Origin of the sequence: Paenibacillus phyllosphaerae, assembly GCF_014192105.1 — a bacterium.
GTDB classification, from domain to species: Bacteria; Bacillota; Bacilli; order Paenibacillales; family Paenibacillaceae; genus Paenibacillus_Z; species Paenibacillus_Z phyllosphaerae.
The window spans coordinates 1-57,671 of sequence record NZ_JACHXK010000026.1; the positions used below are offsets into that span (position 1 = coordinate 1).

At 53.9% G+C, this 57,671-nt stretch carries 54 protein-coding genes, 1 rRNA gene, 1 pseudogene and 1 riboswitch (1 of these 57 running past the window's edge); of the genes and pseudogenes, 54 read left to right on the forward strand and 2 right to left on the reverse strand.

Annotated elements, in window-relative coordinates; translation table 11 throughout:
* Positions 1 to 94, forward strand: a 5S ribosomal RNA gene (gene rrf / locus FHS18_RS30225); the annotation flags it as partial.
* Between the two features lie 111 nt (positions 95 to 205).
* On the opposite strand, the gene FHS18_RS30230 is transcribed toward rrf, so the two are convergent.
* Positions 206 to 736, reverse strand: coding sequence for a transposase (locus tag FHS18_RS30230; RefSeq protein ID WP_183604134.1), 531 nt, complete (start codon positions 734 to 736; stop codon positions 206 to 208).
* Between the two features lie 226 nt (positions 737 to 962).
* Here FHS18_RS30230 and FHS18_RS30235 point away from each other — a divergent pair, with 226 nt between their 5' ends.
* The 10 genes from FHS18_RS30235 (at position 963) to rsmI (ending at position 8,526) form a co-directional block, all read left to right on the forward strand.
* Positions 963 to 1,151: a sigma factor G inhibitor Gin gene (locus tag FHS18_RS30235; RefSeq protein ID WP_183604135.1), complete on the forward strand. Its 189-nt coding sequence runs from the start codon at positions 963 to 965 to the stop codon at positions 1,149 to 1,151.
* A gap of 242 nt (positions 1,152 to 1,393) precedes the next feature.
* Positions 1,394 to 2,881: an aminotransferase class I/II-fold pyridoxal phosphate-dependent enzyme gene (locus tag FHS18_RS30240; RefSeq protein WP_183604199.1), complete on the forward strand. Its 1,488-nt coding sequence runs from the start codon at positions 1,394 to 1,396 to the stop codon at positions 2,879 to 2,881.
* An 81-nt stretch (positions 2,882 to 2,962) separates the two neighbouring features.
* Positions 2,963 to 3,607, forward strand: coding sequence for a dTMP kinase (gene tmk / locus FHS18_RS30245; protein WP_183604136.1), 645 nt, complete (start codon positions 2,963 to 2,965; stop codon positions 3,605 to 3,607).
* An 82-nt stretch (positions 3,608 to 3,689) separates the two neighbouring features.
* Positions 3,690 to 4,019 (forward strand): cyclic-di-AMP receptor, encoded by a 330-nt coding sequence (locus tag FHS18_RS30250; protein WP_183604137.1) that lies wholly within the window; start codon positions 3,690 to 3,692, stop codon positions 4,017 to 4,019.
* Between the two features lie 17 nt (positions 4,020 to 4,036).
* Positions 4,037 to 4,480 carry a YaaR family protein gene (locus tag FHS18_RS30255; protein ID WP_183604138.1) on the forward strand — a complete coding sequence of 148 codons (444 nt, stop codon included), beginning with the start codon at positions 4,037 to 4,039 and terminating at the stop codon, positions 4,478 to 4,480.
* 20 nt (positions 4,481 to 4,500) lie between these two features.
* Positions 4,501 to 5,478: a DNA polymerase III subunit delta' gene (gene holB, locus FHS18_RS30260; RefSeq protein WP_183604139.1), complete on the forward strand. Its 978-nt coding sequence runs from the start codon at positions 4,501 to 4,503 to the stop codon at positions 5,476 to 5,478.
* Between the two features lie 4 nt (positions 5,479 to 5,482).
* Positions 5,483 to 6,283, forward strand: a complete 801-nt coding sequence (locus FHS18_RS30265) for a PSP1 domain-containing protein (RefSeq protein WP_183604140.1) — start codon at positions 5,483 to 5,485, stop codon at positions 6,281 to 6,283.
* Between the two features lie 75 nt (positions 6,284 to 6,358).
* Entirely contained in the window at positions 6,359 to 6,745 is a 387-nt protein-coding gene (locus FHS18_RS30270; protein ID WP_221401525.1) for an initiation-control protein YabA, read from the forward strand.
* A gap of 122 nt (positions 6,746 to 6,867) precedes the next feature.
* A complete protein-coding gene (locus tag FHS18_RS30275; RefSeq protein WP_343060746.1) occupies positions 6,868 to 7,635 on the forward strand; it encodes a tRNA1(Val) (adenine(37)-N6)-methyltransferase in 768 nt (255 codons plus the stop codon).
* Between the two features lie 3 nt (positions 7,636 to 7,638).
* The gene (rsmI, locus tag FHS18_RS30280) at positions 7,639 to 8,526 is read left to right on the forward strand and encodes a 16S rRNA (cytidine(1402)-2'-O)-methyltransferase (RefSeq protein WP_183604142.1); all 888 of its coding nucleotides are present in this window, start codon (positions 7,639 to 7,641) and stop codon (positions 8,524 to 8,526) included.
* A 121-nt stretch (positions 8,527 to 8,647) separates the two neighbouring features.
* On the opposite strand, the gene FHS18_RS30285 is transcribed toward rsmI, so the two are convergent.
* Positions 8,648 to 8,902: an AbrB/MazE/SpoVT family DNA-binding domain-containing protein gene (locus FHS18_RS30285; protein WP_183604143.1), complete on the reverse strand. Its 255-nt coding sequence runs from the start codon at positions 8,900 to 8,902 to the stop codon at positions 8,648 to 8,650.
* Between the two features lie 342 nt (positions 8,903 to 9,244).
* On the opposite strand from FHS18_RS30285, the gene FHS18_RS30290 reads away from it, so the two are divergent.
* From FHS18_RS30290 to FHS18_RS30500, 43 genes and pseudogenes are all read left to right on the forward strand, one after another.
* Entirely contained in the window at positions 9,245 to 10,564 is a 1,320-nt protein-coding gene (locus tag FHS18_RS30290) for an HD domain-containing protein (protein ID WP_183604144.1), read from the forward strand.
* Between the two features lie 8 nt (positions 10,565 to 10,572).
* Positions 10,573 to 11,340 carry a TatD family hydrolase gene (locus tag FHS18_RS30295; RefSeq protein ID WP_183604145.1) on the forward strand — a complete coding sequence of 256 codons (768 nt, stop codon included), beginning with the start codon at positions 10,573 to 10,575 and terminating at the stop codon, positions 11,338 to 11,340.
* Between the two features lie 182 nt (positions 11,341 to 11,522).
* Positions 11,523 to 11,729, forward strand: a riboswitch (cyclic di-AMP (ydaO/yuaA leader).
* 348 nt (positions 11,730 to 12,077) lie between these two features.
* Positions 12,078 to 13,208 carry a resuscitation-promoting factor gene (locus FHS18_RS30300; RefSeq protein ID WP_409348589.1) on the forward strand — a complete coding sequence of 377 codons (1,131 nt, stop codon included), beginning with the start codon at positions 12,078 to 12,080 and terminating at the stop codon, positions 13,206 to 13,208.
* A 119-nt stretch (positions 13,209 to 13,327) separates the two neighbouring features.
* Entirely contained in the window at positions 13,328 to 13,897 is a 570-nt protein-coding gene (gene rnmV, locus FHS18_RS30305) for a ribonuclease M5 (protein WP_183604147.1), read from the forward strand.
* Positions 13,894 to 14,772, forward strand: coding sequence for a 16S rRNA (adenine(1518)-N(6)/adenine(1519)-N(6))-dimethyltransferase RsmA (gene rsmA / locus FHS18_RS30310; protein WP_183604148.1), 879 nt, complete (start codon positions 13,894 to 13,896; stop codon positions 14,770 to 14,772). The genes rnmV and rsmA overlap by 4 nt, the downstream gene beginning before the upstream one ends.
* A 515-nt stretch (positions 14,773 to 15,287) precedes the next feature.
* Positions 15,288 to 16,172, forward strand: a complete 885-nt coding sequence (gene yabG / locus FHS18_RS30315; protein WP_183604149.1) for a sporulation peptidase YabG — start codon at positions 15,288 to 15,290, stop codon at positions 16,170 to 16,172.
* A 150-nt stretch (positions 16,173 to 16,322) separates the two neighbouring features.
* Positions 16,323 to 16,595, forward strand: coding sequence for a biofilm formation stimulator Veg (gene veg / locus FHS18_RS30320; protein ID WP_183604150.1), 273 nt, complete (start codon positions 16,323 to 16,325; stop codon positions 16,593 to 16,595).
* 201 nt (positions 16,596 to 16,796) lie between these two features.
* Positions 16,797 to 16,970: pseudogene (locus FHS18_RS30325) on the forward strand (small, acid-soluble spore protein, alpha/beta type); the annotation flags it as partial.
* 546 nt (positions 16,971 to 17,516) lie between these two features.
* Entirely contained in the window at positions 17,517 to 18,371 is an 855-nt protein-coding gene (ispE, locus tag FHS18_RS30330; RefSeq protein WP_183604151.1) for a 4-(cytidine 5'-diphospho)-2-C-methyl-D-erythritol kinase, read from the forward strand.
* Between the two features lie 83 nt (positions 18,372 to 18,454).
* The gene (gene purR / locus FHS18_RS30335; RefSeq protein ID WP_183604152.1) at positions 18,455 to 19,291 is read left to right on the forward strand and encodes a pur operon repressor; all 837 of its coding nucleotides are present in this window, start codon (positions 18,455 to 18,457) and stop codon (positions 19,289 to 19,291) included.
* Between the two features lie 149 nt (positions 19,292 to 19,440).
* A complete protein-coding gene (locus FHS18_RS30340) occupies positions 19,441 to 19,836 on the forward strand; it encodes a Rid family detoxifying hydrolase (protein ID WP_183604153.1) in 396 nt (131 codons plus the stop codon).
* A 129-nt stretch (positions 19,837 to 19,965) separates the two neighbouring features.
* Positions 19,966 to 20,250 carry a septation regulator SpoVG gene (gene spoVG, locus FHS18_RS30345; RefSeq protein ID WP_018759486.1) on the forward strand — a complete coding sequence of 95 codons (285 nt, stop codon included), beginning with the start codon at positions 19,966 to 19,968 and terminating at the stop codon, positions 20,248 to 20,250.
* 254 nt (positions 20,251 to 20,504) lie between these two features.
* Complete coding sequence (gene glmU / locus FHS18_RS30350) at positions 20,505 to 21,899, forward strand: bifunctional UDP-N-acetylglucosamine diphosphorylase/glucosamine-1-phosphate N-acetyltransferase GlmU (RefSeq protein ID WP_343060749.1); 1,395 nt, start codon at positions 20,505 to 20,507, stop codon at positions 21,897 to 21,899.
* A gap of 323 nt (positions 21,900 to 22,222) precedes the next feature.
* The gene (locus tag FHS18_RS30355; RefSeq protein ID WP_183604154.1) at positions 22,223 to 22,876 is read left to right on the forward strand and encodes a 50S ribosomal protein L25/general stress protein Ctc; all 654 of its coding nucleotides are present in this window, start codon (positions 22,223 to 22,225) and stop codon (positions 22,874 to 22,876) included.
* Positions 22,877 to 23,392: 516 nt separating this feature from the next.
* Positions 23,393 to 23,953, forward strand: a complete 561-nt coding sequence (pth, locus tag FHS18_RS30360; RefSeq protein ID WP_183604155.1) for an aminoacyl-tRNA hydrolase — start codon at positions 23,393 to 23,395, stop codon at positions 23,951 to 23,953.
* 55 nt (positions 23,954 to 24,008) lie between these two features.
* Positions 24,009 to 24,239 carry an anti-sigma-F factor Fin gene (gene fin / locus FHS18_RS30365; RefSeq protein WP_183604156.1) on the forward strand — a complete coding sequence of 77 codons (231 nt, stop codon included), beginning with the start codon at positions 24,009 to 24,011 and terminating at the stop codon, positions 24,237 to 24,239.
* Between the two features lie 268 nt (positions 24,240 to 24,507).
* On the forward strand, positions 24,508 to 28,032 hold the full coding sequence (gene mfd / locus FHS18_RS30370) for a transcription-repair coupling factor (protein WP_183604157.1): 3,525 nt from the start codon (positions 24,508 to 24,510) through the stop codon (positions 28,030 to 28,032).
* Positions 28,019 to 29,200 (forward strand): peptidylprolyl isomerase, encoded by a 1,182-nt coding sequence (locus FHS18_RS30375; RefSeq protein WP_183604158.1) that lies wholly within the window; start codon positions 28,019 to 28,021, stop codon positions 29,198 to 29,200. The genes mfd and FHS18_RS30375 overlap by 14 nt, the downstream gene beginning before the upstream one ends.
* A gap of 103 nt (positions 29,201 to 29,303) precedes the next feature.
* Entirely contained in the window at positions 29,304 to 30,353 is a 1,050-nt protein-coding gene (locus FHS18_RS30380) for a lactonase family protein (RefSeq protein ID WP_183604159.1), read from the forward strand.
* 318 nt (positions 30,354 to 30,671) lie between these two features.
* On the forward strand, positions 30,672 to 31,952 hold the full coding sequence (gene urtA, locus FHS18_RS30385) for an urea ABC transporter substrate-binding protein (protein ID WP_183604160.1): 1,281 nt from the start codon (positions 30,672 to 30,674) through the stop codon (positions 31,950 to 31,952).
* Between the two features lie 152 nt (positions 31,953 to 32,104).
* On the forward strand, positions 32,105 to 33,010 hold the full coding sequence (urtB, locus tag FHS18_RS30390) for an urea ABC transporter permease subunit UrtB (RefSeq protein WP_183604161.1): 906 nt from the start codon (positions 32,105 to 32,107) through the stop codon (positions 33,008 to 33,010).
* Positions 33,011 to 33,032: 22 nt separating this feature from the next.
* Complete coding sequence (urtC, locus tag FHS18_RS30395) at positions 33,033 to 34,124, forward strand: urea ABC transporter permease subunit UrtC (protein WP_183604162.1); 1,092 nt, start codon at positions 33,033 to 33,035, stop codon at positions 34,122 to 34,124.
* On the forward strand, positions 34,087 to 34,869 hold the full coding sequence (gene urtD / locus FHS18_RS30400) for an urea ABC transporter ATP-binding protein UrtD (protein ID WP_183604163.1): 783 nt from the start codon (positions 34,087 to 34,089) through the stop codon (positions 34,867 to 34,869). The genes urtC and urtD overlap by 38 nt, the downstream gene beginning before the upstream one ends.
* A complete protein-coding gene (urtE, locus tag FHS18_RS30405; RefSeq protein ID WP_183604164.1) occupies positions 34,847 to 35,545 on the forward strand; it encodes an urea ABC transporter ATP-binding subunit UrtE in 699 nt (232 codons plus the stop codon). The genes urtD and urtE overlap by 23 nt, the downstream gene beginning before the upstream one ends.
* A gap of 326 nt (positions 35,546 to 35,871) precedes the next feature.
* On the forward strand, positions 35,872 to 36,414 hold the full coding sequence (gene spoVT / locus FHS18_RS30410; protein WP_183604165.1) for a stage V sporulation protein T: 543 nt from the start codon (positions 35,872 to 35,874) through the stop codon (positions 36,412 to 36,414).
* A gap of 145 nt (positions 36,415 to 36,559) precedes the next feature.
* On the forward strand, positions 36,560 to 38,305 hold the full coding sequence (locus FHS18_RS30415; RefSeq protein ID WP_183604166.1) for a putative polysaccharide biosynthesis protein: 1,746 nt from the start codon (positions 36,560 to 36,562) through the stop codon (positions 38,303 to 38,305).
* 78 nt (positions 38,306 to 38,383) lie between these two features.
* Positions 38,384 to 39,859 (forward strand): serine hydrolase domain-containing protein, encoded by a 1,476-nt coding sequence (locus FHS18_RS30420; RefSeq protein ID WP_183604167.1) that lies wholly within the window; start codon positions 38,384 to 38,386, stop codon positions 39,857 to 39,859.
* Between the two features lie 45 nt (positions 39,860 to 39,904).
* On the forward strand, positions 39,905 to 41,461 hold the full coding sequence (gene yabN, locus FHS18_RS30425; RefSeq protein ID WP_183604168.1) for a bifunctional methyltransferase/pyrophosphohydrolase YabN: 1,557 nt from the start codon (positions 39,905 to 39,907) through the stop codon (positions 41,459 to 41,461).
* A gap of 176 nt (positions 41,462 to 41,637) precedes the next feature.
* A complete protein-coding gene (locus FHS18_RS30430; protein ID WP_183604169.1) occupies positions 41,638 to 41,910 on the forward strand; it encodes an HU family DNA-binding protein in 273 nt (90 codons plus the stop codon).
* Between the two features lie 3 nt (positions 41,911 to 41,913).
* A complete protein-coding gene (locus FHS18_RS30435) occupies positions 41,914 to 42,192 on the forward strand; it encodes an RNA-binding S4 domain-containing protein (RefSeq protein ID WP_183604170.1) in 279 nt (92 codons plus the stop codon).
* Positions 42,193 to 42,373: 181 nt separating this feature from the next.
* Positions 42,374 to 42,661 (forward strand): sporulation protein YabP, encoded by a 288-nt coding sequence (gene yabP, locus FHS18_RS30440; RefSeq protein ID WP_183604171.1) that lies wholly within the window; start codon positions 42,374 to 42,376, stop codon positions 42,659 to 42,661.
* Entirely contained in the window at positions 42,658 to 43,290 is a 633-nt protein-coding gene (gene yabQ, locus FHS18_RS30445) for a spore cortex biosynthesis protein YabQ (protein ID WP_343060750.1), read from the forward strand. The genes yabP and yabQ overlap by 4 nt, the downstream gene beginning before the upstream one ends.
* 50 nt (positions 43,291 to 43,340) lie before the next feature.
* Positions 43,341 to 43,652, forward strand: coding sequence for an FtsB family cell division protein (locus FHS18_RS30450; RefSeq protein WP_183604172.1), 312 nt, complete (start codon positions 43,341 to 43,343; stop codon positions 43,650 to 43,652).
* A gap of 165 nt (positions 43,653 to 43,817) precedes the next feature.
* The gene (locus tag FHS18_RS30455) at positions 43,818 to 44,384 is read left to right on the forward strand and encodes a S1 domain-containing RNA-binding protein (RefSeq protein ID WP_183604173.1); all 567 of its coding nucleotides are present in this window, start codon (positions 43,818 to 43,820) and stop codon (positions 44,382 to 44,384) included.
* 613 nt (positions 44,385 to 44,997) lie between these two features.
* On the forward strand, positions 44,998 to 47,493 hold the full coding sequence (spoIIE, locus tag FHS18_RS30460; RefSeq protein WP_183604174.1) for a stage II sporulation protein E: 2,496 nt from the start codon (positions 44,998 to 45,000) through the stop codon (positions 47,491 to 47,493).
* A 418-nt stretch (positions 47,494 to 47,911) separates the two neighbouring features.
* Positions 47,912 to 48,640, forward strand: coding sequence for a vWA domain-containing protein (locus tag FHS18_RS30465; protein WP_183604175.1), 729 nt, complete (start codon positions 47,912 to 47,914; stop codon positions 48,638 to 48,640).
* On the forward strand, positions 48,624 to 49,553 hold the full coding sequence (locus FHS18_RS30470; protein WP_183604176.1) for a protein kinase domain-containing protein: 930 nt from the start codon (positions 48,624 to 48,626) through the stop codon (positions 49,551 to 49,553). The genes FHS18_RS30465 and FHS18_RS30470 overlap by 17 nt, the downstream gene beginning before the upstream one ends.
* A gap of 55 nt (positions 49,554 to 49,608) precedes the next feature.
* The gene (tilS, locus tag FHS18_RS30475; RefSeq protein ID WP_183604177.1) at positions 49,609 to 51,051 is read left to right on the forward strand and encodes a tRNA lysidine(34) synthetase TilS; all 1,443 of its coding nucleotides are present in this window, start codon (positions 49,609 to 49,611) and stop codon (positions 51,049 to 51,051) included.
* Between the two features lie 51 nt (positions 51,052 to 51,102).
* Complete coding sequence (gene hpt / locus FHS18_RS30480; protein ID WP_183604178.1) at positions 51,103 to 51,642, forward strand: hypoxanthine phosphoribosyltransferase; 540 nt, start codon at positions 51,103 to 51,105, stop codon at positions 51,640 to 51,642.
* 145 nt (positions 51,643 to 51,787) lie between these two features.
* Positions 51,788 to 53,776 (forward strand): ATP-dependent zinc metalloprotease FtsH, encoded by a 1,989-nt coding sequence (ftsH, locus tag FHS18_RS30485; RefSeq protein ID WP_183604179.1) that lies wholly within the window; start codon positions 51,788 to 51,790, stop codon positions 53,774 to 53,776.
* Positions 53,777 to 54,127: 351 nt separating this feature from the next.
* A complete protein-coding gene (locus FHS18_RS30490; protein WP_183604180.1) occupies positions 54,128 to 55,225 on the forward strand; it encodes a BMP family lipoprotein in 1,098 nt (365 codons plus the stop codon).
* Between the two features lie 197 nt (positions 55,226 to 55,422).
* Entirely contained in the window at positions 55,423 to 56,946 is a 1,524-nt protein-coding gene (locus FHS18_RS30495; protein ID WP_183604181.1) for an ABC transporter ATP-binding protein, read from the forward strand.
* Positions 56,947 to 56,991: 45 nt separating this feature from the next.
* Positions 56,992 to 57,671: the 5' portion of an ABC transporter permease gene (locus tag FHS18_RS30500; RefSeq protein ID WP_183604203.1), read on the forward strand. 418 nt of this gene lie beyond the right edge of the window; 680 of the gene's 1,098 nt are visible here — the first part of the coding sequence; its start codon is at positions 56,992 to 56,994; its stop codon lies off the right edge, out of view.

Genomic DNA, 57,671 nt, shown 5'->3' on the forward strand with positions numbered 1-57,671 from the left:
ACCACGCGTACCCATCCCGAACACGACCGTTAAGCCTTCCAGCGCCGATGGTACTTGGACCGCAGGGTCCTGGGAGAGTAGGACGTCGCCAAGCATGAATGACCGACCACGGTATGTGGTCGGTTTTTTTGTTGTTCCTATGGGAAGAAGCGGGACAAATTAAAAACCGCACAAGCTGAGGGCCTGTACGGTTACGTAATGGCTTCTACCGATGATAGAAGTTTACTTCAGTGGGTTGAAATTTAATAACGCCATCAGGCCGGCATTTGCGCAGAGGGCGAAGAATCAGCAGTCTCGGTACAAGAAACCATAGATGCCAGCTGATTAGAGCAATCATCTGGGCTTCATTGGCCCAGGGATAGAGCACCCCGATTGCACAAAGTCCTAGCCAGAAGAGATGCCGGTGTACGCGGCGATATAAGGCTAACTCAATGTAGGCAGTGGGAATATAGCCGAACCAGGGCTTGGACAATCGTAATCCCCATCGTCTGTAGTTAGGTTCATCCACTCGTACTAGCGTTAATCGGATAATCGCAAAATGAATAATTTGAATAAGCAAGATACTTATACCTATCGCGATCGCTCCGTCGATCCGGTACATCGATAATTGAAACAGAATCAATACAAATGCAATTACTAAGTGGCTCCATACATATTCCTTATGAATACCGATCTTACGAATTAGCTGGTATTGATAAATCGTTGCTTTCACTTGTTCGGCAAGTGTGCCCCTCATGCATCAACGCCCTTTCTAACTAGACCTTCCGTATTATGTATCGGTCTAAAGGAGGACAAAATGAATAGGGTTCCTTAAACTGGTACGAGGCGATTAATCACCTTTTGGGCTTGACGAACATAGACTGTATTACTATTTGAAATGGGCTATGAAACAAGTTTAGCTTGCTAGAGTTTGTGGCATACTAGAACCATTAGGTTGAATTGGTGCGAGGTGGATTCAGCAGATGAAAGAGATTCAGAGTGCGAAATATTGCATTATATGCGGGCATGAGAAGTTGGCTGGCATTCGAATTATCGACGAATTTATTTGTGAGTCGTGCGAGACCGAAATGGTACAGACAGACGTGCAGGATGCTAAATATCCTTTCTTTATCCATCAATTGAAACGGCTATGGGTGGAGAAGAACGCTTGAAGTTCGCTTAGGGATAAGTGTGGCCTATCTACTCATTATTATCTTCGTGCCGCCTTTCCTTCTTATCATTGGCATATGTATGTTGTACGTCAGACAGGTATACGATCATCCCTGTGTAAGCTCTTCATGGAGCAGACACAGGGATTTATTTTTGGCTTGACCGTTTCATGAGGATGCGTCTTATTTTTCGACTGGATATCCGTTATGATGAAGGGAGAGCTTACGGAGAGGAAGACCTTGTGATGAAACCGCTACAACAATTTCATGCGCCTATCTATGCCATGCTGCAACAACATTCCAAGTCGGATCCCATCAGCTATCATGTGCCAGGCCATCGGTTTGGCGCCAGCCTTGCTCCCTTGGAATCGATTGAGCCAGAGGCAGCTGCAGCTTTTCAAGCCATTATGAAGCTAGACGTAACGGAGCTTTCAATCACTGACGACCTACATGACCCTTCAGGAGCTATTGCTGAAGCACAGGAGTTGGCAGCCGCTTGTTTTGGCGCTGAGCAGACCTATTTCCTTGTAGGCGGAAGCACCTCGGGCAATATAGCGATGATTCTAGCCTGCTGCGAGCCTGATGACCTCATTCTCGTCCAACGCAATGTACATAAATCCATTATGAATGGCCTGATGTTAGCTGGGGCAAGAGCGGTCTTCATGATGCCTGAACTTGAATCCGAGAACGGTCTGCAGCTTCCTCCCTCGCTATTTGTGGTGGAAGAGGCATTGATCCTACATCCGAATGCCAAAGCGGTACTACTCACTAATCCAAGCTACTTTGGCCTGAGTGTAGATTTAATCCCATATGCCGAACTGATTCACCGTCATGGAAAAATGCTGCTCGTTGACGAGGCACATGGTGCCCATTATGGCCATCATCCAAGCTTCCCGGCCTCGGCGCTTGCGGCAGGGGCGGACGCGGTCGTCCAATCCACCCATAAGACGTTAGCTGCGCTCACAATGGGAGCTATGCTGCATATTCAAGGGCAGCGCGTGGATCGTAATCAGCTGCGTCACGCATTGCAAATGACGCAAAGCTCTAGCCCCTCGTACCCCCTTATGGCTTCGCTCGATATTAGCCGGGCAATGATCGATGCTTGCGGGGAAGGGTTGTTTGCGCCTGGATTGGAAGCGTCGAGTCGATTGCGATCTTGGCTGGATGCCGGCCACACCCGATTCGGGACGAGAACGATTATGGACCCTAACGTGCGCATGGATCCCCTGCGCGTGTTGATTCAAGACAAGCTAGGGCGAATTAGCGGCTACGAGTTGCAGCGAAGGCTTGAAGCCCATGGTTGCTGGGCAGAGATGGCGGACCGAGAGGTCGTTGTTCTTTTGTTCGGAGCACAGACAAGCGCGACAGATGTAGACCGATTAATAAAGGCACTTGAACAGATCAGCAAGGTGGAGTCGCATGACAGCGAAGGTGATACACGAACACCCGACCCAGTAAGATCCGAGTTTGGGCATATTAATCATGTTGGAATTTCGAATGTCGTGGCGTTCTCTCGCGTACGGCAGGCAACGGAGAGTGTCACTTTGCTCGAGGCGGAGGGCAGGCACTGCGGAGAAGCGGTTATTCCTTATCCCCCGGGCATACCGATTGTTTATCCAGGTGAACTCCTCCATAAGGAGACGATCGAGACCATCGCGCAGCTGGCCAAGCTTGGCGCAAGGTTTCAGGGTGCCTCTGATGGGACAATGAATACGATCCAGGTGCGGAAGTAGCCCTTAGGATCGTTTACGGGGTTGGACACATTTGTTAAGATATGATAAACACGGCATGAAAGCTAGAAGAGGAGAAGAACGGTGGGCAAAAGAGGGACTTTTATTACGCTAGAAGGCGGCGAAGGGGCAGGTAAATCGACACTCATCGCTGCACTTGCACATAAAATGACAGCAGATGGGCTTGAGGTCTTAGTGACGAGGGAGCCCGGCGGCATATCGATCGCCGAACAGATCCGCGGTATTATTCTCGATCGGAGCAATACGATGATGGATTCCCGCACCGAGGCTTTGCTGTATGCAGCCGCGCGAAGACAGCATTTGGCGGAGAAGGTGTTGCCGGCGCTCGAAGCAGGCGTAACGGTACTGTGTGATCGATTCGTCGATAGCAGTTTGGCCTATCAGGGCCATGCACGAGGCCTAGGAATCGATAAGGTCCGTGCCATTAACGAATTTGCTATCGACAAGACAATGCCGGATCTGACGCTATATCTCGATATAGCGCCTGAGGAGGGGCTTAAGCGGGTGCGTGCTGCGGGAGAAGAGCATGGTCGTGAGGTCAATCGCCTCGATCTGGAGGCGCTGGCATTCCATGAGCGGGTAAGAGAAGGATTCTTGAAGCTGATGGAGCAGGAGCCCGGCAGGATCAAAGCCATTCAAGCAGATCAGGACCAAGAGGCCGTGCTTGCGGAGGCAGCAGCGATCATTTACCGCTATTTAGAGGAATAAAGGCGATCGATGTCAAATTTTAATAAGTAGGACGTTCAATAGCCGTTGGTATCTTGAACGGCATCTCATGGGAGGGATTGGGATGAAATTAGTTGTCGCGATTGTGCAGGATAAAGACAGCAACCGATTATCGAATGCGCTCGTACGTGAAGGCTTCAGAGCAACGAAGCTTGCAAGCACTGGTGGATTTCTGCGAGCAGGCAATACTACATTCATGATTGGTACCGAGGACGAACGCGTTCACGAGGTGATGCAGGTCATTCGTTCTAACTGTAAAGTTCGCGATCAGCTCGTTTCGCCGGTATCCCCGATGGGCAGCACAACGGACGCATACATTCCGTTCCCAGTCGAAGTTCAAGTGGGCGGAGCCGCAGTCTTTGTGATGCCAGTCGAACGATTTGAACATTTCTGATTGGACGTGAGTCAATTATGAAAATAAATCCGGGCATGCGTCCGCTTGGCGCAGACCGCGCAAGGACGGATCTCGGCTCCAAGCCGCTGATGCAAAAAAATTTCTCTGATATGATGAGCTATCAGGACGAGCAGCGGTCAATGGAACAGCTTCAGCAGAAGCTGCAGGATATTCATCTTCAAGGTGAACGGCTCTCGCGCTCGATGACTGTGCGGGAGCTGACCCATTTCCGTAACATGGTCAAACAGTTCCTTGAGGATACCCTCCGCCGGGGAATCGGCATGAAGGAGACGAAAGGATTCGACCGCCGCGGACGGACGAAACGGTACAAGCTGCTCGATGAGATTGATTCCGTGCTTGTCTCCATGGGAGAAGAGCTGCTGACGACCGAGGAAGGGCGCATTGAGCTGCTTCACAAGATCGGCGATATCCGCGGGCTGCTGATCAATTTTCTTTTCTAAGAAGGGAACGAAGGAACGTCATGAGCATCGCACAGCTTGCCGGTCAGCCTAACGCCAAGCGAATCTTGCAGCATGCGCTTGTAAGCGGTAAAGTATCGCACGCTTACCTGTTCAGCGGACCGCAGGGCAGCGGGCGCCTGCGTATGGCTATGGAGTTCGCCAAAGCCTTGTTCTGCACGAGCGGAACAGGGGATGCATGCGGCGAATGTCTGGAATGCCGCAAATTCGAACATGGCAATCAGCCGGATTTGCATGTCGTTGAGCCGGACGGCAATTCCATTAAAATCGGCCAAATCCGCGATCTTCAGCGGGAGATGGCTTATCGCAACAGCGGCACGGACCGCAAAGTCTACATCATGAAACGGGCCGAGACGATGACGCTTCAGGCAGCTAACAGCCTGCTGAAGTTTCTGGAGGAGCCGACAACGCCTGTAGTCGCTATCCTGCTGACTGAGAACGGCCAGGCTGTCCTGCCGACCATTCGATCCCGTACGCAATGGGTACCGTTCATGCCGCTCGCCCCTCATGATATGCTGCAGACATTAACAGAGGAAGGCTTTGCGCCTAACACGGCACGGGCGGCGGTCCATTTGGCATCGGGGCTAGATGCTTGCAGGGAGATTCTCCAACAGAATGGGTTTGCAGAAATGAGAAACGTAGTGATACAATTGGGGAAGGATAGTCTAACCCGATTCACCGCGGCGATGTTGACTGCCCAACAGCAAATTTACAAGACCGAGCTCGGTGAGAAGCCTCAGTTGCTTCTATCGATGCTTTTTCTATGGTATAGAGATTTCATACATGTACAAGCTGGTAGACAGGAAGCGGTTGTTTTCATAGATCAGGTGGAATGGCTTAAGAAGCAAGCCTTTAGTCGTCCAGCGGAAGGCTGGGTTCGCTGCATGGAGCTGACGCTCGAAGCAGGCAAACGGATACGGGCCAATGTGTCACCTCAGCTCGCATTTGAACAGATGTTAATTCGTATACAAGAGGGGTGAGGGATTGTACAACGTCGTTGGCGTCCGCTTCAAGAAAGCGGGTAAAATCTATTACTTTGATCCGATCGACCTACCGGTAGACAAAGACCAACATGTCATTGTCGAGACAGCAAGAGGGGTCGAATACGGCAAAGTGGTGGTCGGACAGAAGCAAGTCGGTGAATCGGATGTCGTCCTGCCGCTTAAGAAAGTGATCCGCATTGCCGGAGACAACGACGCAAAGATCGTCGAGGAGAATAAGGCTGCAGCGAAGAATGCTTTCTCAACCTGCCTCGATAAAATTCGTGACCATCAGCTGAAGATGAAGCTGGTTGACGTTGAATTCACTTTCGACCGCAACAAAATCATCTTTTATTTCACAGCAGAAGGCCGAGTGGATTTCCGCGAACTGGTCAAAGACTTAGCCAGCGTCTTCCGGACGCGTATCGAACTTAGGCAGATCGGTGTGCGCGACGAGGCGAAGATGCTCGGCGGTATCGGGCCTTGCGGACGCGTACTATGTTGCTCTTCTTGGCTCGGGGACTTTGAGCCGGTGTCGATCAAGATGGCTAAGGATCAGAATTTGTCGCTTAATCCAACGAAGATCTCCGGATTATGCGGACGACTGATGTGCTGTCTGAAGTATGAGCATGACAATTATGAAAGTGTTCGTGAGGAGCTGCCGTCAGTAGGGAAGATTGTCATCACTTCTTATGGGGAAGGTAAAGTAACCGGCATTAATGCAGGAACCAAATCCGTATACGTACAGTTGTTCGACGGTGGGAAGCCTAAGGAGCTTCCGCTGGACGATGTTGTGATGAAGTAGATCTTGTAACAACTATTCTCGAAGCCGGGCAGTCTTGGGGTGGAGAACGTGAACAAGAATGATTTATTTAATAAGATGGACGAGCTTGAGACCAAAACCGGGCATTTTCATACCGAGCTAGGTGTACTGAAGCAGCAGATTAAGGCGTTGATCGAAGAGAACAAGCGCCTCACCATAGAGAATCAACAGCTGCGCAAGGTGTTGAAGCGCGAGACGAATACTGCGCAAACGACAACACCGCAGCGGAAGCAGGCTCCCGTTGCCGTTCATGCCGTACCGGCGCCGGTGGAGCAGACGGAAATGCCGCTGGCCTTGCCGATCGACCAGGCTGCAGCGGTGGGCGAGGGATATGATAACCTGGCACGGCTGTATCACGAAGGTTTCCATATCTGCAATGTGTATTACGGGCATTTGCGTACGGAAGGCGACTGTCTGTTCTGCTTATCGTTTCTCAATAAATAAGCTTTCTATTGTTCGGAAGCACCGAATTGGGCCGTCCTTGTATAAGGGCGGCCTTATCGTTTATGCTGTGAGCAGGAATTTGTATCGATTGAATTATAAGGTATCGGAGGCACGAACAGGTCGTGACGAAAGAACTTGCACTTCAGCCGAATGAACGGCTGGACGATTTGCTGACGCATCAGCTCCATATTATTCAAAGCCGCGAAGTGTTCAGCTTTTCGATGGATGCGGTGCTGCTGGCCAGATTCGCGGGCATCCCGCCAAAAGGGAGAATACTCGATCTATGTACAGGCAATGGGGTCATACCGCTGTTGCTGACGACAAGAACGAAAGCGACGATCGATGCGGTCGAGATTCAGCCCCGTTTGGCCGATATGGCACGCCGCAGCGTAGCCATCAATGAGTTGGAACATCAGATTCGTATTATTGAAGGGGATCTAAGAACCTTCCCTGCGGATCAAGGCTATCCGATCTATGACGCCATTACGATCAATCCGCCTTATCTGCCACCTCAAGCAGGCGATCAGAACGAGAATCAGCACTATGCCTTCGCTCGCCACGAACTCAATGGCAATCTCGACGAAATAGTAGCCGCTTGCTCCAAGCTGGTGCGCAATGGCGGCCGGGTGTCGATGGTCCATCGGCCATCGCGGCTCATCGAGATTATCGATGCGATGCGCAAATACAAGCTGGAGCCGAAGCGGATCCGCTTCGTCCATCCGCATGCCGGTGCAGAGGCCAATATTGTGTTGATCGAAGCGGCGAAAGACGGGAAACCGGAGGTCAGATTGCTCCCTCCGCTAATTGTATATAATGAAGAAAGACAATATAATGAGGAACTTATGCAGATCTATTATGGCGATAAGCGCCCTCATCCGGGAGAAGTATAAGTGATGAATGTACAGCATAGTTTTAGCGGAGGCGCGAGTAGCGCCTCAGGGACGCTTTATTTGGTAGGGACCCCAATCGGCAATCTGGAAGATATGACGTTCCGGGCGATACGAACCTTGAAAGAGGTTAATCTGATTGCGGCCGAAGATACAAGGCAGACGCGCAAATTGCTAACGCATTTCGAAATCTCGACGCGCCTTGTGAGCTATCACGAACATAACAAGGGAGCAAGCGGACCGGAACTGATCCGTCTATTGGAGGAAGGGCAGAATATCGCGCTCGTGAGTGATGCAGGTCTTCCCGCTATCTCTGATCCGGGTGCTGATCTTGTAGCCGATGCGGTAGCGCATGATATCGCTGTCGTACCGATTCCGGGGGCCAATGCAGCTCTATCTGCGTTAATAATGTCGGGACTGCCGACGGAGAGGTTCACTTTTGTCGGATTCCTGCCAAGGGATCGTAAACCGCTGCGCGAATGGTTGGAGCATAACCGCAAGCAGGAAGGTACGATGATCTGCTATGAATCGCCACATCGGGTGGCAAAAACCTTAACGGCCCTGCTGGAATCATGGGGAGACCGGAAGATGGCTATGACGCGTGAGCTGACGAAGCGGCATGAAGAGGCAGTGAGAGGAACGGTATCGGAATGTCTGGCTTGGCTGGAGGAGCACCCGCCGCTCGGGGAATACTGCCTTGTCATTGCGGGTTTCGAGCAATCCGATGATTATCGGCAGGATGAGGACATGCCGTGGTGGCAGGATCTTGAGCTAGCTGACCATGTGGCACGTTACGAGCAGGAGTGCGGAGACCGTAAAGAGGCGATGAAGCGGGCCGCGGCAGACCGAGGTCTTGCGAAGCGGGATGTCTATAACGAGCTGATGCGCAAATAGGTAGATAAAAAAAAGGGCCTTCCTGATCGGGTTCGTCTCAGGAAGGCAGTAAGGAGTTATAAAAAGGTTAGAATTAACTGATTTATATACGTATTATAACCGATAATTTCGAATTTGTCTCTTATTTTGTAACAGGAGCCGGCATTTCGGAAAGACATACATGGCAAACGATTTTACCTTTGAAGTAAGAAACGTTCTCCGCGTTGCCACAGAAAATACAAGCGGGCTCATATTTCTTAAGCATGATGCGCTCGCCGTCTACATAGATCTCAAGCGCGTCTTTTTCTCCGATGCCAAGTGTGCGGCGAAGCTCAATCGGAATAACTACACGTCCGAGCTCGTCAACTTTCCGTACGATACCTGTTGATTTCATCATGATGGTCCGTGCTCCTCTCAATATACCTATATTCGTCATTATTCGACAAAATTCTATCATTTCTTTTCTCTATAGTACCAACGTTTCCCATAATAGTCAACCTTGAATCGCCTGTAAAATCTGGGTAATGTTCTTGTTAGAGCCTATAGAGCAGGGATCTTAAGCCATTACTAGCTTACAATATTATGTCGGGTTTTGGAAATAGATTTACGACAGTTTTCGACATTTTAATAGAACTTGTGTCGAAAGCATGTCGAGTAACTGAATGGAAGCTGTAGGAGACATGCCTAATCTCGCATTATAATGGATGGAAAGGTATGATAGTTTAAGGAGGGATAGCCAATGAATGCCAAGCTACAGCCGTTAGCAGAAGAGAAGGTCTTCAAGGACCCGGTGCACAAATATATCTACGTTCAGGACCGCACCATCTGGAACCTGATTAATACGAAAGAGTTTCAACGGCTGCGCCGTATTCGACAGCTTGGAACTTCCTATTTGACGTTCCACGGAGCGGAGCACAGCCGGTTCTCCCATTCGCTTGGCGTCTACGAGATTACCCGGAAGGTCATCTCGCAGTTCGAGCGTGGCGGATACGCAGATTGGCCGCAGGATGAGAAACTCGTCTCGCTTTGCGCCGCACTGCTGCACGATATTGGACATGGTCCATTCTCGCATTCCATAGAAGATGTGTTCGATACGCATCACGAGGATTGGACGTGTCGCATTTTATTAGAAGAAACAGAAGTGAACCGCGTGTTAAAAGAGGTCCATCCCGACTTCCCGGAACAGGTCGCCGCCGTCATCCGCAAGACCTACGAGAAGCCGATTGTCATCAGTCTCGTATCCAGTCAGATGGATGCCGACCGTATGGATTACCTGCTGCGCGATGCATACTTTACAGGTGTGAATTACGGCACCTTTGACCTTGAGCGGATCCTGCGCGTCCTTCGTCCTCACCGGGGAAGGATCGTCGTGAAGGAGAGCGGCATGCATGCGGTAGAGGATTATTTGATGTCTCGCTACCAGATGTACTGGCAAATTTATTTTCATCCGGTTACCCGAAGCTCCGAAATCATCCTGCGGCAAATCTTCCGTCGGGCCAAAGAGCTAAGTATGAATGGTTATGCATTCAAATGGATGATGGAGCCGATCGCTCGATTGCTTGGCGGTACAATCGATGTGCCGAACTATTTGGCGCTTGATGAGGCAACGGTTCAGGCGGCGTTCACCCAATGGCAAGCGGAAGAAGATAAGCTGCTGGCGGATCTATGCCGAAGATTCCTGGAACGTAAGCTGTATAAATATGTAACGATGGATGAAGCAGACGAAGAACTGTGGGCAAGAATCCGCGGAGAGTTCTCCCGCATCGGCCTTCATCCGGATTACCATCTCGAGATCGATTTTCCCTATGATCTGCCTTACGCCGTGTATCGCTCCGGCGTGTACGATGCGAAAAAAGACGACAAGTCGCCTATACTGGTACTCGGCCGCGATGACCAAGTGTACGAGATTTCGGAGCAATCCGATATTGTTCGCTCCATTACAGGCATGCACCGGGGCAAGTACCACCTGTATTACCCCTATGAACCGTTGCTTGAATCAGCGGATCAGCTAAGCGAAGAGCTCAGGCAGCTGTTTGAACTGGATAAGGAAGGAGCTTAATTTACATCATGTTAATCGACACGCATACTCACTTGGATTCGCATAAATTCGACGAAGACCGTGCAGAAGTCATCGAAAGAGCGCGGGCAGCCGGCGTCGAAATTTTGATTAATATCGGCTTTAATCGGGAGACAATTCCGACAACAATCGCACTGGCCGAACAATACGAGTTCATCTATGGCGTTGTGGGCTGGCACCCGACGGACAGCTTGGACTATGGACCTGGCGACCTCGATTGGATTGCATCTTTATGCGATCACCCGAAGGTCGTCGCCATTGGTGAAATCGGACTGGATTACTACTGGGACACCTCGCCTAAAGAGGTGCAGAAGCGCGTTTTCCGGGAACAAATTGAGCTTGCGAAGCAGAAAAAAAAGCCGATCGTCATCCATAACCGGGATGCCCATGAGGATGTTGTAAGCATATTGAAAGAAAGCAATGCGAAGGAGGTCGGCGGTGTCATGCACTGCTACTCCGGCAGCTGGGAAACGGCGAAGCAATGCCTCGATATGAACTTCTATATCTCGTTCGGCGGACCGGTCACGTTCAAGAATGCGCGGGTGCCCAAAGAGGTGCTTGCGAAGGTTCCGCTGGACCGTCTTTTGATCGAAACGGATGCACCGTATTTGGCCCCTCATCCCCATCGAGGGAAGCGTAATGAGAGTGCCTATGTTCGTCTCGTTGCCGAAACAGCTGCGGAAATTACAGGAAAAACATTGGCCGAAATCGAGCAAATAACGAGTGAAAATGCGCGGAAATGTTTTTCCATTCGATGAAACAAGCTTAAAAAGCAAGGATTTGGGACGATTCGAGCGAAAAAACTATTTTCACCTGGATAATTTCCGGTATTTTCACGAGTTTTTCCTTAAAATTCGGTAAAATCGTCCTTTATCGCTTCTTTACAATCTGGAGCAAAAGACTGTATCATTCATTTCAGAGCTTTTGAAGATGTATTCCTTTTCCAATAACGCTTAATCTCCGAATCGGAGAGCGGGGGAACCAAATGGGGATCTGCAGACGGTCGCTGCAGCAAGCCGCGTTGAATTCTTCTTGGGGTGAATTTCTAGAAGCGCCTGTATGTAAGACAAGGGCGTGTAGCTAGAATAGGGCGACTCTCTCGCCCGAATCCGACAGCTAACCTCGCAAGCGAAATAAGAGAGATCAACCTCGTGCATCCGTTCCATGCTACCCGTGTCCCACAGGAAGCCACGAAACAGATCTTCTGTCGTCGGCTTCTTTTTATTTTGAATTCAAAGCGGTTGTAAGTTTTCTTACGAGCATCCGTCTTGGAATTCGGGGGAATGAAACGCTGCTGCTCCGACATTGGAGATCCCGGCAGCCATGTTCATTTTGAATAATGCGTAAAGTGGCGACATAGTGTGATTGATGGAGGGGGTATGGGTGGAGTATTTGGGAGAGCGCGTGCGTTTGCACGTGAAATCTAATAGTCGACGCGTCTAAATCTATTTCATGCGTAACAGGGCGGCGGGGCTATGTAAGGAGGACCGAAGAAGTGGGCATAATCCAAGTAAAGGAAACCCATGGGAAACGATCATCCAGCATGTCTTTCGCATTGCGATGGAAGCATGAGAACGTGCGTTTAATTGTACTAAGCGCTATGATCTCAATCGCTATGACTTTCATGTTTCTGGTGTTGTTGTACGGAACGGCTGACAAGCGCGTCTCCGTAGTGTTGAATGGACAAGAAACCGTCGTTAAGACGGATCAATGGGTCCTGCAACGCCTACTGGATGAACAAGCCATTACAGTTGGTCCCTATGATGAGGTGTCTCTACCTCTGACTGGCGGGATCAAAGATGGTGACCGAATTGTTATTAATCAAGCAATTCCGCTCACGGTAAAGGCTGACGGCAATGTAAGAACGGTGTACACGACAGAAAGAACGGTACAGGGAGCGATCGATCAGGCTAATATATCGATCCGCAGTCAAGACAAAGTAATACCTGCGGTGGATACCGTGCTTACGCCTAATATGAAAGTAACCGTTGTTCGGATCGATAAGCACTATATGCAGAGCGAACAGAAGGTGCCTTACACCACCGTGAAGAAGAACGATCCGAGCTTGGAGCAAGGCAAGCAGCAGACGGTTCAGAGCGGTCAGGAAGGGCTTGTCGTAAGTAAGTTTGAGAAAGTGTACGCCGACGGGCAGCTCGTTTCGAAGACGCTCGTGTCCAAGCTAACGCAGACCCAAGCCGTCAACCAAGTGGTTGCCGTAGGTACGAAAGCCGTCGTGAAGGCGGAAGACGTTACAACGGCTTCGTTGACGAAGCGTGGTGTGTCGTTCAAGGCTAAGAAAATTTTGAAAAATGTGACATTAACCGCTTACTCAGCAGGTGTCGCTTCCACAGGCAAGAGTGAGTCACATCCTCAATATGGTATTACCGCATCTGGCGCTCGCGTAACCGAAGGTCGAACGATTGCCGTCGATCCGGACGTGATTCCGATTGGCTGGTGGGTGTATATCGAGGGTATAGGCTTCCGACGTGCTGAGGATACGGGTAGTGCGATTAAGGGCAGCAAGATCGACGTGTATTATGAGAGCGAAGATTACGCCCAGAAGTTCGGCCGTAAGAAGGGCTACACCGTCTACGTCGTGGGGCCGAAAAAGCCTGAAGCGATCTAGCGGGCTGCAGGCATCTGTAATTCCATGTTATCGTAATTTCTAAGTATTTATGCCATGATAAGAAGAGGCGATGCCTCTTCTTTTTGTACGTTTGTCCCGAAAGGATGTAAGGGAAGTCCATGATGAAAGAAATCATTGTCGTCGAAGGCAAAGCGGACACCGTCGCCATTAAACGCGCGGTCGAGGCAGAGACGATCGAGACAGGCGGGTCGGCGATCGGCGAAGCGGTCTTGAAACGGGTGGAGCTTGCGATGGAGCGTCGAGGCGTCATTATCTTCACCGATCCTGACCATGCGGGGGAGCGGATTCGCAAAATCGTCGCGCAGCGCGTGCCAGGCTGCAAGCATGCGTTCCTGCCCCAGGTGGAGGCGCTCTATAAGGGCGATATCGGCGTGGAGAACGCCAAACCGGAAGCAATCCGCAGAGCGCTTGCAAGCGTGCGTTCGGAGGTTGTGGAAGGACAGGCTGCGGAAGAGCCGGAGATCAGCTGGGACGATCTGATGCGGGCTGGATTGCTCGTCCACTCGGATGCGTCGAATCGGCGTCTCTTGATGGGCAATTTGCTCGGGATTGGGTATGCCAACGGCAAGCAGTTTTTCAAACGCTGCTCGATGTTCCGCATTACGCGTGAGGAATTTGAACAGGCGCTCGCACAGATGGAGCGGGAAATCGGAGGAAGCGGGCAATGAGCATGAATATCGATGTCGCTACGCCGAAGCGGACGCGCGACATTATTAATAAATATGGCTTCTCGTTCAAGAAAAGCCTCGGACAGAACTTCTTGATCGATCAAAACATACTGCGGAAGATCGTATCCGCCGCAGAGCTAGATGAGACGAAGGGAGCGCTCGAAATCGGTCCGGGGATCGGTGCGCTTACCCAGCAGCTCGCCCAGACTGCCGCGCGCGTGACAGCTGTCGAGATCGACGATCGTCTGATCCCGATCCTCAGCGATATTTTTGCCGATACGAAGAATATCCACGTGGAGCATGGTGACGTGCTTAAGCTCGATTTGAAGGCACTCATGGAGCGTCAATTCGCAGGCTTAAGCGGCGTAAGCGTCGTCGCCAACCTGCCTTATTACGTGACGACCCCGATCCTGATGAAGCTGCTCGAGGAGAAGCTGCCGCTCGAGCATATCGTGGTCATGATCCAGAAGGAAGTCGCAGAGCGGATGGCGGCGAAGCCGGGAGGCAAGGAATACGGCAGTCTGAGCGTGGCCGTGCAGTACTACTGCGAGACCGAGTTGGTCTGTATCGTGCCTCATACCGTATTCATTCCGCAGCCGAACGTCGATTCTGCGGTCATCAAGCTGTCGGTTCGCAAGCAGCCACCAGTTGATGTAGAGGACGAGGATCACTACTTCCGTACGGTTCAGGCGTGCTTCGCCCAGCGGCGCAAGACGATCGCGAACAACCTGACCGCATACGTCGGCAAAGCGAACCGCGACCAGCTCGCCCCGCTGCTCGAGAAGATCGGCATCGATCCTTCGCGCCGCGGCGAGACGCTGTCGTTGCAAGAATTCGCGAACTTAAGCAAAGCGCTCATCGCAGCAGGCTTCTAAGTTAAACCGTGCCAATGGCACGGTTTTTTATTTTGCCTCGGGTTGCTAAGAAAGTCGAAAAATGAAGAAAAAAGTTCCACGTGGAACGTTTAACGAGGTTAATTACCGACAATTGTCGGCTGAGAGTAAGCTGGGTGGTTTGGCAGAAGAACGTGAAGTTCAGAGGAATTGTGGAAAACAAAGGCGGATGATCTAGGAGGAATGATAAGTAAAGCGTGTCCACGAAGTGGACGACAAGCGAGGGTCAGCACTTAAGCCGCTAACGCGTCGATGCACCAAGTTTACTCTGAGGGCGGCGGAGGGCGGCGGAGGGGGAAGGGGCGAGGGGAAAGGAGGTTGTTCAGAGGGCGCGAGGGAAAATGCGGGTCCAGAAGGTCGCATCTCTGGCCTCTTGCATGAGAGGATATAAAAACGGGGTACAAGGGGCAGCGCCCCAAACCGCCCCTATTTGGGCCCTTACCAAGGGCACCAATCGCCCGCCCGCCCCATAGGATAGACGAAGAGGTGATTTGCCCATGAAGCAGGGGGACCTGGTCGTCCGCAAATCGTATGGCGGGGATGTCCTTTTTCGCATCGCATTTATGAATCAGCAAGCGGCTACGCTCAAAGGCACGGACTACCGACTGTTGGCGGATTCGCCGATCAGCGACTTATCGGTGGTGCGCAACCCGGAGTATACGGGGGCGGCCAGGCTAGCTCGGATCAAGGAGCACGAATCGCTGCGCCGCATGCGCGAGCAGCGGGAACAGCAGGCGGTGAAAGGGGAAGAAGAGCTGCGGCGGACGTTCAATCAGAGCCAACAGCCTTTTTTTGAGATGCCGGGCAAAGTCCTGCATCTGGACGGGGACGCAAACTATTTGAAGAAAAGCATGCAGCTGTATTCGCAGATGCGGGTACCGGCGCACGGAGTCTATGCCCACGAGTCGCAGATGGCGGATACGGTGTATCGGTTGTTGCCGCAGCTCAAACCGGATATTGTGGTCATAACCGGTCATGACGGCGTGCTCAAGAGCAGGGAGAGCAATGATCTGTATAGCTTGGCGAGCTATAAGAACTCGAAGAACTTTGTCGACGCCGTCCAAATCGCACGGAACTATGAGAAAAGCCGGGATGGGCTGATCGTCGTAGCCGGTGCCTGCCAGTCCCATTTTGAAGCGCTGTTGTACGCAGGGGCAAACTTCGCCAGCTCACCTGGCCGCGTGCTCATCCATGCGCTGGATCCGGTTTACGTCGCGATCAAGGCCAGCTTTACCCCGATTCGGGAGACCATTAATCTCTCCGATGTGATCCAAGGGACCATCAGCGGCTTCGATGGCGTAGGCGGAATCGAGACGATCGGGAAGTACCGAGTGGGGTTGCCGAAGCCAAAAACGTTGACCGGCGTGAAGCCAACTGTTTAATATGCCGCTCCGTTTCTCAAATATGCATAAAAAATTATAAAATCACAATAATTTTATTGACAGTTTATTGAGTTCGCTGTTATAATATAAAATTTTGACAAGCCACCTCCCTTGCGCTATAATGGACAAGGAAAGAGGTGGTAGTGGACAATGGCAAAAAATGCGCTGTTGGAGATCAAACGCAGTTTGGAGGCCCATGTGGGTGCCAAGATTCGGCTTCGAGCTAACGGTGGTCGCCGAAAGACCATCGAACGTACCGGTGTGTTGGAAGAGATCTACCCTTCTGTATTCATAGTGAAACTGGACCAGGAGTCGCATGCATTCAAGCGTGTCTCCTATAGCTACGCGGATATTTTGACCGAATCGGTGGAGGTAACCGTAGACAGTGATGATGGCCAGGTTCGCATTACCTATCTGCAATAACTTCTTTCAAATAGCACACCATCAGAACGCGCCGGCTTCAAGCCGCTTGAAGGTCTCCCGTTAGTGGAAGCCGCTTCAGGGGGCTTGAAGCAGGAGGCGTTCTTTTTTTTGCCAAGTTCATGCAGCGGTGCTTTGCGCGTAGACCGTCCCCCTTTCACGCATACTAGCCGTAACTACGGTATAAGAGGAGGCGCGAAGGCGATGAGCCGAAGACGCAGAAGCACGATGAGTGAGCAGCTGAAATACGAGCTGGCCAAGGATTTAGGATTCTACGATACGGTGCAAAAGGAAGGCTGGGGCAGCATTAAAGCCAAGGATGCCGGAAACATGGTGAAGCGGGCGATTCAGTTGGCCGAGCAGGCCGCCGCCAAGCAATACCAGGAGGCGAATACGTCACAGCAGGTGCAGCAGGCGGAACAGTACGCCACGGCGAGAAATGCGCGCCAGCAGACCCAACAGCAGCAACCCGAGCAGCAGACAATATCGCAGACGGCTTCTTATATGCAGCAAACGGGCGCCACGCTGGCCCAGACGCAGACCTTCCATCAACAGGCGCCGATTGGACAGCAGGGGCAAGCTCAGACGTCGCCCTACACCTCTGAGCAGCCGTACATCGCCCGCTCGCAGCGCCCGTTAGAACAGAGCCAATCCCAGCAGCCGTTTAATGCGGCCGCTTATGCCGTGCCATCCAACACGGAAGCACAGAACAGCCAAAGCCCGATGTACCGCAATTAACGCCCGCAAGCTAAGACGTGAAGACGTCCTAATGGCCGTCTTTTAAGCTCGCAAGAGGACCGCAATCATTGTGGATCCCCCTTTGCGAACTAACGTCTTAGCTTTTCTTTTTGCCTTTTGCTAAAATAGAGATTATTGCCTATCGAAGGCGGATGCGAATCGTAGATGAGCGGGTGACAATGGACGATGAAAATTTATGAGAAAGCCCCGGCCAAAATCAATTTGCTGCTGGACGTGCTCCGCAAGCGCGAGGATGGCTTCCATGAAGTAGAGATGATTATGACGATGGTGGATTTGGCCGATCGTCTCGAGATGGAGGAGCTGCCGCGGGACAGCATTATGATCTCCTCGCAGGCGGGTTACATCCCTCTTGACGAGAAGAACCTGGCGTTCCAGGCGGCCAAGCTGATTAAGGACCGGTATGATGTGCGCAAGGGCGTGTACATCCACCTGGATAAGAAAATTCCGGTAGCCGCAGGTCTTGCAGGCGGCAGCAGCGATGCGGCAGCGACGCTGCGGGGGTTGAACCGGCTGTGGGGGCTTAATATCCCGCAGGACGAGCTGTGCAAGCTCGGGGCAGAGCTGGGCTCGGATGTCCCATTCTGCGTCACAGGAGGGACGGCGCTTGCGACGGGACGCGGCGAGAGGCTCGAGCGGATCGACAACCCGCCGCAGTGCTGGGTGGTGCTGGCCAAGCCGCCGATCAATGTATCGACCGCCGATGTGTACGGCCGGTTCCGCGTATCGGATATCAAGGAGCATCCTTCGACCGCAGCGATGCTGGGCGCAATTAGCCGCGGATCGTTCTCCGATATTTGCGGCAATCTCGGCAATGTGTTGGAGAGCGTAACGCTCGGCCTCTATCCGGAGGTGCTGCAGTTGAAGGAAAGCATGGAACGCCTGGGAGCGGACGGCGTGCTCATGTCCGGAAGCGGCCCAACCGTTTTTGGCTTGGTTAGCAAGGAAGCGAAGGTTTCCCGGATCTATAATGGGCTGCGCGGATTCTGCAAAGAAGTGTATGTGGTAAGAATGCTAACATGAACCGGACGTTCTTCTTGATTAAATCCGTATAAAAATGGTATATTGTCTTTATATTATTCGGATTTAGCTGGGGGAGGATAGCTGTGAAGAAATTAAAACGAAGTGCTAGGCTTGTGGAGATGACACAATATCTGCTCAATCGCCCCCATACGTTAATTTCGTTGACAGCCTTTGCCGACCGCTATCAATCTGCCAAGTCGTCCATCAGTGAAGACCTCGCGATTATTAAAGAGGTGTTCGAAGAAGAGGGCTTAGGCGAACTGCATACGTTGGCAGGAGCAGCGGGCGGAGTAAAATATACGCCAAAAATGAACGTCGATGAAGCGAAAAAGATTATGGAAAGCGTATGCCGCCAGCTGGAGCAGCCGGAGAGGGTGCTTCCGGGCGGATATTTGTATATGACCGATATGCTGGGCCAGCCTGGCCTGCTCGCGGATATCGGCCGTATGTTCGCGACTGCATTCGCGTCCAAGGATATCGATGTCATTATGACGGTAGAGACCAAGGGCATTCCGCTCGCTTACGCAACCGCTGCATGCATGAATTTGCCGGTGGTGATCGTACGGCGGGATAACAAGGTAACGGAAGGTTCGGCCGTGAGCATTAACTATGTGTCGGGCTCGAACAAACGGATTCAGACGATGTCGCTGGCCAGACGCGCGCTCAAGGAGCAATCCCGCGTGCTGATCATTGACGACTTCATGAAGGCCGGCGGGACGATTCAAGGCATGATGGATCTGTTGCATGAATTTAATGCTCATGTGGCTGGGGTTGGCGTATTCGTCGAGTCCGGTGAACTGGAGAGCGAAGATCGCCTGTTTGAGGATTACGTCTCGCTTGCGAAGCTAACGGCGGTCGATCTGAAGACGAAGCAGACGACGATCGTGCTGGGCAATTTTTTTGACAACCCGCAGACGTAATCGATAACAGACAGAAGGAAGACGCGCGGGAGTGAAGCGCGTCTTTTTTGTATGCAATGTGAAGGTGAAGGTCGTGTTACCTTTGCCTAAACTTGTCAGAAGAATGTAAGATAAGAGAAGAAGACGAAACCTTGAAGGAGGCAATACCCGTGTCCAAACAGCAACCGCAATCTGTAGCAACCGAACAAGCACCGGCAGCAATCGGCCCTTATTCCCAAGCGATGAAGCTTGGCAATCTGCTCTTCACCTCCGGCCAAATCCCGCTCACGCCAGCAGGCGAATTAGTGGAAGGCGGCGTAGAGGAGCAGACCCATCAAGTGTTCCGAAACCTTGAAGCGGTGCTGGCGGCAGCAGGCGCGACGTTCGCCGACGTCGTCAAAGCGACGGTATTCATTAAGGATATGAACCAGTTCGCAGCGATCAACGCGATCTATGCTTCGTACTTCGGCGACCATAAACCGGCACGTTCGACGGTAGAGGTAGCAAGGCTGCCGAAGGACGTACTTGTCGAAATCGAACTAATCGCATCGATTAGCGTCGAATAGAATCGAAAAAGTTTTGAATAGAAAAAATATTTATAAAATAGCCGTTAAATTTCCAAAATCATGAAGGATTTTGAAAGGCTGCGTGGAAATATACAGCAAGTCTTTGAAAGGCAAAGGTGGTGAACACATATGCAAATTACCGATGTCAGACTCCGCCGTGTAAATTCCGAAGGTCGCATGAAAGCCATCGCGTCCATCACCATTGACAATGAATTTGTCGTTCACGATATTCGAGTGATCGATGGCAACAATGGTATGTTCGTGGCTATGCCGAGCAAGCGGACTCCGGATGGAGAATTCCGCGATATCGCGCATCCGATCTCTTCGACTACCCGTGAGAAGATTCAAGCGGCCGTGCTCGCAGAATACGAGCGCGCAGCAACGGAAGAAGAAGTGATTGAAGAAGGAGCGTAAGTCATGTAAGTGGGGTTTTACGCAGCAGGGTCCGTCATCCTTCACCGGAAGAGCACTTTGCCTGCAGATTTGCGTCTGATCATAGGGCGCATTCATCGCCCTTCATAATCTTTCGCGGGATCAGAGAGCCATGTACTGGCTCTCTTTTCTTTTGGGTAGGAATAAGCTATATTCAGTAGAGCGTTGTATTGACTGCGGAAGAATCGTTCGACTTATAGCGAATTATTCCTATTGTTTCAGGAGGGATCCCAATCGTGAAAGTGATGGCAATCGTGCTTGCGGCTGGACAGGGCAAGCGGATGAAATCCAAATTGTATAAAGTACTTCATCCCGTATGCGGCAAACCTATGGTAGGCCATGTGCTGCAGACGGTCAAAGAAGCGGCGTGCGAGCGTACCGTCGTCGTTGTCGGCCATGGTGCCGAAGCTGTGCAAGCCTATGTAGGCAATGGCGCGGAATTCGTGCTGCAAGCGCAGCAGCTGGGCACCGGGCATGCGGTCCGACAGGCAGAGTCGCTGCTGGTAGAAGAGGAAGGCACGACCGTAATTCTGTACGGTGACACTCCATTGGTGACGAGCGGTACGATAAAGGCATTGCTCGAGCTTCATACGGCCAAAGGAGCGGCGGCCACGGTATTGACGGCCGTAGTGCCGAATCCGCAGGGCCTCGGCCGTATTGTGCGGGGCGAAGACGGCCGCGTGCAGCGTATCGTCGAGCAGAAGGACTGCTCGCCGGAGCAAGCGCAGATTACCGAGATTAACACCGGCATGTACTGCTTCGATAATAAGAAGCTGTTCGAGGCGCTGAAGCTCGTGAAGAACGAGAACGCGCAGGGCGAGTATTACCTGACCGACGTGCTCGAGATTCTGAAGAATGGCGGCGAGATTGTCGAGGCGTTCATCGCGCCGGATTTCGCGGAAGGCGTAGGCGTTAATGACCGCGTCGGCCTAGGCGAAGCCGAGCAGCTGATGCGCGCGCGGATCAACCGCCAGCACCAGATTAACGGGGTCACGATCATCGATCCGGCGAACACTTATATTGAAGCGGACGTCACGATCGGCTCGGATACTGTCATTTATCCGGGCAGTATCCTGCGCGGAAGCACCGACATCGGCGAGGACTGCATCATCGGTCCTGGCGCGGATCTGACGAACGCGATCGTGGCGAGCGGCGCAGAAGTGAAGCACTCGGTGATTGCGGACTCTTCGGTCGGCGAGAGCACGTCTGTCGGACCATTCGCGTACGTTCGTCCGGGCTCGAAGATCGGCGCGAACTGTAAGATCGGCGATTTCGTCGAGCTTAAGAATGCCGAGCTTGGCGACGGATCCAAGGTGTCCCATCTGGCTTACGTAGGCGATGCCAAAGTAGGCAAAGACGTGAATATCGGCTGCGGCGCGATTACGGTCAACTACGACGGCTTCAACAAGTCGCTCACGGAGATCGGCGACAATGCCTTCGTCGGCAGCAACGTCAACCTGATTGCGCCGGTCAAAATCGGCGATGGCGCTTATGTCGTCGCAGGTTCGACCATTACGCATGACGTGCCGTCCAATGACGTGGCGATCGCTCGCGAGCGCCAAGTGAATAAACCGGGATATGCGGAGAAGCTTCGCGGCCGGGCCAAAGCGAAAAAAGAAAAGAAAGGCTAATCGCGCTTGCGCCAAGCTTCGGCTTGGCGCTTCACTCAAGCGAATGAGCGCCTTAACGATACAAGCAGGCGGATGGAATGCCTCGTCGATGACGGGAGCGGGCCATCCGCCTTTTTTGCGCTTAGCTGAGGCGATCCGAGTCGCCGGATCCGGTGAAGTTTGGTTATTTTTGCGCCAAGATGGGTATGAATATATGGAAATCACTTGTTACTTACGTGAGATGGACAACCCGCCCGAGTTAAGCATCTTAAAGGCGATAAGCCAGCAGTCAGCAGGTTATGAAGCAATCACGTTCAGCTGAACACTTTAGGAGGTTTTCGATTATGGCCATTCCATTCAAAGCGCAAGAGCGAACACTGGGTACAAGCGGTTCCCTGAAACAAATGCGGAAGAGAGGCTACATTCCGGGTATTGTCTATGGCAAGAAGCTAAGCGGTCCGGTTAGCATCGCCGTAGACGAGAAGGAGCTGCAGCAGCTGCTGCGCGGCAATCGCCACGCGCTGCTCGAGCTTGAGCTGGGCGGAAGCGGCAAGCAGCCGGTCATGCTGACCGATATCCAACGCGATCCGCTGTCGCGCCAGGTGCTGCATGTCGATTTCCATCAGGTGAATATGAATGAAGAGATCCGTACGCAGGTTCGTCTGGAGATGATCGGCGATTCGGAAGGCGTACGCGAAGGCGGCATTCTGCAGGCGATGATCCACGAGCTCGAAATCCATTGTCTGCCGACCGAGATTCCGGATGTGATCGAGATCGACGTGTCCCAGCTGCAGATCGGCCAGAACTTGCTCGTTTACGATCTTAAGCTGCCGCAGGGCGTAACGACCAAGCTCGATGCAGAGCAGGTCGTAGTGACGATTTTGGCCCCGCAGAAGGAGCTTTCCGCGGAGGAAGCCGAAGAAGCGGCGATCGAGCAGCATGAGGCGGATGACCGTGCGAAGGAAGCCAATATGGAGGATGTACATACATCTGTCTAAGGGAATAGAAGCTAGGGCTGAAATACAACAAGGGCTGCGGATTAGCGCAGCCCTTGTTTTGTCGTTCGGGAAGATAACGATAAAGCGTCTATGCAGGCCGAGGGCGCAAGTTAATACCCCGGACGAGAGACAAAGGTAAATTGCCTACGATTGTAGAACACATTATTAACCTTAACGAAGACATGGGAGTAGTGTTCGACGAATCCGATGTCGCTGTGCTCCTTGCCGCAATAAATTTGAACAGGCACATGATGATCGTGATGATCTTGGAACTGAAGATCATGTACAATAAGTTGACCATTGTGATACATTAGCAAGCCGCTCCTTTACTTGATTTTCTTATGTAGGGCAACGTAAGCTGTATCTATACTATGATGACAATTTAGCAGGCCCAATCGTTGCATCGCATTACAAAAAAGTTTAAAACATTACAAATGAATTACATAAATTTCCTTACACTCCAGAGAGTTCAAATCAGTGAGTGGCAAGGTTGAAAATATGGGAGTGATAAGCAGCATGAAATGGATTGTCGGACTAGGCAACCCGGGGACAACCTACGCGGGTACCCGCCATAATGTCGGTTTCATGGCCGTCGATTTATTCGCGAAGCGCCACAATATCAGCGTCACGCAGAGCAAGTGCAAGGCGCTGGTCGGGGAAGGGAATGTCGGGGGCGAGAAGGTCGTATTGATCAAACCGATGACTTACATGAACCTATCAGGCGAATCCGTGCGCGGCTATATGGACTACTACAAGGCTAGCCTTGAAGATCTGATCGTCGTGTATGACGACCTCGACACCGAGGTAGGCAGAATTCGACTCCGTTATCAAGGGAGTGCCGGAGGGCATAACGGCATCAAGTCGATTATTGCGCATACCGGGACACAAACCTTCAATCGGGTCCGAATGGGCATTTCGCGTCCGCAGCCGGGTCGGAATATCGCGGATTACGTACTCGACAACTTCCCGAAGAGCGAGGCGGATAAGCTCGCGTCGATGATTGAGGAAACCTGCGATGCGCTTGAGTTCGCGCTTGCCAATCCCTTCGAGCGGACGATGGCCAAGTTTAACCGTTAGTTTTGGCGTTTTCCGGGCATACTGAGGGTATAACCCATCCTCAGGAGGCATAAATATGGCTGTGAACTACATTTGTCGTCATTGTAAATCGGCAATCGGGTCTATCGACAGCGCCCAAGTGTCGGAACTGCAGCTGGGCTTCCATTTCTTGACCCTTGAAGAGCGCAGCGATATAATAGCGTATAACCAAAACGGAGATGTGACCGTGAAGGTGGTTTGCGACTACTGCAAGGAAGCGCTGGATGCGAATCCGGAGCTGCTGCTGGTGGCGAATCCCCTGCAATAAGGGCTGCAAGGATGGACGAAGGATGCATAGGAGTCTTGGCATGAGGCCGAGGCTCCTTTTGTGAACCATTCTCGTAAGTCTTTAATTGCTGACGGCTCAGTGCCAAAGAGAGACTGCCGCATAAGGAATGAATGGCGCCCATTCGAAGGGATAGCGATCATTTCGCCTTACTGCTGCGGAAGCAAAATTTAGTTCGTTAATGCGTAAAAGCACTGATGCCATGCAAGATGATAGGCTTTTTGCGTCAATGAAACGGGGTGCCTGAGGGTTGAAACCATTAATTTCGGCTTATGCCGCAGATGCAGACTTTCAGTCGGTTGTATCTGGTATCAAAAAAGGGATGCGTGAGCAATTAATCTCTGGTCTAGCCGGATCATCGCGCCAAGTGATGATTGCGGCCCTTCAGCGTGAGCTGCAGCGGCCTTTGCTCGTCGTCACGCATAATATGTTCGCTGCTCAGAAGATTGCAGAGGATCTGGTAGAACTGTTGCCGCAAGGTGAAGTGCTGCTCTACCCGGCCAATGAGCTGGTCGCGGCCGAAGCGGCGATCTCCAGTCCCGAGACGCTGGCACAACGCATGGATGTCCTGATTCGCCTGTCCCAAGGGTACCGAGGCGTCGTTGTCGTGCCGTTCTCCGGCGTGCGCCGCTACTTGCCGCTGCCTGATGTGATGGCTGCTGCCCATGTCGAAGTGAAGGTCGGGCAGTCCCTTCCGATGGAAGCGTTTTTACGCCGTCTGGTGGAGCTTGGTTACGTCCGTGCGGACAAAGTCGAGAATAAGGGCGAGATGAGCGTCCGCGGCGGTATCGTCGATCTGTACCCGCTGACGTCGCCTCAGCCGTATCGCATCGAATGGTTCGATGACGAGATCGATTCCATTCGATCGTTCGATCCGACGGAGCAGCGCTCGCTCGATAAGCTGGACAGCTACGTTATTCCGCCTTGCCAGGAGATTCTGGCGGATGCGCCTCGGTTCGAGAACGCCGCGCAGCATGCGTCGGAGCTGCTGGAGCAGCAGCTGCAGAAGATGACCGACCGGACGGCCAAGGACCGGCTGCGCGCGGAAATCGGCGGTGAGCTCGACAAGCTGCGGGACCATACGTACTTCCCGGAGCTGTACAAATATGTTTCGCTGCTCTATCCGGAGCGCAAGACGCTGCTTGATTACGTGCCGAGCGATACGATCCTAATCTATGATGAGCCGACCAGGCTGATCGAGACCGGCCGTCAGCTGGAGCGGGACGAGGCGGAATGGGCGACCCACCTGCTGACGAACGGCAAGTCGCTGCCGGGGTTCGTGCTGGCGCGTCCGGCGGACGATGTGCTGTACCAACGCCCATACCCGACCTTGTTCTTGTCGCTCTTCCTGCGCCAGATCCCGCATACGCACCCGCAGAATATCATTAACGTGGTCAGCCGGGCGATGCAGAATTTCCATGGCCAGATGAACCTCTTGAAGACCGAGATGGAGCGCTGGCGCAAAGCCGGAGCGAGCGTCATGATGGTCGCCGGCAGCGAAGAACGCATGGACCGGATGCGCCGCGTGCTGCAGGATTATAACATTGAGCCGCCGCTCTTGATCGAGGGCACGCTGCAGGCGGGCTTCGAGCTGCCCGCCATTCATCTGATCGTCATTACCGAAGGCGAGATGTTCTCGCAGAAGCAGCGCAAGGCGCGCCGCATGGACAAGAAGATCGACAACGCCGAGCGGATCAAGAGCTACACCGAGCTGAAGATCGGCGATTACGTCGTTCACCAGAATCATGGTATCGGCAAGTACGTAGGCATCGGCACGCTCGAGATAGCCGGCATTCATAAGGACTACATTCATATTTTGTACGCGGGCGGCGATAAGCTGTCTGTTCCGATTGAGCAGATCGATCTTATTCAGAAATACGTCGGCAACGAGGATAAGGAACCGAAGGTATACAAGCTCGGCGGCACGGAATGGACGCGCGTGAAGAGCAAGGTCCAGTCGTCGGTCAAAGACATCGCCGACGATCTAGTGAAGCTATATGCGGAGCGGCAGGCGACGACAGGCTTCGCGTTCGGTCCGGACACGAGTTATCAGAACGAGTTCGAAACAATGTTCCCTTACGATGAGACGCGCGACCAGCTGCGCGCCATTGAAGAGATCAAGAAAGATATGATGACGCCTCGTCCGATGGACCGCCTGTTGTGCGGCGACGTGGGCTACGGCAAGACCGAGGTGGCGGTTCGCGCTGCGTTCAAGGCGGCGATCGAAGGCAAGCAGGTCGCGATACTGGTGCCGACGACGATTCTGGCGCAGCAGCACTACGAGACGTTCAAGGAACGGTTCTCCGAATTCCCGTTCAGCATCCAGGTACTCAGCCGTTTCCGCTCCCGCAAGGAGCAGAACGAGACGATGAAGGGAATCAAGGAGGGCACGGTGGACGTGGTGATCGGCACGCACCGCTTGCTCTCGCAGGATATTGTGTTCAAAGACCTCGGCCTCTTGATCATTGACGAGGAACAGCGTTTCGGCGTCACGCACAAAGAGAAGCTGAAGCGGCTGAAGACGAATGTGGACGTGTTGACGCTCACGGCGACGCCGATCCCGCGGACGCTCCATATGTCCATGCTCGGCGTGCGCGACCTGTCGGTCATCGAGACGCCGCCGGAGAACCGTTTCCCTGTGCAGACCTACGTGCTCGAATATAGCCCGGCGCTCGTACGCGAGTCGATTGAACGCGAGCTCGCACGCGGAGGCCAGGTGTACTACATGTTCAACCGCGTGCAGGGGATCTACCAGATGGCTGAGCAGATCAATATGCTCGTTCCGGATGCGAAGGTCGCCGTTGCCCACGGGCAGATGTCCGAGCAGGAGCTGGAGAAGACGATTCTCGACTTCCTCGACGGCGAATTCGACGTGCTGGTCAGCACAAGCATCATTGAGACAGGCGTAGACATTCCGAACGTGAACACGCTGATCGTCCATGATTCGGACAAGATGGGCTTGTCTCAGCTCTATCAACTGCGCGGCCGCGTCGGCCGTTCCAACCGGATTGCGTATGCGTATTTTACGTATCAGCGGGATAAGGTGCTCACGGAAGTGGCGGAGAAGCGTCTGCAGTCGATCAAGGAATTCACCGAGCTTGGATCGGGCTTCAAAATCGCGATGCGCGATCTCTCGATCCGGGGAGCGGGCAATTTGCTCGGTGCGGAACAGCATGGCTTTATCGCCTCGGTCGGCTTCGATCTGTATTCGCAGATGCTGTCCGATGAGATCGCCAAGCGCAAGGTTGGGCTAGAGGGCGAGAACGCGCCTGTGAAGGAAATCGTCACGCAGATCGACATCAGCATCGACGCCTACTTGCCCTCGGCTTATATTTACGATAGCATACAGAAGATAGAGATTTACAAGAAAGTGGCAGCAGTGCGTTCCGTTGAGGAAGCCGAGGATCTGCGCGAAGAGATGATCGACCGCTTCGGCGACCTGCCGCAAGCCGTCGATAATTTGCTCGCGGTCGCCCGCGTGAAGGCAATCGCCTCCGCCTGCGGCATTGAACAGATCAGCCAGAAGGGCGACGATCTCACGATTAAATTCGCAGAGCGGGAGAAGCAGCGCTTCGACAAGAAGAAAGTCGATTTGATCTGTTTCTCCTTCGAGAACCGGTTCATTCGGTCAACGGCCGATGAGCCGAATCCCCTTGTTCAGCTCCGGGGCAAGAGCCTTGTGATGGAGCAGAAGCTGGAGCTGTTGGAGCGTTTCTTGACGCAGTATAAGGACACCATTCAATCGAAAGGGGAACTACAAGATGTTGCGCATTAACTGGAAGAAGGGGACGCTTCTGGCCTTAACGGCTGTCCTCGTGCTCGTGCTGGCAGCAGGTTGCGGCAAGAAAGAGGAGACGAACACAGCGACAGAATCCCCTGGAGCAGGAACCGGGACTGTAATCGCCACCTATAAGGACGGCGATAAGACAGCCGAAGTGACCGAAGATGAATTCAACAAGTACACCGCGTTCTTCAGCATCGTCAATCCGCAGACGGCCTCTTACCTGCAGATTCCGCAGCTGAAGGAACAGTTCCTAAGAGAATACATCGGATACAAGATTCTGACGACGCGTCTGCCGGAACAGACGGACGAGCAGAAGAAAAAGTCCGAAGAACAAACGAACAGCTTCTATGATCAAGTGAAAACGGCCGCCGATTCGTCGGAAGATCTGAAGAAACAGCTCGACGACGCGAAGCTGACCGAGTCGGATATCAAGTATTTCTACAGCATGATCACCAACATCATGGACAACGAGCAAAGCAAAGTAACGGACGAAGCGGTACAGAAGCAATTCGAAGCTTCGAAGGATGACTATAATGTCGTTACGCTCCGCCATATCCTTGTCGCGACCAGCGATTCCTCGACGGGCGAAGAGCTCCGTACGGAAGAAGAGGCGCTTAAGCGCGCGCAAGAAGTGAAGAAAAAGCTGGATGCGGGCGGCGACTGGACAACGCTTGCCAAGGAATATTCGGACGATCCGGGCTCCAAGGATAACGGAGGTCTGTACGACGCGCAAGCTGTAGGCGGATATGTAACGGAGTTCAAGGACGCTGCGAATACGCAAGAGATTGGGAAGATCGGCGAACCGGTTAAAACAACGTATGGCTACCATGTCATTAAAGTGGAGAAGCGCGAAGCAACGACCTTTGACAAGCTGACGGATGACGAGAAAACGACGATCAAGCAGAATCTCGCTTCTGAGAGTCTGAATACGTTCATGTCGACAGAGCTGGAAGGCTTGATCACGAAGATCGACCTGCCAACCGATGAAACGGCCACAGAAGGTACAACTGAAGGCACGACCAACGGGACAACTGAAGGCGGCACGACCGAAGAAGGCACTACGAATACGGGAACGGAAGACACGAAGACGGATGAAGGCACGACCAATAGCGGTACAACCGATTCCGGCGCGTCCACAACCGAAGAAACAACAAAATAATCGCCTTGTGGCAGTAGGACGAGCCTAGCCGGGAAGCCCCGGCTAGGCTTGTCGTCTCTATATACCAATTGTCGATATTCGCCGAAGCGAAAGGATGAGTGAGATGCAGCAATTATTCTATGTCGGTTCGTACGCCGAGAAGGATCAGGAAGGAATCTATCTCTATTCGCTCGATCTGCAGACGGGTGCGTTAACGCGTAAGGAAGCGATCGCGGGGACCGAGAATCCGTCCTTCCTGACGCTGAGCAAGGATGGCACGAGGCTGTACGCCGTAGGAGAGACGACCGATCATCGGCCAGGCAGCGTGGCCTCTTTCATTATCGGTCTCCAAGGAGAAGGGTTAACCCCGCTGAACGAACAGTCTACGCTTGGCAACTCGCCCTGTCATGTTGTACTGAGCCGTGATGAAAAAGCAGCCATCGTCGTCAATTACGGCGGCGGCAACGTGATTTCGTACCCGGTGATGGCCGATGGCTCTATCGGTCCTACCGCCATCAACCTTAGACATGAGGGAAGAGGCGTGCGGGATGACCGCCAGGAAGGCCCGCATCCGCATTCGGCGATTATCGATCCGTCCGGAAACTATGTGCTCGTCGCCGATTTAGGAATCGATAAGCTGATTCATTACCGGCTGGACGGGGCGGAAGGCATGCTGGAGAAGGTCGGGGAGACGGATACGCCGCCTGGAACAGGTCCGCGCCATATGGCTTTCTACCCTGACGGCAGACGTCTGTACGTCGTTGGAGAGCTCGACAATAACGTTCATGTGTATCGGTATGAGCCGGGGCAGGCGCAGCTAACGCTGGAGCAGACGATCTCGACGCTGCCGGAAGGGTATGACGGCGTCAGCTGGAGCGCGGATATCCACATCAGCGGCGATGGACGATTCCTGTATACGTCCAATCGCGGACATGACAGCATTGCCGTGTTTGCTGTCGATGAACAGGGGCTCTTGACGGCTGCGGGGCATGTATCGACGGGCGGACAAACCCCGAGGAATTTCGGGCTGACGCCGGATGGACGTTTCCTGCTGGCTGCGAACCAACAGTCCAATTCGATCGTCTCGTTCTATGTGGATACCGAGACAGGCATGCTCACGGAGACCGGACACCGCGCGGAGATTGGGGCTCCGGTGTGCATTCGCTTTGCTTAATGGAATATAAGGGAGAACGCCGGTCATGCTGGCGTTCTTTTTTTATGCCTGTAGAAGCTTATTGTGTTATTTTTACGTTATATATGCGTGAGTTTATTTGTAGAAAACGAAGATAATGAACAGTAAGTTGATTAATTTCGTCAGAAATACCGAGATGAGCCGCCCGTTTTGTGAGTGATCCACTAAAACTCAATCATTTGTGTTAGATATATTGACATCAATTATGGTCACTGCCTATAATGAGAATCACGAACGTTGGAATAATCATCCAAATAAACGTTCGGATAAATAGATAATAAATGGTTGGGGAGTGGGAGAATGAGTCAAAAGGTTTGGAAACGTGTATCGCTGCTTCTAGTCGCGCTCTGTATCGTATTAGCAGGTTGCAGTAACAACGCCAACAACACGACAACGACCACGAGTACGAACGCAGGATCGGAAGGCGCGGCAGACAGTAATGCAAGCAGCGACGATAGCGGGGAGATTAAGGTCGGCATTCTTCATTCCTTAAGCGGAACAATGGCCATCAGCGAGGTTTCGGTGAAAGACGCCGAGATGATGGCGATCGAGGAGATTAACGCCAAAGGGGGCGTATTAGGGAAGAAGCTTGTTCCGGTCATTGAGGACGGCGCTTCGGATTGGCCGACCTTCGCGGAGAAGGCGCGGAAGCTGATCTCCGAAGATAAGGTCGCAACGGTATTCGGCGGTTGGACATCGGCAAGCCGGAAGGCCATGCTGCCGGTATTCGAGGAATTGAACGGACTGCTCTGGTATCCGGTTCAATATGAAGGACTAGAATCGTCGCCTAACATCTTCTATACGGGCGCGACAACGAATCAGCAGATCGTACCGGCCGTCTCATGGCTGCTGGAGAACAAAGGCAAGAAGTTCTACCTGCTCGGCTCCGATTACGTGTTCCCGCGCACGGCGAACAAGATCATTAAGGAGCAGCTGAAGGCGGAAGGCGGCGAGTTGGTCGGCGAAGAGTATACGCCGCTCGGCCATACCGACTACAGCACGATCATCAGCAAGATCAAGGAAGCGAAGCCGGAGGTCGTCTTTAATACGCTCAACGGCGACAGTAACGTGGCCTTCTTCAAACAGCTGAAGGACGCCGGATTTACGGCGCAAGATATGACGACTCTGTCCGTGTCGGTCGCAGAGGAAGAGATTCGCGGCATTGGCGCAGACGTATTGGCTGGACATTTGGCAGCGTGGAACTATTACCAGACGACGGACACGCCGGAGAACAAAACGTTCGTCGAGAACTACAAGAAGAAATACGGCGAAGACCGAGTGACGGCAGATCCGATCGAAGCAGGCTATGACGCGGTCTATCTGTGGGCAGCTGCGGTCGAGAAGGCCGGATCCACGGATGTAGACAAAGTGAAGGAAGCGGCCAAGGAGCTCGAGTGGGACGCGCCGGAAGGCAAAGTGAAGATCGACGGCGAGACGCAGCATCTCTACAAGACGGTCCGGATCGGCGAAGTGCAGACGGACGGCCAGTTCAAGGAAGTGTGGAACTCCGGCGAGCCTGTGAAGCCTGACCCGTACCTCAAGGGCTATGAATGGGCATCGAGCTTAAGCTCCGGCAACTAGCCCCCGGCTGCAATCCTAATCGGCATCAACAGTCGCATGTGAACGGAATGGAATGAACGCTCAAGAGAGGAAGGATCACTTCGGCGCCCTCGCCCATGGGATGCTTCCTTTCTTATCTTCTAATAAGAAGCTTGAACTGCAGAGGTGAAAGCATGGATGTTCTGATTCTCCAACTGTTCAACGGCATCAGCGTCAGTTCGATTCTGCTGCTGATTGCTCTGGGCTTAGCCATCACGTTCGGTCTGATGAAAGTGATCAATATGGCGCATGGCGAACTGATCATGATCGGTGCCTACGCGGCTTATATGATGCAGAACTTATTCCAATCCTATATGCCCGAATCGGCGTTCAATTGGTACTTCGTCGTTGCCATACCTTTCAGCTTCGCGATCGCCTTCGTCATTGGCCTCTTGCTGGAGACGGTGCTGATCCGCTTCTTGTACGGCCGGCCACTCGACAGCCTACTGGCGACATGGGGCGTGGGCCTAATGTTGCAGCAGTTGGCACGGACGATATTCGGCGCGCCGAACGTCGGGGTAACGAGTCCGACATGGCTCGATGGCGGCATGACGATACTTGGCGATGTCGTGCTTCCTTACAAAAGGCTGTTCATCATCGCGCTCGTGGCAGTCGTCCTTGCGGCGATGTACCTCTACATTAATCGCAGCCATGCCGGACGGCGTATGCGCGCCGTCATGCAGAACCGCGAGATGGCCGCGTGCTTAGGCATCTCGACCAGACGGGTCGATGCCGTCACATTCGCGATCGGCTCGGGCATTGCGGGTATTGCCGGCTGCGCGCTGACGCTTATCGGCCCGATCGGGCCATCGCTTGGCACCTACTACATCGTCGATGCTTTCATGGTCGTCGTCCTGGGCGGCGTCGGCAAGCTGGTGGGCACCGTATTCGGCGCTCTAGGCATCGGCCTGTCGAATACCTTATTCGAATATTGGACGACGGCATCGCTTGGCAAAGTGCTCGTGTTTCTGTGCATCGTGGCCTTCCTGCAGTGGAAGCCGTCCGGGCTGATTGCGATGCGGACGCGTTCGCTGGACTAACGTAGATAAGGGGGCTGACGGGATGCTGCACAAATTACTCAGGCTGCCGCAAGGTAAATGGATGCTTGCGCTCTATGCGGTGGCGGCGATTGCATTGTTCTGCGCGCCGCTCTATTTAAGCGATTTTCGCTTGAATCTGCTTGCGAAGTTTCTGGCTTACGCCATCGTGGCGCTCGGCTTGGATCTGATCTGGGGCTATACCGGCATCTTAAGTCTCGGCCATGGCGTATTCTTCGGGCTCGGCGGATATGCGATGGCGATGTACTTGAAGCTTACGGCCAGCGGCGGCCGGCTGCCGGACTTCATGGAGTGGAGCGGGCTGACGGCGCTGCCGTGGTTCTGGAAGCCGTTCAACAGCTTTGCCTTCACGGTGTTGGCGGGCATTCTGGTGCCGGCGCTGCTCGCGCTCATTCTCGGCTACTTCACATTCCGCAACCGGATCAAAGGCGTGTACTTTACAATCCTCACGCAAGCGCTGGTTATTATTACGACGACGCTGTTCATCGGCCAACAAGCGTATACGGGCGGAACGAACGGCGTTACGGGCTATACTAAGCTGTTCGGCTATTCCATTGCGTCCCCGGGCACGAAGACCGTGCTTTATCTCGTGACCGTGGCGTTCCTGATTGCGGCCTTCGTGCTCTGCCGGGTGCTCGTGAAGAGCCGGTTCGGCAAGGTGCTGCGGGCGATCAATGACGGCGAGAACCGCGTGCGGTTCATCGGCTACAACCCGGCGACGTACCAGATGATCGCGTTCAGCGTATCCGCGGGTTTGGCCGGTCTGGCCGGAATGTTGTTCGTCCTGCACGTCGGCATTATCTCGCCGTCGATGATGGGGATTGTCCCTTCCATCGAGATGGTGCTCTGGGTCGCCATAGGCGGACGCGGCACGCTCGTCGGGGCTGCGCTTGGCGCTATCTTGCTCAATTCGGCGAAGAGCGTGTTCAGCGAGACGTACCCGGATGCATGGCTGTTCTTCATGGGGGCGTTGTTCGTCATTGTCGTCGTGTTCCTTCCTAAAGGCGCGGCGGGCTTGTTCACGCAGCTCAAATGGTTCAAACGAAAGGAGGCCGGCCATGAAGGAGCAGACTCGGTCCGTTATCCTGCAGTGTGACGACATCACGGTCGATTTTGACGGCTTTAAGGCGGTGCAGGGGATGAACCTGCGCTTGCTGGAAGGGGAACTGCGTTTTCTGATCGGACCCAACGGCGCGGGGAAGACGACGATGCTGGATATGATTTGCGGCAAAACGAAACCTACCTCCGGCAGAATCGTCTTCGGCAGTGCGGAGATTACGCGGATGAAGGAGCACCAGATCGCCGAACTCGGCATCGGACGCAAGTTCCAGACGCCATCGATCTTCCGCACGCTGAGCGTGTTCGACAATCTGGAGATCGCGATGAAGCAGCCGAGGGGCGTATTCGCGACGATGCGCGCCAAGCTGCGGGGCGAGGATCGCGACCGAGTTCATGCGCAACTGGCCATGATCGGCCTGGAGACCAAAGCATCATGGCGGGCCGGCGATCTGTCGCATGGCGAGAAACAGTGGCTCGAGATCGGCATGATGCTCATGCAGGAACCGCAGGTGCTGCTGCTAGATGAACCGGTCGCCGGCATGACGGATAACGAGACCGAGAAGACGGGCGAGCTGCTGCGCGAGATCAGCCGCACCCAATCGGTCATCGTGGTGGAACATGACATGGAATTCGTCCGCAATTTCGCGAGCAAAGTTACCGTCATGCATGAAGGCAAGCTGCTCAAGGAAGGCTCCATGGAAGAGGTGCAGCGGGATGACCGCGTGGCGGAGGTCTACTTAGGGAAGAGGAGGGATGCGGATGCTAGCCGTTCAACAGCTTGAGGCTGGTTATGGGGAGAGCGTCATCCTGCGCAACGTGACGCTTGCCGTGAAGCCAGGTCAGGTCGTTTGCCTGATGGGCCGCAATGGTGTAGGTAAGACGACGCTCATGAAGAGCATCATGGGCGTGCTGAAAGCGCGGCGCGGATCGGTCTCCTACAAGGGAACCGATCTGACCAGGCGCGCTCCCGGCGAGCGGGCGAAGCGCGGCATCGGTTACGTGCCGCAAGGCCGCGAGATTTTCCCGCAGCTGACGGTGTTCGAGAATGTGCTGCTCGGACTTGAATCCGGACGGGGGCAGAAGAAGCGGGTCATTCCCGAATCGGCCATCGCCAAGTTCCCTGTGCTGCCTACGATGTACCACAGGCGTGGCGGGGATTTGAGCGGCGGGCAGCAGCAGCAATTGGCTTTTGCCCGGGCGCTTGCCTCCATGCCGGATATGCTGTTGCTGGATGAACCATGCGAAGGGATTCAACCTTCGATCGTCGAGGACATCCGCGATGTGATCCGCTCGATCAAGGCCGATGGACAGACCGCGATTCTGCTGGCGGAGCAGAGCCTCGAATTCGTGAAGAGCGTCGGCGATTACTTTTATATTCTCGATAAAGGCCAGATTGCGTGGGAAGGCGGGCTTGAGGCGCTGGATGACGATGTAATCCGGCAGTATTTGACGGTGTAGCTGCTCGCGAAGGGCGGCTGCACCTTCTTTACTTCACAGGCGCGCCCTGTAGGTGGCAACCTTGCGATTGAATGGAAAGCGCTCCAAGTGCACAAGGTACTAAGGATCGCATATTTCGGGCGCGCTCACCCGAGTGCAAGGCGCGTAAAATAAAGGATTTCAGCCGATTCCCCTTGTGCATAAGAAAATGGGAGGAGATGAATACTATGGTCAGATTCGATTCACCATCTAGTCCAGGATCCTCTCCTCTTGAGCGATAGACAACCGCAAGATCCGCAATATCCAGTCGAATTCAAAACCTTCAAGGAAAGTGGGGCAACTAGAACATGAAAGCAACTGGTATTGTTCGCCGCATTGATGATCTCGGCCGCGTCGTGATCCCCAAGGAAATTCGCCGGACACTGCGCATTCGCGAGGGCGACCCTCTTGAAATTTTCGTCGACCGCGACGGTGAAGTGATTTTGAAGAAATACTCGCCGATCGGCGAGCTAGGCACTTTCGCCAAGGAGTATGCGGAATCGCTTTCGGAAAGCACCGGGCATATTGCGCTGATCTCGGACCGCGATAATATCATTGCGGTATCGGGCGGCTCCAAGAAAGACTACTTGGAGAAGCAAATCGGCTCTTTGCTCGAAGGGTGCATGGAGAACCGGAAGGCGGTATCTGAATCTGGCGGCGGTTCGTTCGAGGTCATTAAGGATGTCAGCGAGACGATCAGCGCTTTTGCAGTCGCGCCTATCGTAGCCGGCGGCGACCCGATCGGCACCGTAGTCCTGCTAAGCAAGGATGAGAATATGAAGATGGCGCAGATGGAAACCAAAATGGTGGAAACCGCGGCTGGCTTCCTAGCTAAGCAGATGGAGCAGTAGTATGTTAGGTTAGAGCTTCCTAGAAGAGTATCTTCCGGGGAGCTTTTTTTCATTCCTGGCGATCGAATCGACCGAGGTAGCTCCCGCCGCCCGGATGATCGGTTATAATGGTAGGAATGGAGATTGAGATGGGCGGGTGCAGGGATTGAGTAGTTCGAACCAAGAACGGAATCGGCAGCCGGAAGGATCCGGGGGGCGTGGGGCTACCGAACGCGGCCGTCGTACCGGCGTGCTGCAAGGTGCGGCGGTGCTCGGCGGCGCCGTCATCATCAGCAAAGTGCTCGGCACGCTGCAGAAGATTCCGCTGCAGAATTTGGCCGGCGATCGGGTATTCGGCATCTACAACGCGGTATATCCGTTCTATCAGCTGCTATTAATCATGGCAACGGCGGGGCTGCCTGTGGCGATTTCGCTACTTGTCGCGGAGCAAGCCGCGACGGGGAACAAACTGGCGGTCCGGCGCATCGTAAGCGCAAGCGCGCTGCTGCTCGGACTTACGGGCGCGGCAGGCTTCTTCCTCATGTGGAGCTGTTCTACGCTGGCCGCAGGCTGGATCGGAGATGAAGCCGCCGGATCGGCGATCCGGGCAAGCGCGCTGGCGTTGTGGGTGGTGCCGCTGCTAGCCGCGCTGCGCGGCTATTATCAGGGACTCGGCCGAATGTTGCCCGCGGCTTTGTCCCAGTTGTCGGAGCAGACGGTGCGCGTAGCCGCGATGTTGACGCTGCTCCTGATCGGTTGGCATTTCGGCTGGTCGGATGAACGGCTTGCGGCCGGCGCCACTGCCGGTTCCTTGTTTGGCGGCTTGGCAGGCCTCATGATGATGGGGGCTGTAGTTTGGCGCGACTCTCGCCGTATACACGTACAGCCGTTTGCATCGGTGACATCGAAGAAGCCTTATGTTACGCTAACGCAAGCCAAAGGTCGGACAAGCGATCCGCCGGCAATTCAGACGCCGCGATACGCTATATTAATGAAGCGGATTATCCGCGTTGCGGTTCCGGTCACGCTGGGCGCGCTGGTCGTTCCGATGCTTGGCGTCGTCGACAGCTTTACGGTGCCTCGCCTGCTTAGCGAAGAGGGACGGAATGCAGCCGAGGCGATGCGTCAGTTCGGACTGTACAGCCGGGGCCAACCGCTCGTGCAGTTGGTTGTTATGGTGGCCGGCGCCGTCGGTTCGGCGCTCGTGCCGGCGATGGTGGCAGCCCGGGTGCGCGGGGATGCGGGCGCGGCAAGAGATCAGGCTGCCCTTGCCATGCGCGGCGCCTGGTGGCTCGGCGCCGCAGCCGCTATGGGACTGGCGCTGCTGGCCGCGCCGATTAACCATATGTTGTATAACGACGAAGCGGGGAGCGTCACGTTCGCGCTTATTGGCGTGAGCGCCTTGTTCGGCACCGTGAACGCGATCGCTTCCTCGGTGCTGCAAGGCCTTGGCGCCGTCCGCGCGCCGGCGTTGTTCATGGTCGCGGCCGCCGCGCTGAAGGCGGTGCTGAACGTGGCGCTCGTGCCGGCGCTCGGCATCAACGGCGCCGCTTGCGCGGGTATTGCCGCGCTCGGTTGCGCAGCGCTCCTCGGCGCGGCGGCGGTTCGCCGCGAATCCGCGGCTGTGTTGCCCGCGGCGCAAGCTGCGGGCCTCGTGCTGGCGCTGGCGGTTATGGCCGCCGCGCTGCTCATCATCGAGCGCGGCGGCGCCCCGCTGCTCGATGCGCTGCTGCCGCCGAGGACGGCAGCGACGGCGCTTGCGCTCGGCGGCACCGCCCTCGGAGCGGCGCTGTTCCTTGCCGCCGGGCTGCGCTTCGGCGGCTTGACCGCGCGCGACTTGCGCGCGCTGCCGGGAGGTGCCTCGCTGGCCGCCCGATTCATGCGCTGGCGGCTGCTCCCGCCAGGCGAGTAGCTTGCTTCGCAGGCGCGCCATCGCCTACAATTGGCATATGCAAGCTTTTTGCCTACTTGATCGAAGAGGGGGATATCTATGCAAGCAGCATCGCATCCTGACCTGCAGCGGCTGCCCAGAAGCACGCCGGAGGAGCATGGCGTCGACTCGGGCGCGATTGGCGCGTTCCTAGATGCGGCGGCGGCGACCGGACAGGAACTGCATAGCCTTATGTTGTTACGGCATGGCACGGTGATCGCCGAAGGCAGCTGGGCGCCGTACGACTTGCGCCGCAAGCGGCTGAGCAATTCGATAAGCAAGAGCTTTACCTCGGCAGCGATTGGACTTGCCCAGGCAGAGGGTCTGCTATCCATTGAAGACTCTGTCATGCAGTACTTCCCGGATTCGGTCCCGGTGGACCGCGATCCGAAGCTGCCTCGGATGAGAATCAAGCATCTGCTTGCCATGGCGAGCGGACATGACGTAGATACCGTTATACCTGTGCTCCAGTCAGGCAGCAGCGACTGGGTCGAAGCCTTCCTGGCGCTGCCGATTGCCCATGAACCGGGCACCTTCTTCAAATACAACACAGGCGCCACCTATATGCTGTCCGCCATTCTCCAGCGAGTCACCGGCACTACGCTAGTCGACTATCTGCAAGAGCGTCTCTTCCTTCCGCTAGGGATTGCCGATGTGACGTGGGACGCCTGCCCGAAAGGCATTACCGCAGGCGGTTGGGGGTTATCGCTCACGACGGAAGAGATGGCGCGCTTCGGCCAACTGTACCTGAACGGAGGACGGTGGCAAGGGCGCCAGCTCATCCCCGAGGATTGGGTCCAAGCATCGGTGCGGCCTCAGATCGCCAATGGCGACAACCAAGGCAGCGATTGGGCATCCGGCTACGGCTATCAATTCTGGTGCAACCGCTACGGGACCTACCGGGCGGACGGCGCCTTCGGCCAGATCATTCTCGTCATGCCGAACGAGGAGGCGGTGCTTGCTTTCACAAGCTCGCTTAGCGACTTGTCCCAAGTGCTAAATGCGGTGTGGTCGCATCTGCTGCCTGCGCTGCAAGCCGGTCGTCAGGTATTGCCTGCCGATGAAGCGGCGTACGCGCGCCTCCAATCGAAGCTGGAGCAGCTGGCTGTCGCCGCCCCTGAGCATAAGGCCGCCCCATTTGCGCCCTATGCGGGCAAAATTTATAATTTAGTGGATAATGTCCTTGGACTAAGGCGTCTAACGCTTCACCCGGATTCCGAGGGCGGCGGGATCTACTGGCAGGACGAAGCGGGCGAGCATCGCTTCACGGTCGGCGAAGACGAGTGGGCGCTTACCGAATGGCCGCTTGCCGCAGAACTGTGGAAGCCAGGCGAGCGTCCAAGACGGATTGCGGCCGCAGCTGCGGGACGCTGGCAGGAAGACGGTTCGTACCGCATTTATTTGCGTTTGCTCGATACGGCTTACCAGGATGAACTGACGTGCCGATTCGAAGGCGAGAACGTCACGATCACGTACCATCGGCATTTTTCGGTGACGCCGCTTGCGGTGGAGCCGATTACCGGAGTGTCCAACTGACATGGCCGCTCCCATTTAAGGCAAGCGGGAAGGAAGATACCGTTCATGAAACAACCTTTCATTACCGTCGTCGGCTTGGGCTCCGGTGACGCGGATCAATTAACGCTCGGCGTGTGGAAGCTGCTGCAGCGGTCCCATCAGCGCTTCGTACGCACCGACCAGCACCCTATGATGCAGCTGTTCCGGGAGCACGAGCTTACATACCGCTCTTATGACTATCTCTATGAACAGCTGGATTCGTTCCCGGATGTGTATGAAGCCATCGCGTCATCGCTTATTCAAGAAGCTAGAACGGCAGCCGGCATTGCGCCGGAGACGGCTGCCCAGCCTGTCGCTGCTTCCATCGGCTTCTCGGCCGCGGCGCATCCGGACCATGGAATCGTCTATGCCGTGCCGGGCCATCCGATGGTCGCCGAACGTGCGGTGCAGCTGCTGCGCGAGCGGTGCCCGGAGGCGGGTGTCGCCTTGCAGATTCTCGGCGGTGAGAGCTTCCTCGACCAAGCCTTCACGCGATTAGGCTTTGATCCGATCGAAGGCTTCCAACTGCTGGATGCGTCCAGTATGACTGCGTCGCTGCTGCGCCCGCAGATGCATACCGTTATCGGGCAAGTCTATGACGGCTTCACCGCTTCGGACGTGAAGCTGACGCTGATGGAGTTGTACCCGGATGAGCATCCGGTCGTCGTCGGACATGCGCTCGGCGTAGCCGGCGAGGAGCAGATCCTGACCGTTCCGCTCTATGAGCTGGACCGGACGCCGGGCTTCGGCAATCTGTCGCTCATCTGGGTGCCGCGTTCGGAGGACGACATGCTGCGCAACCGGACCTTCGAACGGCTTCACGAGATCGTCGGCATTCTCCGCAGTCCCGAAGGCTGTCCGTGGGACCGCGAGCAGACACACCAATCGATTCGCAAGAACTTCATTGAGGAGACGTATGAGGCGATCGAAGCGATTGACAATGACGATCCGGTCGGCATGCAGGAAGAGTTCGGCGATGTGATTCTTCAGGTCATGCTGCACAGCCAGATGGAGGAAGAGCTTGGTTCGTTCACCGTCTATGACGTCATCCAGACGCTCAATGAGAAGCTGCTGTTCCGCCATCCGCATGTATTCGGCGACCAAGGCGCGAATGACGCCCAGGAAGCGTTGAAGAATTGGGAGCAGATGAAGGCGGAGGAGAAGCTCCGCAAGGGCATCGACCCATCCAAGCAGTCACAGCTGGACGGCATTCCGCGAGACTTGCCTGCCCTTATGAAGGCGTATGCGATTCAGAAGAAGGCCGCAAAGGTCGGCTTCGACTGGGATGCGATCGAACCTGTGCTGGACAAAATCCAGGAAGAGCTTGGCGAGCTGCGAGAAGCGATTGCGAGCAAGGATTCGGAGGAACAAGCCGGCGAGCTGGGCGACCTGCTCTTTGCGGCGGTCAATGCGGCGAGATTCATCAAGGCCGATCCCGAGGAGGCGCTTGCCCGGACGAACCACAAATTTAAGAAGCGTTTTGCGTATATTGAGGAGCAGCTCCGTATAAGCGGGCGTTCCTTTGACCAGACTGATTTAACAGAAATGGATCGATTCTGGGAAGAGGCGAAGCGAATTCCTTAAATATCTTGACTTTAGGTCGCCAAAATTCGCCTTAAACAGACATAAAGCTCAAAAATTATTTACCAATCAGCAGGATTTTTTTAGCAACTTCTCGAATACGTACACCATAAGGATACAAGCCAACATCGGCAAGTTGCCGCAAATACAACATATACCCATTGGGAGGATATTTCAGCATGAACAAGAACGATCTGATTTCGAACATTGCAACTAAAAGCGGACTGACTAAACGTGATGTTGAAGCTGTGCTCAACGGCTTCATGGATGAAGTAACCGAAGCGCTGGCAGGTGGCGACAAAGTCCAGTTGATCGGTTTTGGCAACTTTGAGACAAGCAAGCGCGCTGGCCGTACGGGCCGCAACCCGCAAACGGGCGAGCCGATGGACATTCCGGAGAGCGTTGTTCCGAAGTTCACAGCGGGCAAGAAGCTGCGCGAAGCGATTAAGTAATCGATGCGTCTCGATAAATTCCTGAAAGTCTCGCGACTGATCAAACGCCGCACCGTCGCCAAGGATGTATCCGATCAAGGGCGCGTTTGGATTAACGGCCGCGAAGCGAAGGCAAGCAGCACCGTGAAGGTCGGCGATGAGCTGACGGTACAATACGGACAGAAGATCGTTACGGTCCGCGTCGAGCGGCTTGCCGAGACGACGAAGAAAGATGAAGCCAGCGGTTTATACACGCTGGTGAAGGAAGAGACGCGCCAGAGCGAGAATAAGCTCGAGTGGTAGACGGATTTTCAACTATGGCAGACCCGTTCCTTGCTTTTGCAGGGGCGGGTCTTTTTTACGGCCGGTAGCGGTTGTCCCCCTGTACGCCCGCATTAGCCGAAGGTGGCCGCCAGGATCAATGCTTGTTCTAAAACTTCTTCTCCTCCCATAGGCTAGTCGTAAAAGAGGAGGGACAAGGCCAATGATCGACCAAGGGAAAAACCAAAAGCGGCAGGAGATTAAGATGCTCAACCGCAAGCTGCTTGAAATTACGGGCGTCCAGAATGTGGAGAGCTTTGACAGCGAAGAATTTTTGCTCGAGACGGATCTTGGTTTCCTAGCCATTCGCGGGCAGAATTTGCATATGAAGCATCTTAGCTTGGAGCAAGGCCTTGTCGCTATAGAAGGACTCGTCCACTCGCTCGCCTACCTGGACGGGAATACGGCAAGCAAACCTGCCAAAGGTTTATTCGGGAAGCTGTTTAAGTGACGCTGGCTATTCAATGGCTGACGATGGGGGCCATGCTACTGTCGGGGATCGGCATGGGAGTCGTATTCGACGGCTACCGTGTCCTGTCGGACGAGCTCAAGATCAGCAGGTGGTGGATTCCGGTCTTCGATTTGCTGTATTGGGTGGCGGCTACGATCATCGTCTTCCAAGTATTGTCCGCAAGCAACGAGGGCGAGGTGCGGGCATATGTGTTTATCGGGCTGCTGCTGGGAATCGGAGCGTATTATTGGCTGTTCAGCAAGCTGGTTGTTTCGCTGGTCCATCTGCTGATTCGGGTCGTGCGCGCACTTATTCAGTTTTTCATTAAGGCATTCCAGGTGCTGGTGATCAAGCCGCTGCTCCTATTGTACAAGCTGACTAAGGTGCTGCTTGCGTTTTTGCTCGCGCTAACTATGTTCATTCTGAAAATTATGGTACAATTGGTTCGTCCATTCGGGCTGCTGCTCTGGTGGATGATACGACCGCTCGTAAGACCGCTCGTGAATTGGACGCTCAGCTGGGGCAGGCCGCTTATCGGCAAGCTGAAGATAAAGGAACGCTCGGCCGGGGCAATAACGCGAGCGAAGAATTTATGGCAGCGTGTGTTCAAACGAAAGTCAGACGGGTAAAAACTCTTACGGTTTCGTTTTTAGCATTGACGCGAGGAGGGACATGAAGAATGGCGACGGCACGAACGGGCAAATCAACCGCACAAGCTGGCACCAAGCGACGGCTGAGAATCTGGCTGCTATTCGTCGTTATGTTCATGCTCTGGGCGTCGTATACATTGTTTGCGCAACTGGATAGCCAACGCGAAGCCGAGAGCAAGTTAGACGAGGTACAACTGAAGATTCAAGTGGCAACCAAGCAGATGGAGGATCTGAAGCTGCAGATCGATCGGCTTAACGATCCGGAGTACATCCAGCAGGTTGCGCGCCGGGATCAGAACATGATTAAGCCCGGCGAGAAGTCGATCGTTGTCGGAGAATAGGCATCCGATACGGGACATACGTCTGTTGACCTTGCTTTCTTCGTTCGGTTATAATCACGTTAGGATACACCCATCATTATCGCTATTTATTGTAAACGCGTAAGGCGTTATCCAACTCGAAGCATCGAAGCTTCGCATAACGGTTAGGGAGGAAAATTTTTATCTATGGCAATTGAAGTGGGCGCCAAGTTAGAGGGCAAAGTGACAGGCATTACGCATTTCGGGGCATTCGTCGACTTGTCGGGAGGTGTCACGGGGCTCGTTCACATTTCGGAAATTGCCGATAATTACGTCAAAGACGTGAAGGATCATCTGAAGCTGGACGATGTGGTCACAGTGAAGGTCATCAACGTGGATAAAGACGGTAAGATCGGACTTTCGATTAAACAGGCCGTCGATCGGCCAGAAGGTTCTGCACCGCCAGCTCGTGAGCGCGGACCAGGCGGCGGAGGCTTCAATCGTGATCGTGGCCCAAGCGGCGGCGGTGGCGGTGGCGGCGGGTTTAACCGCGGACCAGGCGGCGGTGGTGGCGGTGGATTTAACCGTGGACCAGGCGGCGGTGGCGGCGGCGGTGGCCGTCCATTCAAGTCGCAATCGGGCAAACCCTCTTATGGCAAACCGTCCTTCGAGGACAAAATGTCCCGCTTCTTGAAAGATAGTGAAGAGCGCATTTCCTCCCTGAAGAAGAATACCGAGGGTAAGCGAGGCGGACGCGGCGCGAAGCGCGTCTAATTATATAAGGCACATCAAAGGTACTCCGAAGTCGGCAACTGCTGGCGATCGGATGTGCCTTTTTTATTTGTTCCGGCTCGATGTCCGTTAGAACGACTCTCCCTGCTTGGTATCCATTCCTCCGTCGGTACCTCGCTCCACCCTTATCCGAAGAGAGGCATCCCTTCCTCCGACAACAATCACCGACAGCCGCTCTTCTGGCGCTGTCGTAAACTCGCCGGATCGGCAATGCCGAAGCCCTGCCCATGCTCCTTTTACGCTCGCCGAACCGGAAATACCCTCTCCATATGCCGAATCAACCCCGTTTATACCTCTTCACCGCAAAAACTTTTCTTTGCTTCTCCCCGATTCCCGACATGTTCCTACGGCATATCGCCTCGAATTCGCCCTGACCAAGCAAGGATTTTTGTTGAATGGTTGGTTTCATTCTCGCGCTCCAATGCGTGAAACCCCTTACAAACACTGGGTTTTCCTCGTGGTGACATTACGCACATGCCTCCATGCGGCCTTGTCGGAAAAAACTTTGGTCCGAGTACCGCCTTCTGACAAACTTCCTGAATACGCGCTCCTATAATGAGAATCACAAATCCCGGAAATGGTGGTGCATGAGCAAATGGACAAGCATAACGTAGTGGTCTTCCCTGGGCTAGAGAAAAAGACGGGCGTAATTCAAAGCAAGGTGCGCAAGGGCAAAGATTGGGCAGCGGCTCGCCCGTGGGTGCAGATGGTAGCGGCAAAAAAGTGGACGCTCGTGCTGATGGCGGTGGGGGTGCTTCTCGGACGGGCGGTTATACTGGAGAGTCTCACACCGTTTGCAGTCGCGTACTTCGCGGTCGTCTATTTTTTGCGAAGGGACGCTTTCCTGCCTGTAGGCTTGTCCATCATCGGTGGCAGCTTCCTCGCGATATCGCCGGAGCCGATGTGGATCGCGATGGAGCTTGCAGTCGTCTATCTGCTCATACGAGGGCTCGAGGCATACGAGAAGGCCGAACTCAACTATGCGCCGCTGCTCGTTTTTTTATCCACGATGCTCGTCAGGTTGTTCGATACGGTGATCGCGGGATCGCTTGGCTGGTATCAGTTGATGATGGTCGGTGTCGAGGCAGCCCTCGCGTTCGTGCTGACGCTCGTATTCGTTCAGGCGGTTCCGGTTCTGACCATGACCCGCAAGACGTCAGCACTGAAGAACGAAGAAATTATTTGCCTCATGATTATGATGGCTTCGGTCATGACCGGCGCCGTAGGTTGGGTCGTGTACGGGATGTCGGTTGAGCATGTGCTCTCCCGGACGATGCTGCTGCTGTTCGCCTTCGTTGGCGGTGCGCCGCTTGGTGCTTCGGTCGGCGTCGTTGCTGGTCTTATCTTAAGTCTTGCCGATCTTGGCGCGATCGTGCAGATGAGCCTGCTTGCCTTTGCCGGGCTGTTGGCAGGACTACTACGTGAAGGGGGAAAACTCGCGGTCGCATTTGGCATGCTGCTGGGTACTTCCATTCTATCCATCTATATCGGCACGCAGACGGATGTCATGACGTCGACGTGGGAATCGGTTGCGGCCGTGACCTTGTTCCTGCTGATGCCGCGCTCGATTATTCGTACGGTGGCCAAATACGTTCCCGGCACGAATGAGCATGTGAAGAGCCAGCATGAATATGCGAAGCGGGTGAGGGATGTTACGGCGCAGCGGGTATCGCAGTTCTCGGAAGTGTTCCGCCAGCTGTCGCGCAGCTTTGGCCAGGTGAACACGACGGTGGAGAACAAGCGCGATGAAGCGGTGAACCACTTTATGAATGCGGCTTCGGAGAAACAGTGCAGCAGCTGCTATCGCAAAGACTTATGCTGGGAGGGGAAATTTTATCAGACGTACAAAATGATGACCGAGATGATGACCGTCGTGGAGGATGGCCGGACGAAGCTGACCGCCAAGGAGATTCCGAAAGAGTGGACCTCCCATTGCGCGAAGCCGACGCAAGTATTGGATGTGCTCGTGCAGGAGTACGAGATGTACAAGCACGATCAGCATTGGAAGAAGCAGCTTAACGATTCCCGGCAACTGGTAGCCGAGCAGCTATCGGGGGTATCCCAGGTGATGGAGGACCTGGCGCGCGAGATCAAGCGGGAAGGGCAGCAGCTGCATTTGCAGGAGGAACAGATCCGTGAGGCGTTGGAGGGCCTCGGCTTATCGATACAAACGATCGACGTCGTAAATTTGGAGGAAGGTAATGTTGAGATTGAAGTCTACCACACGTTCGGCCGTCGTTACGACGAATGCCGCAAAATTATCGCTCCGCTCTTATCCGACATCCTGGGCGAGCCAATCGCCGTTATGTCTGAGCGCCACGCGGAGAAACAGGGTGAGCCGTCGCTTGTTATTTTCGGGTCCGCGAAGGCATTCGAGGTCGAGACTGGCATTGCCGGCGTTGCCAAAGGAGGCGATCTGCTCTCAGGCGACAGCTTCAGCACAGTAGAACTGGGGAACGGCAAATTTGCGGTGGCCATCAGCGATGGTATGGGCAACGGTGAGCGTGCGAAGCTGGAAAGCAGCACGGCCCTGACCATTCTGCAGCAGCTGCTGCAATCGGGCATGGACGAGAAGCTCGCGATCAAGTCGGTCAATTCGGTTCTGCTGCTCCGTTCGCAGGATGAAATGTTTGCAACCGTCGACGTTGCGCTGATTGACATGTATTCAGCAAAGACGACGTTTTTGAAAATCGGGTCCACGCCAAGCTTCATTAAACGTGGGAATGAGGTCATTCCCATTACCGCCAGCAATTTGCCTGTCGGCATTCTTAAGGACATTGACGTTGACCTGATCCGTGTCCAGTTGCAGCCTGGCGATACGCTTATCATGATGACCGACGGCATCTATGATGCGCCCGGCCATGCGGTCAATAAGGAGCTGTGGATGAAGCGGGTCATCCAGGATATCCGCTACGAAGAACCGCAGCAGATCGCAGATGCGCTGCTTGATACGGTTGTACGCCATCATAAAGGAGAGATTGTCGATGACATGACCGTTGTAGTCGCGCGCGTAGACAAGCACCAGCCGGAGTGGGCGACCTTCCGCTGGCCAGGCGTCACGAAAGTGGAACGCCCAAGGACGGTGAGTTGATAAATCGGAATAGCGAAAGTTTATCCATGCGCTATTGGCGGCGCAAGGTGAAGTCTGTCTGCAGCAGATTTCGCCTTGTGCGAGCCTTCTATTCGTATGCGTTTGCCGGAAGTCGAACAAATCGGATGCGTGCAGGCGACAGGGGCGGCCGATTTGTACGAGGACGGGCAGGCGCATACTTTTTTTGTGTACGGAACGTGAAAGTTTCGCAGAATCGCCCGTGGAGGGCCTCTGGAAGCGGGCAGCGGTGCTTGTGGCGTGAATTGGGATTTTGGTAAGCTAATAGAGAGGTATACGATTCGTATGCACCGCACAACGGTTAATGACAAATGCTAATGCGTAAAGATTAAGTTCTCTCAATTGTGGATATGCTGATAGAGACACTAGCGGTAGATTCCATGTTTTGGGGGAATGAAGCATGAAACAGATTTTGCTTATCACAGACGGTTGTTCCAATGTCGGCGTTAGCCCGGTGGTTGCAGCAGCGCAGGCCTTTGCGGAAGGCATTACGGTGAATGTGGTTGGCGTGCTCGATCAAGGCGATCTCGGCGAATTCGGTTCTGCGGAGATTGAAGAGATCGCGCGTGCCGGCGGCGGCTTGAGCCGGCTTGCCCACACGCGCCAGCTGTCCCAGACCGTCCAGATGCTCACGCGCAAGACCGTCGTGCAGACGATTCAGCAGGCGGTTCATCGCGAGCTGAAACAGGTGCTAGGCACTTCTTCTATAGAAGGTCTGCCGCCTGAGAAGCGCAGCGAGGTTGTGCGCGTCATCGATGAACTTGGCGAGACGACCAAGCTTAAGGTCGCGCTGTTGATTGACGCGAGCGCCAGCATGAAGCCGAAGATGCAGGCAGTGGAAGAGGCTATTCGCGACCTGTCTCTCAGCTTGCAGGCCCGGCAAGGACGGAGCGAGATCGCTGTCTTTCACTTTCCGGGATCCGCGCACGGCGATGACTGCATGATGGATCTCAATTGGACGGCCGACGTTCGCGGCGTGACCCAATTCCTGCCCCGGCTGCAGATGCGGGGGACGACGCCGACCGGACCGGCGCTAATGCACGTGGTCGACTTCTTCCGTACGCCATCGCAGTTCTTGGGCAACAACAACGACGAAACGGACGGGATGATGAGTGACTACGTCGTTTGATTGGAAGCTGCCGAGGGGCACGCTGATTCATGGCAAGTGGAAGCAGAACCGCTACCGGGTCGAGCGTCTGCTCGGCGAAGGCGCGAACGGCAAAGTCTTTCTCGTCGAACGTCAGCGGACCTGGTATGCGATGAAAATCAGCAGCGATGCCGTCGATCTGCAATCGGAGGTTAATGTGCTGCAGTCCATCGCCAAACAGCGCCAAGCCGGCAGGCACGAAGCCTACTTGATCGATGTCGATGATTTCCGCAACTCGGATGGGGTCGATTACCCGTTCTATGTCATGCGCTACATCCGGGGGATGACGCTCTTCGATTACTTGGCCAAGCAGGGGATGGATTGGTTCCCGGTGGTGGGATACAGTCTGCTGGTGAAACTGGCGCAGCTTCATAGCGAACAGTGGACGTTCGGTGATCTGAAGGTCGAGAACGTGCTAGTTGGCGACTATGGCCGTGCGGAGCTGGTCGACTATGGCGGCGTGACGGGCTTTGGCAAGAGTGTTCGGCAATTTACCGAGATCTACGACAGGGGCTACTGGAATGCGGGATCGCGGACGGCCGACGCGAAGTACGATCTGTTTTCATTTGCCGTCTTGTGCATTCAGATACACGAGAGCCGCAGGCTGGCGGCATTGACCGCTTCGCTGCTGCCTCAGAATCGGGCGCCGGAGGAGCTGCTTAAGCTGGCTCGCGTCAACCCGGTGCTTCGAACAATGGAAGATTGGCTTAGCAAAGCGCTGAGGGGAGAGTTCGCCCATACGCAAGAAGCGGCTAAGAGCTGGCAGCAGTGGCAGCATAAGCACAGCCGCCATGCACCATCGGCGCCGGTACCCCGTTGGATGAAGGGGCTGTTCGTTGCCTCGGCGGCTTTGCTGGCAACGACAATCTATTGGCTGCTGCGTGCAGGCCTCTAAAGCGCGACGGCAGCTAGACCTCGATTGCAAGAGTAGGCAGGTGGATTCATTCGCTATGGGAGAACAGGAACTTATACATAAGATTTGGTCAGAAGCGGTACGGGAGAAGCTATGGACACCTGCCGATACGATCGTCGTCGCCGTATCAGGCGGTCCGGATTCTACAGCACTGCTCGATATGCTTTACCGAATAGCCCCCGACGAGGGGCTTAAACTTGTAGCGGCACATGTGGATCATGGTTTTCGCGGGGAAGAATCGGCTCAGGAAGCGGAAGCTGTCCGAATCTGGGCGAATGCGCTTGGGATCGCCTGTGAGACTATCTACATCGATATGCCTGCTTATATAGAAGAAACAGGGATGAACGCACAGGCGGCTGCGCGTCAGCGGCGGTATGAATTCCTGCACCAGGTTGCGGCCCAATACGGCGCATCGCGAATCGCCCTTGCCCATCATGCGGACGACCAAGCGGAGACGGTGCTGATGCGCATCTTGCGGGGGACAAGCACGAGCGGGCTAGCCGGAATTCCGATGGCTCGCAGCGAAAAAAACGTGCAACTGATCCGGCCCCTGCTCCGTATTAACAAGACGGACATCCTGAATTATTGTACGATGCGCGGGCTCTCCTTTAGCGAGGATAGCAGCAACAACAAGCGTGATTATAGCCGGAACCGGATCCGCCTTGACGTTCTGCCTGCCTTAACCGCGTTCAACCCGCAACTGTCCGAGTCTCTGGTCCGGTTGTCAGTGATTGCAGCCGCCGAGGACGATTGGATGGAAGAGGAGGCGCGTAAGGCCTACAGCCGTCATGTGCAGTCAGACCCAGATGGATGCCGAATCGATCGCAAAGCGCTGCTTGGCTTGCAAGTCGCTTTACAAAGGAGATTGATTAAACTAATATTGAGTCATATGGGCTTGGAAAAGGAAACCACCATTACGTTCGATCTCATTGAGACCTCGCGCAGGGCGGCCGAAGACGGTGCGGCTTCGACGTGGCGGATGGATGCGGGCGGTGGTTTGCGAATTGCAAGGGAATATGATTCCATGCGGTTCAATCGTATTTCGGCTTCAGACGGTTCCGTTCACGGAACAGGTACATATCTTTACGAGCTTGAGGAAGGCACGCGGCGCATGGAGCTTTCGGAGGCAGGTGCATGTTTGACGTTCACCTGGGAAGAAGGTTGCAATTATGTGAAGCCTGCCGGGCGTAACGAGGCGGCATTTGATGCAGATCAGCTGACATACCCGCTTGTTATTCGAAGCCGGATTCCTGGTGACCGCATGCAGGTGCTTGGTTTAAACGGCACCAAAAAAGTGCAAGATATGTTCGTTGATGAACGCGTCCCGCCATCACGACGGGAAGTTATGCCCCTGTTAGTCGATGCTACGGGTACCATCCTCTGGATTCCAGGCATCAGACGCGGGGCAGCCGCGCAGGTCACGGACATGACGCGGCGTGTGCTGCGCATTCGGGCCGATTTTGCAGGCAAGGCCGAATAAGAAGCACACCCTAATTCATATTAATAGGTAAAAACGTGGGAGGTCCCGGCATTGCTGAACGACATTCAAGAAGTACTATACGACACCGACCAAATTCAGCAGAAGGTAAAGGAACTTGGCGACACAATCAGCCGGGAGTTTGAAGGGCGGAATCCGCTCGTCATTTGCGTCTTGAAAGGCGCGTTTATTTTCATGGCTGACCTGGTGAAAAACATTACAATCCCGCTTGAAATCGACTTTATGGCGGTATCGAGCTACGGATCGTCGACGAAGACATCAGGAGTTGTAAAAATCATCAAAGATTTGGATGTGCCGGTACAAGGCCGGGAAATCATCATCGTGGAAGACATTATTGACAGCGGACTGACGCTAAGCTATCTAATCGACGTTCTCGAGCGGCGCAATGCGAAATCCATTACGTTGGTGACGCTGTTTGACAAGCCGGCTGGCCGTAAGGTACAACTGGATGCCGATCACAAAGGTTTCGTGCTTCCTGACGCATTTGTCGTTGGATATGGGTTGGACTATGCAGAGAAATACCGCAACCTTCCCCTTATCGGCATTTTGAAACCTGAGGTGTATGAGAAGTAAGCAATTGTTGATCTTCTCGTATGGCATGGCCGATCTCGCGAACGATGCGATTCGCCTTAGCCATGTCTTCCCCAGAGCAACGGAATTTGTGATGGGTATTCATGCTATGGTAAAATATCTTAAGCGTCTTGAGAGGAGGTAGGGGATGAATCGGATCATCCGTAACACTGGATTTTATTTAATCATTTTTTTAGTGACAGTTGGGATATTCCAATTTATCAGCAGCCAAAACGATAGCAGCGTCGAAATCCGGTACGACCAGCTTCAGCAAGCGCTGGACGACAACAATGTAGCGGAGTTAACGCTTCAATTCGAGAATTATTCCTATTTGGTCACTGGTAAATATAAAACGAAGCCGGAGACCGCGGATTCGGAACAATTCTACACGCATACGAACGTTGAGGAATTCGTCGTCCAGGATATGCTGGAACAGGCGGAGAAGAACGGCGTTGACGTGAAGAATAAGCCGATGAAGGGCGATAGCATTTGGCTGACGTTCTTAACGTCGATTATTCCATTTGTGATCATCTTCATTCTATTCTTCTTCTTGATCAATCAGGCGCAAGGTGGCGGCGGCAAAGTGATGAACTTTGGTAAAAGCCGGGCTCGCTTGTATAACGAAGAGAAGAAGCGCGTCACATTCGAGGATGTCGCAGGAGCTGACGAAGAGAAGCAAGAACTTGTCGAGGTTGTCGAGTTCTTGAAGGATCCGCGCAAGTTCGCTGCCGTAGGTGCACGCATCCCGAAAGGCGTCTTGCTTAACGGCCCTCCAGGTACAGGTAAGACGTTGCTGGCACGAGCAGTCGCTGGTGAGGCAGGCGTTCCGTTCTTCAGTATCTCGGGTTCCGACTTTGTCGAGATGTTCGTCGGCGTCGGTGCATCCCGTGTACGCGACTTGTTCGAGAATGCGAAGAAGAACGCGCCATGTATCATTTTCATTGACGAGATCGATGCAGTTGGCCGTCAGCGCGGCGCCGGTCTAGGCGGTGGCCATGACGAGCGCGAACAGACGCTCAACCAATTGCTTGTTGAAATGGACGGTTTCGGCGCGAACGAAGGCATCATTATCGTAGCCGCAACGAACCGCCCTGATATTCTTGACCCGGCGCTTCTGCGTCCAGGCCGTTTCGACCGTCAGATCACGGTTGACCGTCCAGACGTGAAAGGCCGCGAAGCGGTACTGAAGGTCCATGCGCGCAATAAGCCGTTAGACAAGAACGTGAAGCTTGATGTCATCGCGAAGCGTACGACTGGCTTTACCGGCGCGGATCTGGAGAACCTGCTTAACGAAGCAGCGCTTCTGGCAGCCCGCCGCAATAAGAAGGACATTGCAATGGTTGAAGTGGACGAAGCGATTGACCGCGTTATCGTCGGTACGGAGAAGCGCAGCCGCGTAATCAGCGACCGCGAGAAGCGTATCGTGGCGTATCATGAAGCCGGCCATACGATCATCGGATATTTCCTCGAGCACGCGGATATGGTGCACAAGGTAACGATCATCCCGCGCGGACGCGCAGGCGGATATGTCATCATGCTGCCGAAGGAAGACCGTATGCTGACGACGAAACAAGAACTGCTCGACAAGGTTACCGGCTTGCTCGGCGGCCGTGTAGCAGAAGAGCTGTTCATCGGCGAGATCGGCACAGGCGCTTACAGCGACTTCAAGCAAGCAACCGGCATCGTACGTTCCATGATTATGGAGTACGGCATGAGCGATAAGCTTGGCCCGATGCAGTTCGGCAGCTCGCAAGGTCAAGTATTCCTGGGCCGTGATATCGGTCATGAGCAGAATTACTCGGATGCGATTGCGTATGAGATTGACCAAGAGATGCAGAGCATTATCAATGATTGCTACACGCGTGCGAAGAACTTGCTAACGGAGAGATCCGAAGAGGTTCATCTTATCGCACAGACGCTCCTTCGCGAAGAGACGCTGGAGCTGGAGCAAATTAAGCGTTTGATCGACAAAGATTCCATCGATGGCAACGACGGTTCATCTTCGGATAAAACGATCGAAGCAACAACCGACCCAATCGTGGATACAATCGGCGGCGTGAAAGTGCGAATCAACACACAGAAGCAAGGCGACGGTACACCGCCAGTCGATCCGGATAACGGATCCTCCAACGGCTAACGTCAGAACTGAACATATGTAAAGCTGTTCTAGCCATGATTTGTAACTTAGTTGCAATCAGTTGGAACAGCTTTTTCACGTGTCAACTTATAGGACTTCCAGCATCAGGAAGAATGTTACATGATAATAACATAACGAACGGACACACTATTAAAGCGATGGAAAATTGCGAATATTGATGTGATTTTTGTGGTATCCACGTGTCAGTAAACATGACATATTTTAGATTGACGAGCACTTGCTTTTCGATGATAATAGGGAAATAACAGCGGTAGGCAAGCATATAGGGCTGCAAGACTACATTCGTGCTGAACGACTGTGATTTTTACCAAGAATAGGAGAGAGTGACACATGAAGAAACGTCTAATGTGGGTTACCATGATCGCACTGGTCCTGACACTAGCACTGGCTGGTTGCGGTAGCAAGAACAACGAAGGCAATAATGGGGCGAACTCGGGTACAACGAACACAGGTACGGCCGAGAACGGAGCAACGAACGGTGCCGATACAGAGACAACAGAAGGCGGCGCTAACGGCAAAGACTTCCGTATTGGTATGGCGACAGACGTTGGCGGCGTTAACGATAAGTCGTTTAACCAAAGCGCATGGGAAGGCCTGCAAGAAGTTGAGAAGGCAACTGGCGCTTCTGTTAAGTACCTGGAATCCAAAGGCGATGCAGACATGGAGCCGAACCTGAACAAATTCGTTAAAGACGGCTATGATCTGACTTGGGGTATCGGCTTCCTCTTCGCGGACGCGATGAAGAACGTTGCTACACAGAACCCGGACGCGAAACTTGCTGTAATCGACAGCACGGTTGACGCTCCTAACGTTGAATCCGTAACATTCGCTGAGCACGAAGGTTCTTACCTGGTTGGCGTTGTTGCAGGTCTGATGACGAAGACGAACAAAGTCGGTTTCGTTGGCGGTATGGACATTCCGGTTATCAAGAAGTTCGAAGCAGGCTTCAAAGCTGGCGTAACCGCAGTTAACCCGAATGCAGAGATCAAAATCAACTACACAGGCGACTTCTCCAAGCCTGACCTTGGTAAAGCAGCAGCAGCAACGATGTACAATGACGGCGTAGACATTATCTTCCACGCCTCCGGCGCAACAGGCAACGGTGTATTCACTGAAGCAAAAGACCGCGTTAAATCCGGCAACCAAGTTTGGGTTATCGGCGTAGACAAAGACCAATCTCTCGAGTTCGGCGACGAAGTGACGCTGACTTCGATGATGAAAGGCGTTAAGCAAGCGGTTGAGAAAGTATCCACTGACCTGATCAACGGAACATGGGCAGGCGGAACAACTACCGTGCTTGGTCTGAAGGACAATGCAGTAGGTCTTCCTGAGACTTCTACGAAAAACGTTCCAGCTGACGTTCTTGCAAAAGTCGAAGAATACAAGCAAAAAATTGTCAGCGGTGAAATCACAGTTCCTACGGAATAAGGCTCATCCGCCCTTAGCTGCGGTTGGCTCCGAAGACCGGCTCTCGAGCCGGTCTTTTTTAAGATAAGGAGTTAACTTGGCTATTTATTTCCAATAAGTAAAGGTAATAAATGTTATAAAATTTGAGTATACGCTTTCATAACGGTTGAAGTATACTGATGAATGGGCATTAAGGTTCAGAAAGGAGTGACCCGTTAATGGTGCAAACTGCGACTGCGGTTGAGTTAATCGGAATTACGAAGCGGTTCCCGGGTATCGTGGCGAATGACAGTATCAGCTTCAAGCTGCGCAAGGGTGAGATCCATGCGTTGCTCGGGGAGAATGGTGCCGGGAAATCAACGCTCATGAACATATTGTTCGGCTTATACCAGCCGGATGAGGGCGAAATCCATATTAATGGCGTACCTACAGTAATTGATGGTCCATCCAAGGCGATTGAGCTTGGAATCGGCATGGTGCATCAGCACTTTAAGCTTGTTCAGCCATTTACGGTAGCAGAGAATATCGTCCTCGGCAGCGAACCTGTCAAGGGCGTTAAGATTGATATGAGGCTTGCGAATGAGAAGGTTGCCAAGCTTTCGGAGCAGTATGGCCTGCAGGTTGATCCGAAGATGAGGATTGAGAATATTACGGTTGGGATGCAACAGCGCGTCGAGATTTTGAAGACACTTTATCGTGGTGCCGATATTTTGATTTTCGACGAGCCGACTGCGGTTCTGACGGTTCAAGAGATTGAAGAGCTGCTTGAGATTCTGCGCAGCTTGGCGGCTGAAGGCAAATCAATCATTATCATTACCCATAAGTTAAAGGAAGTTATGGCGTTATCCAATTCGGTAACCGTCATCCGGCGGGGTAAAGTTGTCGGAACGGTCGAGACATCTGCGACGAATGAACGCGAGCTTGCGGAACTGATGGTCGGCAGAAGCGTAAGTCTTCAGACGGAGAAGAAGAAACGCACTGTCGGCAAAGTCGTCCTTTCTGCAGATAAACTATACATGAAGTCCGATAAGAGCAAAGCGGCCTTGGATAGCATCAGCTTAAACATTCATGCCGGCGAAATTCTCGGTATCGCCGGGGTCGACGGCAATGGTCAATCCGAGCTTGTCCAAGCGATTACCGGTATGGTGAAGCTGAATTCGGGTAAAGTGACGATCAACGGCCAAGATATTACGAACCGCAGTCCGCGGGAGACGGGACTTGCCGGTATCAGCCATATTCCGGAGGACCGCCATAAGCACGGGTTGGTACTGGACTTTACGCTCAGCGAGAACATGGTGCTCAATAATTACTTCCAGAGGCCATTCAACAACAGCGGCTTTCTTAAGTATGAAGAGATGGACAAGCTGGCCCAGAAGCTGACGACCGAATTTGACGTTCGCTCCTCGGGTATTCATACGCATGCGCGCTCCTTGTCTGGCGGTAACCAGCAGAAAGCAATTATTGCCCGGGAATTATGGCGCGACCCTTCGCTCCTCATTGCTGTACAACCCACACGGGGGCTCGATATCGGGGCGATCGAATATGTCCAGCAGCGTCTTCGCGAAGCGCGTGACGAAGGCAAAGCGATTTTGCTCGTTTCCTTTGAGCTAGATGAGTTATTTGAGCTGTCGGACCGCATTGCGGTTATGTATGAAGGACGGATCGTCGGCGAGATGGATCCGCTTGAGCGCGACAATCAGCGCCTTGGCATGATGATGGCCGGCAACAACACGAACGATTAGGGAGGTGAAGGCATGGAATCTCCAGAGAAACAATATAACAGCGCCTTGCGTAAAGGCATTAAAATTTTCACGGCGGACTCGGCTATCATACCGATCGTCGCCATTATTTTGGGACTAATCTGCGGTGCTATCGTTATGATAGCGGGCGGATACAATCCGCTTGTGGCTTATGGCTCGCTGTTCGGGAAGCTATTTGAGAGCCCGTACGACATGGGCGAGACCATACGTGCGATTACGCCGCTTATTTTCACAGGCTTATCAGTTGCCTTCGCATTCCGGACGGGATTGTTCAACATTGGCGCTGAAGGGCAATTCGTAATGGGCATGCTCGGCGCTACGCTTGTCGGCGTTAAGCTCGATCTCCCGATGATTATTCATGCTCCGCTTGCAGCTATCGCAGGTGCGGTGTTCGGCGGAATCTGGGCTGGCATCGTCGGCTACTTAAAAGCGAAGCGCGGCGTCAACGAAGTTATCTCCAGCATCATGCTGAATTGGATCGGCCTGTACTTTGCCAACTATGTCGTTGGCGCAGCTCTCAGCGAGAAAGGGCAGCAGAAGTCCGAGATGATCCATGAATCGGCTTCCTGGTCGATGACTTGGCTCTCTGAGATGATGGAGCATGCGCGTATGCATGCGGGTACGATTGTCGCTCTCCTCTGTGTGGCGGTATTCTATATTCTGCTTTGGAAAACCAAGCAAGGTTACGAGCTTCGCGCCGTAGGTCT

Bases quoted from the DNA above. Each gene is read 5' to 3' on its own strand.
- yabG (WP_183604149.1), top strand. From the start codon at position 15,288: ATGAAGCAGGGGGACCTGGTCGTCCGCAAATCGTATGGCGGGGATGTC.
- FHS18_RS30295 (WP_183604145.1), top strand. From the start codon at position 10,573: ATGTTAATCGACACGCATACTCACTTGGATTCGCATAAATTCGACGAA.
- urtD (WP_183604163.1), top strand. From the start codon at position 34,087: ATGAAGGAGCAGACTCGGTCCGTTATCCTGCAGTGTGACGACATCACG.
- ftsH (WP_183604179.1), top strand. From the start codon at position 51,788: ATGAATCGGATCATCCGTAACACTGGATTTTATTTAATCATTTTTTTA.
- FHS18_RS30450 (WP_183604172.1), top strand. From the start codon at position 43,341: ATGGCGACGGCACGAACGGGCAAATCAACCGCACAAGCTGGCACCAAG.
- spoVG (WP_018759486.1), top strand. From the start codon at position 19,966: ATGCAAATTACCGATGTCAGACTCCGCCGTGTAAATTCCGAAGGTCGC.
- spoIIE (WP_183604174.1), top strand. From the start codon at position 44,998: ATGGACAAGCATAACGTAGTGGTCTTCCCTGGGCTAGAGAAAAAGACG.
- rnmV (WP_183604147.1), top strand. From the start codon at position 13,328: ATGATGAAAGAAATCATTGTCGTCGAAGGCAAAGCGGACACCGTCGCC.
- tilS (WP_183604177.1), top strand. From the start codon at position 49,609: ATGGGAGAACAGGAACTTATACATAAGATTTGGTCAGAAGCGGTACGG.
- FHS18_RS30235 (WP_183604135.1), top strand. From the start codon at position 963: ATGAAAGAGATTCAGAGTGCGAAATATTGCATTATATGCGGGCATGAG.
- FHS18_RS30380 (WP_183604159.1), top strand. From the start codon at position 29,304: ATGCAGCAATTATTCTATGTCGGTTCGTACGCCGAGAAGGATCAGGAA.
- veg (WP_183604150.1), top strand. From the start codon at position 16,323: ATGGCAAAAAATGCGCTGTTGGAGATCAAACGCAGTTTGGAGGCCCAT.
- FHS18_RS30355 (WP_183604154.1), top strand. From the start codon at position 22,223: ATGGCCATTCCATTCAAAGCGCAAGAGCGAACACTGGGTACAAGCGGT.
- rsmI (WP_183604142.1), top strand. From the start codon at position 7,639: ATGAATGTACAGCATAGTTTTAGCGGAGGCGCGAGTAGCGCCTCAGGG.
- spoVT (WP_183604165.1), top strand. From the start codon at position 35,872: ATGAAAGCAACTGGTATTGTTCGCCGCATTGATGATCTCGGCCGCGTC.
- yabP (WP_183604171.1), top strand. From the start codon at position 42,374: ATGATCGACCAAGGGAAAAACCAAAAGCGGCAGGAGATTAAGATGCTC.
- yabN (WP_183604168.1), top strand. From the start codon at position 39,905: ATGAAACAACCTTTCATTACCGTCGTCGGCTTGGGCTCCGGTGACGCG.
- FHS18_RS30230 (WP_183604134.1), bottom strand. From the start codon at position 736: ATGAGGGGCACACTTGCCGAACAAGTGAAAGCAACGATTTATCAATAC.
- urtC (WP_183604162.1), top strand. From the start codon at position 33,033: ATGCTGCACAAATTACTCAGGCTGCCGCAAGGTAAATGGATGCTTGCG.
- fin (WP_183604156.1), top strand. From the start codon at position 24,009: ATGGCTGTGAACTACATTTGTCGTCATTGTAAATCGGCAATCGGGTCT.
- urtB (WP_183604161.1), top strand. From the start codon at position 32,105: ATGGATGTTCTGATTCTCCAACTGTTCAACGGCATCAGCGTCAGTTCG.
- pth (WP_183604155.1), top strand. From the start codon at position 23,393: ATGAAATGGATTGTCGGACTAGGCAACCCGGGGACAACCTACGCGGGT.
- FHS18_RS30495 (WP_183604181.1), top strand. From the start codon at position 55,423: ATGGTGCAAACTGCGACTGCGGTTGAGTTAATCGGAATTACGAAGCGG.
- FHS18_RS30250 (WP_183604137.1), top strand. From the start codon at position 3,690: ATGAAATTAGTTGTCGCGATTGTGCAGGATAAAGACAGCAACCGATTA.
- FHS18_RS30375 (WP_183604158.1), top strand. From the start codon at position 28,019: ATGTTGCGCATTAACTGGAAGAAGGGGACGCTTCTGGCCTTAACGGCT.
- FHS18_RS30490 (WP_183604180.1), top strand. From the start codon at position 54,128: ATGAAGAAACGTCTAATGTGGGTTACCATGATCGCACTGGTCCTGACA.
- FHS18_RS30420 (WP_183604167.1), top strand. From the start codon at position 38,384: ATGCAAGCAGCATCGCATCCTGACCTGCAGCGGCTGCCCAGAAGCACG.
- rsmA (WP_183604148.1), top strand. From the start codon at position 13,894: ATGAGCATGAATATCGATGTCGCTACGCCGAAGCGGACGCGCGACATT.
- urtE (WP_183604164.1), top strand. From the start codon at position 34,847: ATGCTAGCCGTTCAACAGCTTGAGGCTGGTTATGGGGAGAGCGTCATC.
- FHS18_RS30240 (WP_183604199.1), top strand. From the start codon at position 1,394: ATGAAACCGCTACAACAATTTCATGCGCCTATCTATGCCATGCTGCAA.
- holB (WP_183604139.1), top strand. From the start codon at position 4,501: ATGAGCATCGCACAGCTTGCCGGTCAGCCTAACGCCAAGCGAATCTTG.
- ispE (WP_183604151.1), top strand. From the start codon at position 17,517: ATGAAAATTTATGAGAAAGCCCCGGCCAAAATCAATTTGCTGCTGGAC.
- FHS18_RS30270 (WP_221401525.1), top strand. From the start codon at position 6,359: ATGGACGAGCTTGAGACCAAAACCGGGCATTTTCATACCGAGCTAGGT.
- FHS18_RS30255 (WP_183604138.1), top strand. From the start codon at position 4,037: ATGAAAATAAATCCGGGCATGCGTCCGCTTGGCGCAGACCGCGCAAGG.
- FHS18_RS30285 (WP_183604143.1), bottom strand. From the start codon at position 8,902: ATGATGAAATCAACAGGTATCGTACGGAAAGTTGACGAGCTCGGACGT.
- FHS18_RS30465 (WP_183604175.1), top strand. From the start codon at position 47,912: ATGAAACAGATTTTGCTTATCACAGACGGTTGTTCCAATGTCGGCGTT.
- FHS18_RS30290 (WP_183604144.1), top strand. From the start codon at position 9,245: ATGAATGCCAAGCTACAGCCGTTAGCAGAAGAGAAGGTCTTCAAGGAC.
- FHS18_RS30430 (WP_183604169.1), top strand. From the start codon at position 41,638: ATGAACAAGAACGATCTGATTTCGAACATTGCAACTAAAAGCGGACTG.
- urtA (WP_183604160.1), top strand. From the start codon at position 30,672: ATGAGTCAAAAGGTTTGGAAACGTGTATCGCTGCTTCTAGTCGCGCTC.
- FHS18_RS30435 (WP_183604170.1), top strand. From the start codon at position 41,914: ATGCGTCTCGATAAATTCCTGAAAGTCTCGCGACTGATCAAACGCCGC.
- FHS18_RS30455 (WP_183604173.1), top strand. From the start codon at position 43,818: ATGGCAATTGAAGTGGGCGCCAAGTTAGAGGGCAAAGTGACAGGCATT.